The 57,309-nt window shown below is 61.3% G+C and carries 53 protein-coding genes and 1 pseudogene (1 of these 54 running past the window's edge); 13 read left to right on the top strand and 41 right to left on the bottom strand.

Going from position 1 to position 57,309, the window contains the following annotated elements; translation table 11 throughout:
- From B3M58_RS18890 to B3M58_RS18950, 13 genes and pseudogenes are all read right to left on the bottom strand, one after another.
- A pseudogene (locus B3M58_RS18890) lies at positions 1-254 on the bottom strand (4-hydroxy-2-oxovalerate aldolase); the annotation flags it as partial.
- 11 nt (positions 255-265) lie between these two features.
- Positions 266-1,204, bottom strand: a complete 939-nt coding sequence (locus tag B3M58_RS18895) for an acetaldehyde dehydrogenase (acetylating) (protein WP_090337465.1) — start codon at positions 1,202-1,204, stop codon at positions 266-268.
- A 15-nt stretch (positions 1,205-1,219) separates the two neighbouring features.
- The gene (dmpE, locus tag B3M58_RS18900; RefSeq protein WP_296221440.1) at positions 1,220-2,005 is read right to left on the bottom strand and encodes a 2-oxopent-4-enoate hydratase; all 786 of its coding nucleotides are present in this window, start codon (positions 2,003-2,005) and stop codon (positions 1,220-1,222) included.
- Between the two features lie 11 nt (positions 2,006-2,016).
- Positions 2,017-2,865 (bottom strand): alpha/beta fold hydrolase, encoded by an 849-nt coding sequence (locus B3M58_RS18905; protein ID WP_296221441.1) that lies wholly within the window; start codon positions 2,863-2,865, stop codon positions 2,017-2,019.
- A 7-nt stretch (positions 2,866-2,872) separates the two neighbouring features.
- Positions 2,873-4,333: a 2-hydroxymuconic semialdehyde dehydrogenase gene (locus B3M58_RS18910; RefSeq protein ID WP_296221442.1), complete on the bottom strand. Its 1,461-nt coding sequence runs from the start codon at positions 4,331-4,333 to the stop codon at positions 2,873-2,875.
- 34 nt (positions 4,334-4,367) lie between these two features.
- Positions 4,368-5,291: a catechol 2,3-dioxygenase gene (locus B3M58_RS18915; protein WP_296221443.1), complete on the bottom strand. Its 924-nt coding sequence runs from the start codon at positions 5,289-5,291 to the stop codon at positions 4,368-4,370.
- Entirely contained in the window at positions 5,288-5,626 is a 339-nt protein-coding gene (locus B3M58_RS18920; protein WP_296221445.1) for a 2Fe-2S iron-sulfur cluster binding domain-containing protein, read from the bottom strand. Before B3M58_RS18920 ends, B3M58_RS18915 begins: the two co-directional genes overlap by 4 nt.
- A gap of 8 nt (positions 5,627-5,634) precedes the next feature.
- Entirely contained in the window at positions 5,635-6,696 is a 1,062-nt protein-coding gene (gene dmpP, locus B3M58_RS18925) for a phenol 2-monooxygenase reductase component DmpP (RefSeq protein WP_296221446.1), read from the bottom strand.
- A gap of 10 nt (positions 6,697-6,706) precedes the next feature.
- Positions 6,707-7,066, bottom strand: a complete 360-nt coding sequence (locus tag B3M58_RS18930; RefSeq protein WP_296221448.1) for a phenol hydroxylase subunit P4 — start codon at positions 7,064-7,066, stop codon at positions 6,707-6,709.
- 71 nt (positions 7,067-7,137) lie between these two features.
- Positions 7,138-8,691 (bottom strand): aromatic/alkene/methane monooxygenase hydroxylase/oxygenase subunit alpha, encoded by a 1,554-nt coding sequence (locus tag B3M58_RS18935; RefSeq protein WP_296221451.1) that lies wholly within the window; start codon positions 8,689-8,691, stop codon positions 7,138-7,140.
- 10 nt (positions 8,692-8,701) lie between these two features.
- Positions 8,702-8,974 (bottom strand): MmoB/DmpM family protein, encoded by a 273-nt coding sequence (locus B3M58_RS18940; protein ID WP_169970789.1) that lies wholly within the window; start codon positions 8,972-8,974, stop codon positions 8,702-8,704.
- Entirely contained in the window at positions 8,971-9,972 is a 1,002-nt protein-coding gene (locus tag B3M58_RS18945; RefSeq protein ID WP_296221455.1) for an aromatic/alkene monooxygenase hydroxylase subunit beta, read from the bottom strand. The genes B3M58_RS18940 and B3M58_RS18945 overlap by 4 nt, the downstream gene beginning before the upstream one ends.
- Positions 9,973-10,020: 48 nt before the next feature.
- Positions 10,021-10,290 (bottom strand): phenol hydroxylase subunit, encoded by a 270-nt coding sequence (locus B3M58_RS18950; protein ID WP_296221456.1) that lies wholly within the window; start codon positions 10,288-10,290, stop codon positions 10,021-10,023.
- Between the two features lie 420 nt (positions 10,291-10,710).
- Here B3M58_RS18950 and B3M58_RS18955 point away from each other — a divergent pair, with 420 nt between their 5' ends.
- The 5 genes from B3M58_RS18955 (at position 10,711) to B3M58_RS18975 (ending at position 19,545) form a co-directional block, all read left to right on the top strand.
- A complete protein-coding gene (locus B3M58_RS18955; protein WP_296221458.1) occupies positions 10,711-12,402 on the top strand; it encodes a sigma-54-dependent Fis family transcriptional regulator in 1,692 nt (563 codons plus the stop codon).
- Between the two features lie 349 nt (positions 12,403-12,751).
- On the top strand, positions 12,752-13,774 hold the full coding sequence (locus B3M58_RS18960) for a WD40/YVTN/BNR-like repeat-containing protein (RefSeq protein WP_296221460.1): 1,023 nt from the start codon (positions 12,752-12,754) through the stop codon (positions 13,772-13,774).
- A gap of 11 nt (positions 13,775-13,785) precedes the next feature.
- On the top strand, positions 13,786-16,254 hold the full coding sequence (locus B3M58_RS18965; protein WP_296221461.1) for an efflux RND transporter permease subunit: 2,469 nt from the start codon (positions 13,786-13,788) through the stop codon (positions 16,252-16,254).
- 41 nt (positions 16,255-16,295) lie between these two features.
- Complete coding sequence (locus tag B3M58_RS18970) at positions 16,296-18,194, top strand: DUF1302 family protein (protein ID WP_296221462.1); 1,899 nt, start codon at positions 16,296-16,298, stop codon at positions 18,192-18,194.
- Between the two features lie 19 nt (positions 18,195-18,213).
- Positions 18,214-19,545, top strand: a complete 1,332-nt coding sequence (locus tag B3M58_RS18975; RefSeq protein ID WP_296221464.1) for a DUF1329 domain-containing protein — start codon at positions 18,214-18,216, stop codon at positions 19,543-19,545.
- Between the two features lie 356 nt (positions 19,546-19,901).
- Here B3M58_RS18975 and glmS read toward each other — a convergent pair whose 3' ends face one another.
- From glmS to rpmH, 21 genes are all read right to left on the bottom strand, one after another.
- Positions 19,902-21,737 carry a glutamine--fructose-6-phosphate transaminase (isomerizing) gene (glmS, locus tag B3M58_RS18980; RefSeq protein ID WP_296221466.1) on the bottom strand — a complete coding sequence of 612 codons (1,836 nt, stop codon included), beginning with the start codon at positions 21,735-21,737 and terminating at the stop codon, positions 19,902-19,904.
- 15 nt (positions 21,738-21,752) lie between these two features.
- Positions 21,753-22,520 carry a DeoR/GlpR family DNA-binding transcription regulator gene (locus B3M58_RS18985; RefSeq protein WP_296221467.1) on the bottom strand — a complete coding sequence of 256 codons (768 nt, stop codon included), beginning with the start codon at positions 22,518-22,520 and terminating at the stop codon, positions 21,753-21,755.
- 155 nt (positions 22,521-22,675) lie between these two features.
- On the bottom strand, positions 22,676-24,034 hold the full coding sequence (gene glmU, locus B3M58_RS18990) for a bifunctional UDP-N-acetylglucosamine diphosphorylase/glucosamine-1-phosphate N-acetyltransferase GlmU (RefSeq protein WP_296221468.1): 1,359 nt from the start codon (positions 24,032-24,034) through the stop codon (positions 22,676-22,678).
- Positions 24,035-24,313: 279 nt separating this feature from the next.
- A complete protein-coding gene (locus B3M58_RS18995; RefSeq protein ID WP_296221470.1) occupies positions 24,314-24,742 on the bottom strand; it encodes a F0F1 ATP synthase subunit epsilon in 429 nt (142 codons plus the stop codon).
- A gap of 42 nt (positions 24,743-24,784) precedes the next feature.
- On the bottom strand, positions 24,785-26,161 hold the full coding sequence (atpD, locus tag B3M58_RS19000; protein WP_296221472.1) for a F0F1 ATP synthase subunit beta: 1,377 nt from the start codon (positions 26,159-26,161) through the stop codon (positions 24,785-24,787).
- Between the two features lie 30 nt (positions 26,162-26,191).
- Positions 26,192-27,052 (bottom strand): F0F1 ATP synthase subunit gamma, encoded by an 861-nt coding sequence (atpG, locus tag B3M58_RS19005; RefSeq protein WP_296221473.1) that lies wholly within the window; start codon positions 27,050-27,052, stop codon positions 26,192-26,194.
- 50 nt (positions 27,053-27,102) lie between these two features.
- Positions 27,103-28,647 (bottom strand): F0F1 ATP synthase subunit alpha, encoded by a 1,545-nt coding sequence (gene atpA, locus B3M58_RS19010; protein WP_296221474.1) that lies wholly within the window; start codon positions 28,645-28,647, stop codon positions 27,103-27,105.
- Positions 28,648-28,668: 21 nt separating this feature from the next.
- A complete protein-coding gene (locus B3M58_RS19015; RefSeq protein WP_296221475.1) occupies positions 28,669-29,205 on the bottom strand; it encodes a F0F1 ATP synthase subunit delta in 537 nt (178 codons plus the stop codon).
- 15 nt (positions 29,206-29,220) lie between these two features.
- Positions 29,221-29,691, bottom strand: a complete 471-nt coding sequence (locus tag B3M58_RS19020) for a F0F1 ATP synthase subunit B (protein ID WP_296221477.1) — start codon at positions 29,689-29,691, stop codon at positions 29,221-29,223.
- A 57-nt stretch (positions 29,692-29,748) separates the two neighbouring features.
- The gene (gene atpE, locus B3M58_RS19025; RefSeq protein ID WP_003097235.1) at positions 29,749-30,006 is read right to left on the bottom strand and encodes a F0F1 ATP synthase subunit C; all 258 of its coding nucleotides are present in this window, start codon (positions 30,004-30,006) and stop codon (positions 29,749-29,751) included.
- Positions 30,007-30,121: 115 nt separating this feature from the next.
- Positions 30,122-30,991 (bottom strand): F0F1 ATP synthase subunit A, encoded by an 870-nt coding sequence (atpB, locus tag B3M58_RS19030; RefSeq protein ID WP_296221480.1) that lies wholly within the window; start codon positions 30,989-30,991, stop codon positions 30,122-30,124.
- Positions 30,992-31,005: 14 nt separating this feature from the next.
- Positions 31,006-31,413, bottom strand: coding sequence for a F0F1 ATP synthase subunit I (locus B3M58_RS19035; RefSeq protein ID WP_296221481.1), 408 nt, complete (start codon positions 31,411-31,413; stop codon positions 31,006-31,008).
- A gap of 158 nt (positions 31,414-31,571) precedes the next feature.
- Positions 31,572-32,444: a ParB/RepB/Spo0J family partition protein gene (locus tag B3M58_RS19040; protein WP_296221482.1), complete on the bottom strand. Its 873-nt coding sequence runs from the start codon at positions 32,442-32,444 to the stop codon at positions 31,572-31,574.
- 11 nt (positions 32,445-32,455) lie between these two features.
- Positions 32,456-33,244, bottom strand: coding sequence for a ParA family protein (locus B3M58_RS19045; protein ID WP_296221484.1), 789 nt, complete (start codon positions 33,242-33,244; stop codon positions 32,456-32,458).
- A 12-nt stretch (positions 33,245-33,256) separates the two neighbouring features.
- Positions 33,257-33,904, bottom strand: a complete 648-nt coding sequence (gene rsmG, locus B3M58_RS19050; RefSeq protein WP_296221486.1) for a 16S rRNA (guanine(527)-N(7))-methyltransferase RsmG — start codon at positions 33,902-33,904, stop codon at positions 33,257-33,259.
- Positions 33,904-35,796 carry a tRNA uridine-5-carboxymethylaminomethyl(34) synthesis enzyme MnmG gene (mnmG, locus tag B3M58_RS19055; RefSeq protein ID WP_296221487.1) on the bottom strand — a complete coding sequence of 631 codons (1,893 nt, stop codon included), beginning with the start codon at positions 35,794-35,796 and terminating at the stop codon, positions 33,904-33,906. Before mnmG ends, rsmG begins: the two co-directional genes overlap by 1 nt.
- 635 nt (positions 35,797-36,431) lie before the next feature.
- Positions 36,432-37,799, bottom strand: a complete 1,368-nt coding sequence (gene mnmE / locus B3M58_RS19060; RefSeq protein WP_296221489.1) for a tRNA uridine-5-carboxymethylaminomethyl(34) synthesis GTPase MnmE — start codon at positions 37,797-37,799, stop codon at positions 36,432-36,434.
- Between the two features lie 75 nt (positions 37,800-37,874).
- Positions 37,875-39,617, bottom strand: a complete 1,743-nt coding sequence (yidC, locus tag B3M58_RS19065; RefSeq protein WP_296221493.1) for a membrane protein insertase YidC — start codon at positions 39,615-39,617, stop codon at positions 37,875-37,877.
- A gap of 2 nt (positions 39,618-39,619) precedes the next feature.
- Positions 39,620-39,865 (bottom strand): membrane protein insertion efficiency factor YidD, encoded by a 246-nt coding sequence (yidD, locus tag B3M58_RS19070; RefSeq protein ID WP_296221495.1) that lies wholly within the window; start codon positions 39,863-39,865, stop codon positions 39,620-39,622.
- Positions 39,858-40,262, bottom strand: a complete 405-nt coding sequence (gene rnpA, locus B3M58_RS19075) for a ribonuclease P protein component (RefSeq protein WP_414704110.1) — start codon at positions 40,260-40,262, stop codon at positions 39,858-39,860. Before rnpA ends, yidD begins: the two co-directional genes overlap by 8 nt.
- An 11-nt stretch (positions 40,263-40,273) precedes the next feature.
- The gene (gene rpmH / locus B3M58_RS19080; RefSeq protein ID WP_002551315.1) at positions 40,274-40,408 is read right to left on the bottom strand and encodes a 50S ribosomal protein L34; all 135 of its coding nucleotides are present in this window, start codon (positions 40,406-40,408) and stop codon (positions 40,274-40,276) included.
- A gap of 525 nt (positions 40,409-40,933) precedes the next feature.
- Here rpmH and dnaA point away from each other — a divergent pair.
- Genes dnaA through gyrB form a run of 4 tightly spaced genes read left to right on the top strand, consistent with a single transcriptional unit; the run spans position 40,934 to position 47,059 of the window.
- Complete coding sequence (gene dnaA, locus B3M58_RS19085) at positions 40,934-42,391, top strand: chromosomal replication initiator protein DnaA (RefSeq protein ID WP_296221498.1); 1,458 nt, start codon at positions 40,934-40,936, stop codon at positions 42,389-42,391.
- A gap of 31 nt (positions 42,392-42,422) precedes the next feature.
- On the top strand, positions 42,423-43,526 hold the full coding sequence (gene dnaN, locus B3M58_RS19090; RefSeq protein ID WP_296221500.1) for a DNA polymerase III subunit beta: 1,104 nt from the start codon (positions 42,423-42,425) through the stop codon (positions 43,524-43,526).
- A gap of 7 nt (positions 43,527-43,533) precedes the next feature.
- A complete protein-coding gene (gene recF / locus B3M58_RS19095) occupies positions 43,534-44,637 on the top strand; it encodes a DNA replication/repair protein RecF (protein WP_296221502.1) in 1,104 nt (367 codons plus the stop codon).
- Positions 44,638-44,641: 4 nt separating this feature from the next.
- Positions 44,642-47,059 (top strand): DNA topoisomerase (ATP-hydrolyzing) subunit B, encoded by a 2,418-nt coding sequence (gene gyrB, locus B3M58_RS19100; protein WP_296221505.1) that lies wholly within the window; start codon positions 44,642-44,644, stop codon positions 47,057-47,059.
- Positions 47,060-47,429: 370 nt separating this feature from the next.
- On the opposite strand, the gene B3M58_RS19105 is transcribed toward gyrB, so the two are convergent.
- From B3M58_RS19105 to glyQ, 4 genes are all read right to left on the bottom strand, one after another.
- On the bottom strand, positions 47,430-48,203 hold the full coding sequence (locus B3M58_RS19105; protein WP_296221507.1) for a lysophospholipid acyltransferase family protein: 774 nt from the start codon (positions 48,201-48,203) through the stop codon (positions 47,430-47,432).
- Between the two features lie 35 nt (positions 48,204-48,238).
- Positions 48,239-48,769: a D-glycero-beta-D-manno-heptose 1,7-bisphosphate 7-phosphatase gene (gmhB, locus tag B3M58_RS19110; protein ID WP_296221508.1), complete on the bottom strand. Its 531-nt coding sequence runs from the start codon at positions 48,767-48,769 to the stop codon at positions 48,239-48,241.
- A 93-nt stretch (positions 48,770-48,862) separates the two neighbouring features.
- Positions 48,863-50,917 (bottom strand): glycine--tRNA ligase subunit beta, encoded by a 2,055-nt coding sequence (gene glyS / locus B3M58_RS19115; RefSeq protein ID WP_296221509.1) that lies wholly within the window; start codon positions 50,915-50,917, stop codon positions 48,863-48,865.
- Positions 50,914-51,861: a glycine--tRNA ligase subunit alpha gene (glyQ, locus tag B3M58_RS19120; protein ID WP_296221510.1), complete on the bottom strand. Its 948-nt coding sequence runs from the start codon at positions 51,859-51,861 to the stop codon at positions 50,914-50,916. Before glyQ ends, glyS begins: the two co-directional genes overlap by 4 nt.
- Positions 51,862-52,207: 346 nt before the next feature.
- Between glyQ and B3M58_RS19125 the strand changes: the two genes are divergently transcribed.
- The 4 genes from B3M58_RS19125 to B3M58_RS19140 all read left to right on the top strand — a co-directional run bounded on the left by B3M58_RS19125 (position 52,208) and on the right by B3M58_RS19140 (position 54,861).
- The gene (locus B3M58_RS19125; RefSeq protein WP_296221512.1) at positions 52,208-52,765 is read left to right on the top strand and encodes a DNA-3-methyladenine glycosylase I; all 558 of its coding nucleotides are present in this window, start codon (positions 52,208-52,210) and stop codon (positions 52,763-52,765) included.
- Positions 52,766-52,810: 45 nt separating this feature from the next.
- Complete coding sequence (locus tag B3M58_RS19130; protein WP_296221513.1) at positions 52,811-53,698, top strand: lysophospholipid acyltransferase; 888 nt, start codon at positions 52,811-52,813, stop codon at positions 53,696-53,698.
- A gap of 120 nt (positions 53,699-53,818) precedes the next feature.
- Positions 53,819-54,082, top strand: a complete 264-nt coding sequence (locus B3M58_RS19135) for a PilZ domain-containing protein (protein WP_296221515.1) — start codon at positions 53,819-53,821, stop codon at positions 54,080-54,082.
- A gap of 128 nt (positions 54,083-54,210) precedes the next feature.
- Complete coding sequence (locus B3M58_RS19140; protein WP_296221516.1) at positions 54,211-54,861, top strand: 7-cyano-7-deazaguanine/7-aminomethyl-7-deazaguanine transporter; 651 nt, start codon at positions 54,211-54,213, stop codon at positions 54,859-54,861.
- A gap of 7 nt (positions 54,862-54,868) precedes the next feature.
- Here B3M58_RS19140 and B3M58_RS19145 read toward each other — a convergent pair whose 3' ends face one another.
- The 3 genes from B3M58_RS19145 to rsmB form a co-directional block, all read right to left on the bottom strand.
- On the bottom strand, positions 54,869-55,180 hold the full coding sequence (locus B3M58_RS19145; RefSeq protein WP_296221517.1) for a tetratricopeptide repeat protein: 312 nt from the start codon (positions 55,178-55,180) through the stop codon (positions 54,869-54,871).
- Between the two features lie 14 nt (positions 55,181-55,194).
- Complete coding sequence (gene trkA, locus B3M58_RS19150; protein ID WP_296221518.1) at positions 55,195-56,568, bottom strand: Trk system potassium transporter TrkA; 1,374 nt, start codon at positions 56,566-56,568, stop codon at positions 55,195-55,197.
- A 61-nt stretch (positions 56,569-56,629) separates the two neighbouring features.
- Positions 56,630-57,309: the 3' portion of a 16S rRNA (cytosine(967)-C(5))-methyltransferase RsmB gene (gene rsmB, locus B3M58_RS19155; RefSeq protein WP_296221520.1), read on the bottom strand. It continues 619 nt past the right edge of the window; 680 of the gene's 1,299 nt are visible here — the last part of the coding sequence; the start codon falls outside the window, past its right edge; it ends in the stop codon at positions 56,630-56,632.

A 57,309-nucleotide genomic window follows, 5' to 3' on the forward strand; every position in this document is an offset into this window, starting at 1 on the left:
ATTTTGGCGTGGCTGATCACGTCGTTGACCGCCTCGATCCACTCCAGGTCGGTGTGCGCGCCGAAGCCGTAGTTGAAGCTGGAGCCTTGCAGGCCGTCGCCGTGGGCCACTTCGATGGAGTCGACCTTGGCCAGGTCCAGGGCGCGGGCGATGTCCTGCACGTTCTGGATCGAGTACTGGTGGCGAATCGCGTGGCTGCCGTCGCGCAGGGTGACGTCGGAGATATAAAGTTTCTTGCCGGGGTTGAAGGTCATGGCGATTCTCCTCAGGCCTTGAGCATCGACTGGGCCATGCGCTCGGCAGTGGCCAGCGCGGCGGAGGTCATGATGTCGAGGTTGCCAGCGTAGGCCGGCAGGTAATGGGCGGCGCCTTCGACTTCGAGGAACACCGAGGTCTTCAACCCGCTGAACCGGCCGAGACCGGGGATGTTCAGCGGCGCGGACTCGGGGATCACGTCGAACTGCACCTGCTGCTTCAGACGATAGCCGGGCACGTAGGCCTGCACCGCCTGAACCATTTCCGCCACCGAGGCCGCGACGGCGGCCTGATCGGCGGCAGCGGACAGCACATACACGGTGTCGCGCATGATCAGCGGCGGCTCAGCCGGGTTCATGATGATGATCGCCTTGCCCTTGGCCGCACCGCCGATCACTTCGATGGCTTTGCTGGTGGTCTCGGTGAACTCGTCGATGTTGGCGCGGGTGCCCGGACCGGCCGACTTGCTGCTGATCGAGGCGACGATCTCGGCGTAATGGACCTTGGCCACGCGGGAGACCGCGGCGACCATCGGGATGGTCGCCTGGCCGCCGCAGGTGACCATGTTGACGTTGAGCTTGCCGAGGTGCTCTTCCAGGTTGACCACCGGCACGCAGTACGGGCCGATGGCCGCCGGGGTCAGGTCGATCAGGCGGATGCCCGGTTTGGCCTGGCGCAGCAGCGCCTCGTTCTGCACGTGGGCACTGGCCGAGGTGGCGTCGAAGACGAAATCGATGTCGGCGAATTCGGGCAGCTTGATCAGCCCTTCGACGCCGGCATGGGTGGTCGCCACGCCCATGCGCTGGGCGCGGGCCAGGCCGTCGGAGGCGGCGTCGATGCCGACCATGGCGCCCATTTCCAGGTACTTGGCGTTGCGCAGCACCTTGATCATCAGGTCGGTGCCGATATTGCCCGGACCGATGATCGCGACTTTGAGTTTCTGGTTCATCTGCAAGCCTCCAATTCAGGTGAAGCGCACGGAGGCGCTGCCGATACCGCCGATGTCGACGCGCATCACGTCGCCGGCCTTGACCGGCTCCAACGGCACCAGCGAGCCGGACAGGATCACCTCGCCGGCTTTCAGCGCGATGCCGAAACGGCCCAGGGTGTTGGCCAGCCAGGCCACGCAGTTGACCGGCGAACCGAGCGCCGCAGCGCCGGCCCCGGTGCTGATGATGTGGCCGTTCTTTTCCACCACCATGCCGCAGGTGACCAGGTCGACCTGGCGCGGCGATACCGCCTGGTCGCCGAGCACGAACAGGCCACAGGAGGCGTTGTCCGCCACGGTGTCCTGGATCTTGATTTTCCAGTCGCGGATGCGCGAATCGACGATCTCGAAACAGGGCATCACGCACTCGGTGGCGGCCAGTACGTCGGCGTTGGTCACGCCGGGGCCGATCAGGTCCTTCTTGAGGATGAAGGCGATCTCGCCCTCGGCTTTGGGCTGCATCAGTCGCTGGCTGATCGGCACCGCTTCGCCGCTGTTGAACACCATGGCGTCGGTCAGGTAACCGAAGTCCGGCTGGTGCACGCCCAGCATGTTTTGCACCGCCTTGCTGGTCACGCCGATCTTCTTGCCGATGATCTTCTCGCCGGCCGCCAGGCGTCGTTCGAGCAGGCGCAGGGAGATGTGGTAGGCGTCGTCGACGCTGATGTCGAAGCCACGCTCGGTCAGCGGGCTGATCGCCTCGCGGTTGAGCATGGCCTGGTACAGCTCGTCGCCGAGCTCGTTGATCATTATCTGGTCCATGTCGGTCTCTCTCAGGAATGGCGGGCGTCGGCTTCGGCGAGGAAATCCCCGACCAGCCGCACGAAGCGGGTGGCGTGTTCGATCTGTGTCCAGTGGCCGCACTGGCCGAACACGTGCAATTGTGCGCGGACGATCCACTCGGCCAGGGTCAGCGAGGCGGCCAGGGGGATCACCCGATCCTCGCGGCCATGGATCACCAGGGTTTCGTGGGGCAAGGCGCGGATCTGCGCCTCGCTGCTGGCCAGGCCATCGACCCAGCGCTGGCGCGGTGCGGGGAACATCTGCGCGAACGACTCCTGAAAACCGGGGCGGATGCTGGCCTGGTAACGCAGTTCGGCCAGCTCGTCGGTGACCAGGCTGCGGTCGTAGGCGAAGGTGTCCATCAGCCGGCGCATGGTGGCGAAGGACGGCTCATAGCCCCACACATCATCCAGGCCCGGGGTGATCGGAAAGCTCACCCCGGCGCTGCCCATCAGCACCAGCCGGCGCACGCGCTCGGGGTGGCGGATGGCCAGGGCCAGGGCCAGGCCGCCACCGAAGGAGTTACCGACCAGATCGGCCTGTTCGATGCCCAGGGCATCCAGCACGCCAAGCGCGTGTTCGACCCAGCGCTGTTGGTGGTACTGACCATCGGCCGGGCGTTCGCTGTAGCCGAAGCCCAGCATGTCCGGGGCGATCACCCGGCGGCGCTTGGCCAGCTCGGGCATCACCAGGCGCCAGTTGGCCCAGGCGGTGACGCCGGGGCCGGAGCCGTGGATCATCATCAGCGGGAAGCCTTCGCCGCTGTCGTGCAGGTTGGTGCGATAGCCGGCGGCGAGGATTTCGCGGCCGATTTCCGGGCTGTTCTGGGGTGCGTTCATCACGGCCTCACAACTTCACGCAGATGTTTTTCAGTTCGGTGTAGAACTCCAGCGAGTGCACACCCCCTTCCCGACCGATCCCGGATTGCTTGCTGCCGCCGAAGGCGGTGCGCAGGTCGCGCAGGAACCAACTGTTGACCCAGACGATGCCGGCCTCCAACTGCCCGGCGACGCGGTGCGCGCGGCTGACGTTGTCGCTCCAGAGGGTGGCGGACAGGCCATAGGGCAGGCTGTTGGCCAGGGCGACGGCTTCGGCTTCGCTGTCGAACGGACGGATATGGCAGCACGGCCCGAAGATTTCCTCGGTGACCACCGCCGAGTCGTCGGCCAAGCCGGTCCAGATGGTCGGCTGTACCCAGGCGCCGCCCGCCAAGGCGTCCGGCATCTGCGGCACGCCGCCGCCGGTGACCACGGTGGCGCCGTCGGCGACGGCTTGCTGGTAGTAGGACAGCACCTTCTCGCGGTGCTTGAGGCTGACCAGCGGGCCGAAGTTGCTCGTCGGGTCGTCCGGCGGGCCGATCACCAGGCTCTCGGCACCGGCCTTCAGACGGGCGACAAACTCCTCGAAAATCGAGCGCTCGACATACAGCCGCTCGGTGCCCAGGCACACCTGACCGCAGTTGGCGAAGGCCGAACGCAGCGTGCCTTCGATGGCCTTATCCATGTCGCAGTCGGCGAAGACGATGCCGGCGTTCTTGCCGCCCAGCTCCAGCGAGACCTGGCGTACGCCTTTGGCGGCGGCGCGCATGATCAACTCGCCAGTGCCGGTTTCGCCAGTGAAGGTGAAGGCATCGACATCCGCGTGTTCGGTGAGGAAGGCCCCGGCGGAATCGCCACCGAAACCATGCACCACGTTGTACACCCCGGCCGGCACGCCGGCGGCCTGCATCACCTCGCCGAGCAGGGTGGTGGTCAGCGGGGTTTCCTCGGAGGGCTTGACCACCACGGTGTTGCCGCAGGCCAGGGCCGGGCCGACCTTCCAGGTCATCAGCAACAGCGGCAGGTTCCACGGGCTGATCACCCCGATCACCCCCTTGGGGCGGCGCACGGCGTAGTTGATCGCGCCGCTGCCGTCCGGCGTGGCCATCTCGAAGGCTTCGCTGGGCACGTTCTTCAGCAGGTCGGCGAACACCTTGAAGTTGGCCGCGCCGCGCGGAATATCGATATGCGAAGCCAGGGATTTCGGCTTGCCGGTGTCCAGGCATTCGGCCTCGAGGAACTCGTCGAAGCGCGCGGTGATGCCATCGGCCACGCGGTGCAGAATGTCCGCCCGCTCGGCCACGCTCATCGCGCCCCAGGGCCCGCTCAGCGCGGCACGTGCGGCCTGCACCGCGGCATCGACCTCGGCGCGGCCGGCCTCGTGCACGCGGCCGATCACCTGGCCATTGGCCGGGTTGATGTCGTCGAAGGTGCGACCGCTGGCCGATCCGACGAAGGCACCGTTAATGAAGTGCTTGATCTCTTTCATCTGCGCAATCTCTGCAAAAAGGCGAGCCGGGCTTTCAGGTGAGCACGGTCAGGAAACGTTCGTTGAGCACCCGGTCGTGGTAAAAAATGGCCTTACCCAGGTCCTTGGCCAGCCAGGTCACGGGCTTGTGATCCTGGTAGTTGTAATCGCCACCGCAGAACACCTCGTTGCGGTTGCCCGAGGGGTCGAAGAAGTAGATGGTCTTGCCATGGGTCAGGCCGTGGCGGGTCGGGCCGATGTCGATCGAGGTGTCGGTCATGGAAATCAGGTCGGCGGCGCGCAGCACGTCTTCCCAGGTTTCCAGGAAGAACGAAACGTGATGGAACTTGCCCTTCTCCGCGTGCTGGATAAAGGCCACGTCGTGGGCCTTGGTCGACAGGCTGAGGAACTGCGCGATGCGCGTGCCGTTGTCGTCGATCACCTGCTCGGCCAGGTAGAAACCGAGCACCTCAGTGAACAGTTCGTAGGTCGCCTGCAGCTCGTCGCCATACATCAGGCAGTGGTCGAAACGCAAGGCGCGCATGCCCTTTAAATCGCGCGGCCAGGCCTCGGGATTGATCTCCTCGACCCCCCATTTGCCGGTGTATTCCTTGTCCGCATAGAGTTCGAAGAAGTGCCCGGACGGTGCCTGGAAGCGCACCCGTCGGCCACACCCCTTGAGTTCGCCGGCGGGGATGGTTTCGATCAGGCAGCCATAATTGAGCAGGTCCTGGGTCAGGCGGTTCAGGCAATCCTCATCGATCACCTTGAAGCCCATGAAATCCATGCCCGGCTGATCGGCCTCGCGCAGCACCACGGAGAATTTGTCGACCTCGGTCCAGGCCTTCAGGTAGACGCGCCCTTGCTCGTCACGGTCCATTTCGATCAGACCGAGCAGGTCGCGGTAGTGGGCCAGGGCGCTCTCCAGGTTCAGTACGCGAAGCTGAACGTGACCGGGGCGCATTACGCCTTTTTTCATGACGACACCTCTTGCTGGTTCTTGTTGTTGTGGTCGCCCGGGCCTTGGCGGCGCAGGCATTCGATGCTCAGGTCAGTCTGGGGAAACAGTTGGCAGGCCAGGGCCAGGCCCTGCTTGGCCGCCTCCGGCGGCACATGGTTGCAACTCATCTTGTGGCACTGGTAGGTGCCGCTCAGCACGCGCACCTTGCACAGGCCGCAGCCGCCGCCGCGACAACCGACCGGCACGCAGCGCTTGCCCTGTTGCTCCATTGCACTGAGCACCGACTGGTCGGGCAGGCAACGGAACGTCTGGCCGCTAAGGGTTTCGCGAATCTCATAACCGGCATGGTTCATGGCTTACCTCAGATGCGCTTGAACAGGGCCGAACGGGTGCTCTCGCCGGCACCATCGGCGGCGGTGTAGAAGCGCTCCATAAAGATGTCGCGCTCGAACAGCCGGCCTTGCATCAGGGTGGTGATGGCCGCGTCGATCATCGGCGGCGGGCCGCACAGGTAGGCTTTTTGCCCGCCGAAGCGGCCGTCGAAATGCGCCTTGGCGGCGTCGTGGACGAAGCCCTTGAAGCCTTGCCACGCCGGGTCGTCATTGGCCTGGTTGAGCGCCGGCACATAGCTGAAGTGCGGGTGCTGCGCGGCCAGCGCCTCGAACAGCTCGCGGTTGTACAGCTCGGCGACATTGCGCGCGCCCTGGAACAGGGTGATCCGCCGCGTATCGCCGCGCTCGAGCAGATCGAGGATCATCGACTGCGGGCTCGATAACCCCGAGCCGCCGGCGATGAAGATCAGGTCGCCAGGCTGCGAGTCGCGCACGAAGAACTGCCCATAAGGCCCGGACAGCTCCACCGAGTCGCCGACTTTCAGTTGCTTGTGGATAAAGCCGGTGACCGCACCGCCCTCGACCAGGCGCACGTGCAACTCGACTTCGTCGTTCCGGCTCGGCGGGTTGGCCAGCGAGAAGGCACGGGTGCCGTCGATGCCCGGCAACGCCAGGTTGACGTACTGCCCGGCCTGGAACGGCATGGGCCGATCCAGCTTGATATGCAGGCCTTTGATGGTCGGCGACAGGTCAACCAGGGCGCTGACCACCCCGCGGTAATCTTCCACTGGATGACCGAGAAAATCCGGGTCGGCATCGACGTCGGCTTCGATCACCAGGTCGGAGAGCGGAATGGCGCAGCAGGCCAGCACCTTGCGCTCGTCGCGCTCGATGTCCATCAGGGCGAACGGCGAGGCTTCGCCGATATCCACTTCGCCCTCGACCACCTGCACCTTGCAGGTGGCGCAGGTGCCGTGGCCGCAGGCGAACGGCAGCCAGACGCCCTGGCGCAGGGCGGCCTGGAGGATGGTCTGGCCGTCCTCCACTTCGATCACTTCGCCGGTCGGTTCAATGGTGACGTTGTAACTCATGGCACACCTCTCAGCTGCACGAACCCTGAACGCCGTTCAAGCCTGGCGTGCTCAGGCGCAGCAGGCTCTTGTGGTCGATGCCGTTGGCTTCCAGGCTGGCGCCGGGATCGGCAGTGAACGGCTGGCCATTGAGCAGCCACACGGCCTCGCTGAAATCGATGCGGGCACTGTCTGGATGGGCCTTGATCGCATCCGTGAACACCTGCTCGATAAACGCGCCGAAGGTCATCGCCGGGGCGACGAGAAAGGCGAAGGGCGAGCAGAACATCAGGTGCTTTTCCCAGTAGACGTAGAGCATCTGCATGCCATGGAAATTGGCTTGCAGGTCGCGCGGCGTGGCGCGGTATTCGCTGATCGCGTTAACAGTCATGAGCTGACCCTCTTGTTCTTGGAATCGGGGTGGTCAGGGGCGGCAGCGCCACCCCGACCCGGGGTGACGCATCAGGCGGCGTCGCGCGTGGTATCCGTGCCGGCGGGCGCTGCCGGGGTGCCGAGTTTCTTCCAGGCCAGCCAGCGCAGGTACTCGGGCGAGCCGACGTACTCGAGGTTGTCCACCCCGCTTTTCAGGTGGTAGTACTTCTCCACCACGGTCTGCACGTCGCCGCCCTCGCAGTTGCCCTGGTAGATCTGGTGCACCGGCAGCCAGGCCTGGATGTACTTCTCCGGCTCGTGCTGGAAAATCTCGCAGCAGCCATCCGAGCAGAAGTGATAGCGCTCGCCCTCGTGCTCGATCTGCCGGTGGCTGAGGGTGGTCGGGTCGTCCGGCTCGGTGAACAGCGCCGGCACCTGGCACACCTGGCACAGCTGCGGCAGGGTGTGGTTGTAGAAGCGCTGGCCTTTGGCATGCTGCTCCTGCCAGTGGTCGAAACGCGGGCGGTAGTACTTGTCGAAGCTGTCCGGGTACTTTTCCGCGAGCCACTGCTGCTCTTCCTGGCTGGGAATCCAGGTGTGGAAGTTGGTGGCCTGGCTGTACTGGTAAAAGGTCGCCCAAATCTGGTGGGTGATGTGCTGCTTGCCGATGTTGGCCTGGTCCTGGTACTTCGGCGGGCGGATGCCGTAGCGCTCGAGGTCCTTGAACAGCGCGCCGCCGTTCTGCTCGTAATACACCTCCCAGGCTTCGGCCCAGGACATCACTTTGTTCGGCAGCATGTAGTCCATCATCATGCCGACCAGGCTGAGCAGGCGGTAACCGCGCCAGAACCACTTGTCGATCCAGCGTTGGATGATCGGCACGTTGTCTTCGTGCTGTTCGAGCATGAACTTGATCACTTCCAGGCCGAGGGTCATGTGCCGCGCTTCGTCCGACTGCGCGGAGAAGCCGAAGGTGACCGTGGCCATGTCGCCGTTGTAGGCGGCGCCGGACATGAACGGCACGAACAGCAGGTTGGTCAGCACGTACTCGAAGGAGAACGAGATGGCGGTGAGGAACTCGAACGGGCCGGCCGAGCGCGCGTCGTCGAAGAACGACTTGGGCACCGAGAGGAACCACACCCGGTCGTGCATGTGGGCGAAATCATGCAGGCCGTTGAAGTGCTTGTTGTAGTGGCTCATCGCATGGATCTGCGTCTGCACGTGGCGCAGCTCGTCGATCGCCTGCATCTGGCACGCGACCCGCGCGCCGGCGCCGCTGAACTGCCGGCCAGCCCGCGAGTAGCCCTGGAAGGCGCCGTATTCCAGCGGCGAAACGCCGGTGAGGAACAGCTTCAGGGCATTCACGTAACGTGCATCGGAGATGTTCTGGTGGCCGTTGTTCTGCGCGAAGGCGTCGAAAATCGCGTAGAGCTTCTTCTCTTTCTCGGCCTGGTATTTCCAGTAGGCATCCATGGTCAGGCGGAACGGGTCTTCCCACTTGTCCCAGTCGGTGATCTTGATGCCCTCGAAATCCTCGTCGGGGAAGATGTCGGCCTTCTTCTGGTAGCTCGGCTCCCAGGCCATGTCGCGGGTCAGGTACTGGTACTTGTCTTTCAGGCTGAGTTTTTTCTTCTGGGTTGTCATGGTCTGCCTCCTAGTTCTTCCACTCGAGGACGAAGCTGTCGTCGTCCTCGGCCACGTTGCCGCCGATGCTTATCACGTCGATGAGCATTTCCTGGACGTCCCACTCGCGACCGATCATTTCCTCCACTGTCGCGCGGCGGATTTCCAGGCGCTTCTCGGCCTGGATGCGGATCATCGCGGGTTGGTACTGGACCTCGGCGTGGGGGTTGTCCTGGGTGATGGCGTCCACCAGGTAACGTGCGTTGTCGTTGTCCTGGAACACGATGAAAGCCAGTTGTTTCATGCGGCTACTCCTGGGCTGCGCAGCCCGAGCTTGTGCAGGCGCGCGGCCAGCGCGGCGCGCACCTCGTCGAGGGCGGCCTGGCCGGTGGCGGCTTCGGCCAGCGGTTGCAGGGCGGCATAGGCGCGCGGTTCCCAGGTATCCACCCAGGCCTGGATCTGCTCGCGGTTCTCTGCGCTTTCGGCCAGCACCACCTTGAGCATGGCGTCGACCCAGCGGGTGCTTTCGGCGTACCAGTCGCGCATGAACTCGGTGAGCATCGACAGGTCGGCGGCGCCCTCTTCGCCCAGTTGCTGGTCGAAGCGCTGGTACATCAGCGGGTAGCTCATGCCGTCGAGCAGCAGGTTCTGCGCCAGGGCCAGTTCGAACCAGTCCTTGATCACCAGGCTGTCTTCGACGTAGCGGCGCAGACCTTGCCAGATCGGATCGTCCATCCAGTAAGCCTTGGCCTGGTCCAGCGCACTGCCGCTGCCCTCGCCGAGCAGCAGGCCGATGCGCGACAGGTACTGGCCAATGCCCAGACGATCCATGGCCTGATAGATATGCAGTTGGGTCATGGTGCCGGCGATGCAGTCGCCGGCAATGCCGCTGTTGTTCATGTTGGCGCCCATCTCGGCGTGGCGCAGCGGCACCAGGCAACGCAGGATCTTCTGCTGCAGCGCTTCGGGCAGGCGGCTCAGCAGGCCGCGCTTCTCGCAGAAGCTGTAGGCATGCTCAGTGGCTTCCTGCATGCGCGCGCGGGTCTGTACATAGGCACCGTAGAAGTACTGGCGCGGGTCGGTGACCGCATGCCAGTCGACCATGCGGATCGCCGTACGGCTGGGGTCGTTGAGCTGCCGCTGCGGGTCCCACAACGGCCGGTAGTGGAAGTTGGTCGTCGCTTCGATGTCGTAGCTGGCTTCCTGATAGCGGCTCGCCGGCTTGTCGCCGAAACGGCGTTGCAGGTTGCCGTAGGTGTGGCGGAGGGTTTCCACCGTATTGGTCTTGATCTCTACGCTCATTTCAACCGTACCGTCTTGTTGTTGTGTGTGTTCGGCTGTCGCCCGTGCTTACTCTCGGCCGCTCGCCTCGCGTCGTCCGACATCGCCGTAGCGCCACTTGGCCGCGTCTTCATCCACCGCTTGGCACATCGCCGCGTTCATCTGCACCACTTGGTGCTGCTGGCAGAACGCGGCGAAGGCGGCGTGTGGCAGTACCAGCTCGACGAACAGCTCCGGATGACCAATGGCGAAATCGAATTCGACGAACCGGGCATCCGGCTCGCTGCGCACCCGGACATAACGGGTTAGCTGGTCGAAGGGAATCACTGGGTCTTTCATCTCGCCGGTTCCTGGCTGGTTGCTGGCACAGGCCCTAACGCAACGCCTGTGCCAAGGCGCCAAAAAAGAACATAAGTTATTGTATTTTAATGATTTTTAATTTAGTAACCGGCACAGGAAACACGCCGTGAAGGCAGGCACCACACGGGCTTTTTGAGCATTTGATCAATTGCTACGGCACACTTGAGCAAATGCTCACAGGCTCTGCGCAAGGCAACCGATGGCCCGCCTCAGGCCCTGGCGCCTTTCATCATTTGGTTGACTTTCATCTGCCGAAAAAGGCGAATATGGTGGGTTGGCGTTGCGCCAACACGGCCGGAAAGGCCGCCTGGAGTGTTCGCTGAATACATCGATTGCCGTGTGCTTTCCAGGTGCTTCAGCGCCCCCCCCCTACAACAATAAATCAGGGGATTTGAGTTCATGCCGATCCGCTATAAACCCGAGCTGCAATACGCAGACTTCAAGGACCTCACCAGCCTCATCCACTTCCAGAGCACGGAAGGCAAGATCTGGCTGGGCGAACAGCGCATGCTGCTGTTGCAGGTTTCCGCAATGGCCAATTTCCGCCGCGAGATGGTCAGTACCCTGGGCATCGAACGGGCCAAGGGCTTCTTCCTGCGCATGGGTTACCAGTCCGGACTGAAGGACGCCGAACTGGCCTGGAAGCTGCGCCCGAATGCCAGCGAGTACGAAATGTTCCTCGCCGGCCCGCAGCTGCATTCGCTCAAGGGCCTGGTCAAGGCCCGCCCCACCGAGGTCGATATCGACAAGGAAAGCGGGCGCTTCTATGTCGAGGTGGAGTGGATCGACTCCTTCGAGGTGGAAATCTGCCAGACCGAGCTGGGGCAGATGCAAGACCCGGTGTGCTGGACTCTGCTCGGCTACGCCTGCGCCTATTCCTCGGCGTTCATGGGCCGGGAAATCATCTTCAAGGAAGTCAGCTGCCGCGGCTGCGGCGGCGACAAGTGCCGGATCATCGGCAAGCCGGCCGAAGAGTGGGACGACGTTGCCAGCTTCAAACAGTATTTCAAGAGCGATCCGATCATCGAGGAACTCTACGAGTTGCAATCGCAACTGGTGTCGCTGCGTACCAACCTCGACAAGCAGGAAGGCCAGTACTACGGCATCGGCCAGACCCCGGCCTACCAGACTGTGCGTAAGATGATGGAGAAGGCCGCACAGGGCAAAGTCTCGGTGCTGCTGCTCGGCGAGACCGGGGTCGGCAAGGAGGTCATCGCGCGCAGCGTGCACCTGCGCGGCAAACGCGCCGCCGAGCCCTTTGTCGCGGTGAACTGTGCGGCGATCCCGCCGGACCTGATCGAGTCCGAATTGTTCGGCGTGGAAAAAGGCGCCTTCACCGGCGCCACCCAGTCACGCATGGGCCGCTTCGAGCGAGCCGATAAGGGCACCATCTTCCTTGACGAGGTGATCGAACTCAGTCCGCGCGCTCAGGCCAGTCTGCTGCGCGTGCTGCAAGAAGGCGAGCTGGAGCGAGTTGGTGACAACCGCACGCGCAAGATCGACGTAAGGGTTATCGCCGCCACCCACGAGGACCTGGCCGAAGCGGTCAAGGCCGGGCGTTTTCGCGCCGACCTGTACTACCGGCTGAACGTTTTCCCGGTGGCGATCCCGGCGTTGCGCGAACGCCGCGAGGATATTCCACTGCTGGCTGAGCACTTCCTTCAGCGCTTCCACCAGGAGTACGGCAAGAGAACCCTCGGCCTTTCGGACAAAGCCCTGGAGGCCTGCCTGCATTACAGTTGGCCGGGCAATATCCGTGAGCTGGAGAACGTCATCGAGCGCGGCATCATCCTCACCGATCCGAACGAAAGCATCAGCGTGCCGGCGCTGTTCCCACGGGCGCCGGAAGAGCCGCAGACCGCCAGCGAGCGGGTGTCGTCGGACGGCGTGCTGATTCAGCCAGGCAATGGCCAGGGCAGTTGGATCAGCCAGTTGTTGAGCAGCGGCCTGAGCCTCGACGAGATCGAGGAAAGCCTGATGCGCGAAGCCATGCAACAGGCCAACCAAAACGTCTCCGGTGCCGCGCGCTTGCTCGGCCTAAGCCGACCGGCACTGGCCTATCGGCTGAAGAAAATCGGCATCGAAGGCTAGCGCATCGTAGGCTGGGCGAGCGGCGCCAAGCGCTGAGCAATCAGACACTGCCATCGCGGCGCGGCAGGTAACCCAGCACGCGATATACCGCCTTGCGCCAATGCGGAGCGCCAGCGCCAGGCGTTTCGCCATTTGGTGAAACGCCTGATGATTTTGATTATTTGATTAACCCCTCTCCCCCTCACTTTAAGTGCTACAACCCTCCACAAGCTGTTTCTCTCCCGAAAAAAAACAAATCTAATCAATAACTTGAAACTACTTGCGGGTCACCGTCGGTGGTCTGGCACAGGCGTTGCTCTCGCCTTGTCAGCCGCTTCACGACAACAACAATCACAAGTGGTGACACGTGATGAACCATAACAAGCAGTCGCACGGCCTGTTGCCGTGCGTCCTGAGCCGCCCGGTACGCTCGGCACTCGGGATGTTTCTCCTACCCATTGTGCTCGCCGGCTGTGAAGCCGAACTCAACCTGGCCGGAGTCGCCGCCGAAGGCAGCAAATCCAGCCACCGCGCCGATTACTACCAGGCTCTCGCCAGCGTGCCGCAGGCCACCCTGTTGGCCGGCAACAACGGCGTGTTGCTGACCAGCCTTGACCAGGGGCAGAGCTGGACGCGCCAGGTGATCGCCAAGGGCGCCAGCCTGATCGACCTCGACGCCTGCGCCGACGGCAGCTTCATCGCCTTGAGCTTCGACAACCGCCTGTGGCACAGCGCCGACCTCGGCCTGAGCTGGCGCGAACACGCCCTGCCGACCGAGGAGCAAATGCTGACCGCCGCCTGCGCCCCGGATGGCAGCTGGTGGGTAGCCGGCGGCCTGACCACCCTGCTCGGTAGCCACGACCAAGGCGGAGACTGGACGCACACCAGCCTCGACGAAGACGCCATGCTGACCAACCTGCAGTTCATCGACCGCGACCATGCGGTGGCCGTAGGTGAGTTCGGCATGCTCTTCGCCAGCCAGGACGGCGGCGCCAACTGGCAGCTGGCCGGCACCCTGCCGGACGAGTTCTACCCGCACGCCAGCTACTTCCGCAGCCCCGAGGAGGGCTGGGTCGGTGGCCTCAACGGCTTTATCTACCACACCGCAGATGCCGGGCAGAGCTGGCAACGCCAGAGCACGCCGAGCAGCGCGCCGATCTTCGGCTTTCTAGCGAGTGACAACGGCCTGTTCGCCGTCGGCGACCACAGCAGCGTGCTGCAGCTGGCCGGTGAACAGTGGCAAACGCTGCCGACGCCCGATGCGCCGGTCTACTTGCGCGCCATCACCGCGGATACCGCGCAACGCCTGATCGTTGCCGGTGGCCGCGGCCTGCTGCTGACCCTCGACACCGCGCCCAGCGCTACGCCCGCCGTTGCGACCACGACCGACTGAGACCCGCCACCATGCCCATACTGCATCCGTTTAGCCATAAGCTGGCTCAGGCCAAGGTCTGGTTGTTCGACCACCCGCGCACCGTGCTGGCGATCATCGCGGTGCTGACCCTGTTCTTCGCCCTGCGCATTCCCGGGCTGAAGGTCTACACCGACTTCTCCGATCTGCTGCCACAGGAACACCCGTACATCCAGCTGCACAACAGCATCAAGGACAGCTTCGGCGGCGCCAACGTGCTGGTCATCGGCGTGGCCTTCGACAAAGGCGACCTGTTCAGCAACGAGCGCCTGGCCTTGATCGATCGGGTCACCCAGGCGGTGGACAGCCTACCCGGAGTCAACCACAACCTGGTCAGCAGCCTGACTCACCGCAACTCGCGCAAGGTCTGGCTGACCGAGGTCGGCAGCATCAACTCCGAGCCTTACTACCAACCCGAATTCGGCCAGCTCTCCGCCGCGCAGTTGGCCGCGATGAAAGCCGACGTGGTGGCCAACCCGCGGGTCTATGGCCCGTTGGTGTCGCCGGACCTGCAAGTGGCGTTGGTCAAGGCGCAACTGATCGAGGGCCAGCTCGACTACGCCAAAACCTTCGCGCAGATCCAGGCGCTGCGCGACGCCGAGAAGATCGACGGGGTGACCCTCTACGCCACCGGCCAGCCGGTACTGGTGGGCTGGGCCTACACCTACATGAGCCAGATTTTGCAGATCTTCATCTGCACCGTGCTGATCATGCTGGCGCTGCTGGTGATGCATTTCCGCAAGGCCTATGGCGTGCTGATCCCACTCGGCGGGGTGCTGATCTCGACCATCTGGGGCCTCGGCATCATCAGCCTGCTGGGCTACAACCTCGACCCGCTGGGCCTGGTGATTCCCTTCCTGATCGCCGCCCGCGCCATGAGCCATGGCGTGCAGCTGGTCGAGCGTTATTACGCCGAGGTCAAACTGCTCGGCGACGGCCCGCTGGCCGCGCGCGCCACCTTCGATAGCCTGTTCCGCCCCGGCACCCTGGGCATCGTCTCGGACGCCATCGGCCTGCTGCTGATCGCCATCGGCTCGATCGCCCTGAACACCAAACTGGGCATCTACGCCTCGCTGTGGGCGACCACGGTGATCTTCAGCGTGCTGATCGGCGTGCCGCTGCTGCTGTCGATCCTGCCCAAACCGCAGAACCCGGAGATGCGCGAGACCGCGCTGCGCCATATCGGTGCGATCTGTGCGCGGACGGTGGCCAACCCGACCGCCGCGCGCAAGGCGCTGGGCCTGGCCGCGCTGGCCATCCTCGCCAGCCTGTGGGCCTCCTCCCAGGTACGCATCGGCGACTCCGAGCCCGGTTCGCCGATCCTCTACCCGGAACACGATTACAACGTCTCGTCCAAGGCGATCAACCAGCGCTTCCCCGGCTCGGAAGAGCTGTACATCGTTGCCGAACATGCCGAGAAAGGCGGGATCAAGCAACCCGAGGTGCTGCGCGCGCTGCAAGCGCTGCAAAACCACATGCTCAGCGACCCCTCGGTCGGTGGCAGCAAGGGCTTGCCGGACCTGATCACCCAGGTCAACCGGCTGATGCATAACGACGATCCGCGCTGGCTGCAGATTCCCCACGACGCCAATTACGTCGGCGGGCTGATGTTCACCTACATGGCCTCCAGCCCGATCCCCGGCGCACTCAACGAGTTCACCGACACCGACGACCGCGTCGCCAACCTGGTGTTCTATTACAAGGATCGTCAGGGCGAGACCATCCGCCGCGCCATCCACATGGCCAAGCAGTGGATCGAGCAGCACGGCGATGCAGTGCCGGGTCTGAGCATCCGCCTGGCTGGCGGCACCCTCGGCGTGGCCGCGGCGATGAACGAGTCGGCATTCGAGACCAACCTGGTGGTGCTGCCGCTGGTGTTCCTGCTGATCTTCGTCTTCGTCATGCTGTTCTACACCTCCTGGCATGCCGGCTTGATGATGCTCCTGGCGATGGCCTTCGCCACCGCGCTGACCTACGCCTATATGGGTCTGGCCGGTATGGGCATCGACATCAATACGGTGCCGGTGATCGCCGTCGGCATTGGCGTGGGTATCGACTACTCGATCTACATGATGGATCGCATCCGCGAGGAAATGGCCAAGTTTGGCCGTCTCACCGACGCGGTGCGCCAGGCCATCGCCACCACCGGCATCGCCATCAGCTTCACCGCACTGACCCTGATGGCCGGGATCATCATGTGGGTGATCCTCTCGGACCTGCGTTTCCAGTCCGATGCCGCCCTGCTGCTGTGCGTGATGATCGTCATCAACGCCATCGCCGCCATGTTGCTGGTACCCGCCTGGGTGCTGGTGTTCAAACCGAAGTTCATCACCGGGGCCTATGCCGACGAAGACGGCATTCTGCACGCCGACGCTGCCGTGCCCGCCTCAGCCGAACCCCAGCCGGTCGCGCCCTGCGTGGCGACCGTCGGGCTGCCGCAAGGGGAACGCCATCCGGCCTGAACCGGATGCCTTCCCACACTTAAACCGCACGAGGACCTGTCATGCCGACAACAACAAAAATGGGCCTGCGACACTGGAGTCTGGCCCTGCTGGGCGGCTCAAGCCTTGCTCTGACGCCACTGACTTCGGTCATGGCCGAGGAAGAAATGCAGTTCACCGGTTACTACGAGAATGCCACCTTCGTTCGCGATAGCGCCGGATTGTCGAAATTCCGCAACACCGTGCAGGTCAACGCCGACAAGAAATTCGGCACCCTGGGCCAGCTGAACTTCAACAACGTGGCCTTCCACGGCACGTTCCGTGGCACCTACGACGGGGTCTACGACCTCAACAGCAGCGAGTACGGCAGTGGCGCGGGCGGCGCGGTCAACCTGGAGAACAACATCGCCGGCACGGGCTCGACTGTGCCGCACGGCGGTGGCATCCGTCCGCCAGGCACCTTCTTCGGCTTCAACGACGCGCGCAACCCCAACGAGGGGATGATCGTGCTCGGCGAAAACCTGCACAAAACCCGTGGCGGCGTGGCCTTCGGCGTGCCGGTACGGCCCTGCGACAAGGACAGCCGCGGCTGCATCGACGACTACCTGGACTACAGCAGCAACGACCTGCGTTTCCCCGAGTTCAACGAACGCCTGGACTTCATCCGCGAGCTCTACGTCGACTTCGACAACGAGCTGCCCAACGGCGACATCCTTAGCTGGCGCCTGGGCAAGCAGCAGGTGATCTGGGGCCGCACCGACCTGTTCCGCGTGCTCGACGTGATCAACCCGGTCGACTACTCGCGCAACAACATCTACGACGAGCTGGAAGACATCCGCATTCCCATGTGGATCGCCAAGGCCGACTGGCGCATGGGCGCCGGCGAGGTGTTCGACGACCTCAACCTGTCGTTCGTGTGGAACGTCGACAAGTTCCGTCCGCACAACCTCGGGCAGTGCGGCCAGCCCAACTCGATCCTCGATGCTGGCTGCTTCTTCCGCGGCATGAACAACCTGTGGGAAAACGGCGGCACCGTGGCCAACTTCGCTGGCGGCAACATCGCCACCGACTTCGGCCCCGGCCAGATCGGTATCCGCAAGGCGCACATGCCGTCCTGGAGCCTGTCCAACAGCCAGTTCGGCATCAAGCTGGAAGGCGTCTACGGCGATTTCGGCTTCTCGCTGAACGCCCTGACCTACCGTTCGCAACTGCCCTCGCTGCGTGGCGGCATCCCGGCGCAGAACGCCTTCACCGGTGAAACCGCGGTATGGCCGAGCCTGATCGCCTTCGATATCCATTTCCCGCGGGTCAACCTGCTCGGCGGTTCGATGGACTACTACTCGCAAGCGATCGACACGGTGTTCCGCTTCGAAGTCGCGCACACCGAAGGCGAGGAGTTTGCCAACACCCTGCAATCGCGGCTGTTCTCCGAGTCCAACGTCACCCGTTACGTGATCGGTGCGGACAAGAACATCTTCATCCCCGTGCTCAACCCCGGCCGCGCCTTCCTTTTCTCCGGCCAGTTGTTCGGCCAGCACATCCACGAGCACCAGCTTGAGGATCGCCCACTGGGCAAGGCCGGCATGCCGGACTGGGAGCAGAACTGGATCGGCACCCTGCTGGTGAAAGGCTGGTGGATGAACGACCGCCTCAGCCCGCAAGTGATCGTCGCGCATGACTTCAAGGCCCAGGCCACGGCCATCGCGCCGAGCCTGGAATACCTGTTCAGCGACAACTTGAAGATCGTCGCCGGCGCCAACTTCAAGGTCGGTCGCGGCGCTCGCGAGTTCGACGACTGCCGCAGCTGCAACCCCTGGGACCCCTTCACCAGCTATGGCCTGCCGGAAGGCGCAAGCGCCGGTCTGAGCGGCTACGAGCCGTTGGGCCGCTTCCGCGCCGGCCCCATCGGCATGGCGCAGAAGGAAGACGAACTGCAACTGACCCTGCGCTACAGCTTCTGATCAATCACGAGGAACAGCCATGAACAACAACAATAAATCCCAGCAGAGTCGCGCCCTGGCGCTGGCCCTGTTGACGCTGGGCGCGACCAGCGGCGTCCACGCCGCCGACGAGGCGGTGATCCAGCAGTCCTTCCACCCCTACCAGAGCGACAAGCCGAGCTTCGCCGGTCTGAATACCGGAATGAAGATCAACAAAGGTAACGTCGGGCAATTCAAGGAGATCATCGACCCGGCGTTCTATGACTTCATCGACAAGGGCTGGGTGGAACTGGAGGTCGGCGACACCACCTCCTTCGACCTGCACCCCAACTATGTCGAGGCTACCCGCCAGCACATGGACACGGTCAAACTCGGTGCCAAGCCCGGAGAGATCAGCGGCGCCGTGGCCGGCCGGCCGTTCCCCCAGGAGCCGGAAACGAACGACCCGCGCGCCGGCGAGAAGCTCGCCTGGAACTACAAGTACGGCTACAACTGGGGCGACAGCGCCGCCATCTCGCCGTTCTACTGGAAGTTCCGCGACATGAACACGGCCAAGCTGGAGCGCACCATCAAGTTCGACTTCCACTTCCTCAACTTCACCCGCCGGGTCAACCAGGAGCCCAAGCCGGCGATCACCCCCAACCCGTCGCAGCTGTTCCGCGGCATCTACGTCAACGTGCTGGAGCCGTATGACGTACGCAACACCCAGCTGTTGATCCACCGCGCCGAAGACGACCTCAAACGCGACAACTCCTGGTTGTACCTGGGCTTCCAGCGCCGCGTGCGGCGCCTGGCCACCGGCCAGGTGACCGATGCCTTCCTCGGCTCCGACCTGATGATCGAGGACTTCGAGGGCTACAACGGGCGCATCTCCGATATGCAGTGGAGCTACAAGGGCACCCGCTTCATGCTGATGCCCTTCTACAACCACAACGACCTGACGCTGGACAGCGAAACGCACAAGGACAGCGACGGTTATCAGGTGGTGGCGTTCGGCGGCCAGGGCGGCTGTTTCCCCAACATCACCTGGCAGCTGCGCAAGGTCTACGAAGTCGAATCGGTGCCGGTGGACGGCAGCCACCCGCTATCCAAACGCGTGCATTACATGGATGCGCAGACCTTCACCGTGCCGCGCACCGTGTCGTATGACCGCAAGGGCAGCATGTGGAAGACCTTCACTATCGGCCAGGCCCACCCGGACCACCACCTGCCGAAGAACAAGGGCTCCGGCGTGTCGATCGACGACAGCTTCTCGATGGTCGACATCCAGGCCATGCACTGCACCACAGGGCAGTTCAAGGGCCAGGTCGATCCGGACATGAGCAAGCCGGAGATGTTCAGCGTGCAACACATGCGCGCCACCGGTAACTGAAACCGTCCCCTCGGCATCCGCCCGGCCCACGCCGGGTGGATCGCCCAACACAAAACGCTCCAGCGGCTGCGCAGGCCAAGATCCTCACGCTCCGTTGCATGCGGCTTTTGTGGGTAGCGTCTGCCCCTCTGGGGGCTTAGCGAAAGAACCGGCTGGATGGCTAGCCGCTCGCTTAAGGTGTTGAAAGCGAGTGGCTAAACCCATCTAACGCGGGGCTTAGAAACAAAAAACCCTCGGGAGAAATTTCTTCCGAGGGTTTTTTATTTTCCAGCCCTGGTGGAGTAAGACTTTCAGCTCATTCCATCAACACCTTAAGCGAACGCCTTGTCCGGGTGGTTTTTTTCACTGCGCCGCGCTTACTCGACCGTCACGCTCTTGGCCAGGTTGCGCGGCTGGTCGACATCGGTGCCCTTGAGCACGGCGACGTAGTACGACAGCAGCTGCAACGGGATGGTGTAGAGGATCGGCGCCAGGGCGTCGTGGATATGCGGCATGTTCACCACATGGGTGCCTTCGCCATTGCTCATGCCGGCCTGCTCGTCGGCAAACACCACCAGCTCGCCGCCACGGGCGCGCACTTCCTGCAGGTTGGATTTGAGCTTTTCCAGCAGCTCGTTGTTCGGTGCCACGGTAACCACCGGCATATCGCTGTCGACCAGTGCCAGCGGGCCGTGCTTGAGCTCGCCAGCCGGGTAGGCTTCAGCGTGGATATAGGAAATTTCCTTGAGCTTGAGCGCGCCTTCCATCGCCACCGGGTACTGTGCGCCACGGCCGAGGAACAGGCTGTGGTGCTTCTCGGCGAACAGCTCGGAAACCTTCTCCACCACGCTGTCCATGGCCAGAGCTTCGCCCAGACGGGTTGGCAGGCGGCGTAGTTCGTCGACCAGCTCGGCTTCCAGGCCTTTATCCAGGGTGCCGCGCACCTGGCCGAGGGCCAGGGTCAGCAGCATCAGCGCCACCAACTGGGTGGTAAAGGCCTTGGTCGAGGCCACGCCGATTTCCGGGCCGGCCTGGGTCAACAGGGTCAGGTCGGATTCACGCACCAGCGAGCTGATGCCGACGTTGCAGATCGCTAGGCTGGCCAGGTAGCCCAGCTCTTTACCATTGCGCAACGCGGCCAGGGTGTCGGCGGTTTCGCCGGACTGGGAGATGCTGACGAACAGGGTGTCCGGCTGCACCACCACCTTGCGGTAGCGGAACTCGCTGGCCACTTCGATCTGGCAGGGAATCCCGGCCAGGCCTTCCAGCCAGTAACGCGCGACCATGCCGGCATGGTAACTGGTGCCGCAGGCGACAATCTGCACGTTGCGCACCTTGGCGAACAGCTCGGCGGCCTGCGGGCCGAAAGCCTGAACCAGCACGTGGTCAGAACCCAGACGGCCTTCCAAGGTGCGTTGCACGACCTTGGGCTGCTCGTGGATTTCCTTGAGCATAAAGTGGCGGTACTCGCCCTTGTCGGCGGCCTCGGCGCCTTCGTGGTATTGCACGCTCTCGCGCACCACCGGCTGGCCACTGGCGTCCCAGATCTGCACGCTGTCGCGGCGGATCTCGGCGATATCGCCTTCTTCCAGGTACATAAAGCGGTCGGTGACCTGGCGCAAAGCCAGCTGGTCGGAGGCGAGGAAATTCTCCCCCAGGCCCAGGCCGATCACCAGCGGGCTGCCACTGCGGGCGGCGAGCAGGCGATCCGGCTGCTTGGCGCTGATCACCGCCAGGCCGTAGGCCCCGTGCAGCTGCTTGACCGCTTGCTTCAGCGCAGCGGCCAGATCCGGCTGGGTTTTCAGGGTGTGGTCGAGCAGGTGCACGATCACTTCGGTGTCGGTGTCGGAGCTGAACACGTAACCCAGGCCCTTGAGCTGGGCGCGCAGTTCTTCATGGTTCTCGATGATGCCGTTGTGCACCACCGCCAAATCCTGACTGGAGAAATGCGGGTGGGCATTACGCTCGCTCGGCGCACCATGGGTGGCCCAGCGGGTGTGGGCGATACCGAGGCGGCCAGCCAGCGGTTCAGCGCTCAATGCGCTTTCCAGCTCACTGACCTTGCCCACACGGCGACGGCGGTCGAGGTCGCCTTTATCCGTCAGCAGCGCCACACCGGCGCTGTCGTAACCGCGGTATTCCAGGCGCTTGAGGCCTTCAACCAGCACGGCGGTGATATTGCGTTCGGCGATTGCACCTACGATGCCACACATATGTCTCTCCTTAACTCAGGCGTCTAGCGCAGCGCAGATCAGCTTGATCCCGCGTGCACTCAATTGTTCACGGGCCTCGGGGCTGAGGCGCTCGTCGGTTATCAGGGTATGGATGCCGCTCCAGGGCAGCTCCAGGTTAGGAATCTTGCGGCCGATCTTGTCGCTCTCGACCATCACCACCACTTCGCGGGCCACATCTGCCATCACCCGGCTAAGCCCGAGCAGTTCATTGAAGGTGGTGGTGCCACGGCTCAGGTCGATGCCATCGGCACCGATAAACAGCTGGTCGAAGTCATAGGAACGCAGCACCTGCTCGGCGACCTGCCCCTGGAACGACTCCGAATGCGGGTCCCAGGTGCCGCCCGTCATCAGCAACACCGGTTCGTGCTCCAGCTCGCTGATGGCGCGGGCCACGTTGAGCGAGTTGGTCATCACCACCAGGCCAGGCTTGTGCCCGAGCTGGGGAATCATCGCCGCCGTGGTGGTGCCACTGTCGATGATGATCCGCGCATGTTCACGAATGCGCGCCACACCAGCACGGGCGATAGCCTGCTTGTACTGGGAGATCGGCTGGATATCGCTGATCAGCTCCTGCGGCATGGGTACCGCACCTCCGTAGCGACGCAACAGCAGGCCGCTCTTTTCCAGGGCGGCAAGGTCTTTGCGAATGGTCACTTCGGAGGTGGCGAACGCCTTCGACAACTCATCCACGCTCACCTCACCCTGCTCGGCAAGCAGGGCAAGAATGGTGTGGCGACGTTGCGGAGTGTTGCGTTTCGACATATTAAGTTTCGATTCGAAAGATAATTGCGCGAATCAAAACCTAATGAAGCTTTTGCGTCAAGTGGCAATCGACGTAGGGTGGACATGGCGAAGGCTTGTCGACCACGTGCGCGGTGGTGGCGGACAAGGCTGCGCCATGTCCGCCCTACTCGGCATCACTTCTTGGTCGGGCGCTTCCAGCCGTCGATATTGCGCTGCTTGGCGCGGCCGACGGCCAGGGTGTTAGCCGGCACATCAGCAGTAATCACCGAACCGGCACCGGTGGTGGCGCGGTCACCCAAAGTCACCGGCGCGACCAGGGCGCTGTTGGAGCCGATAAACACGTCCTCGCCGAGCACCGTTTTGAACTTGTTGGCGCCGTCGTAATTGCAGGTGATGGTGCCGGCGCCGATATTGCTGCGCGCACCAATCTCGGCGTCGCCCAGGTAGCTCAAATGGCCGGCCTTGGCGCCTTCGCCCAGCTTGGCGTTCTTCAGCTCGACGAAGTTACCGACATGCGCCTTGGCGCCCAGCAGCGAACCGGGACGCAGACGGGCGAACGGCCCACAATCGGCGCCCTCGCCCATTTCGGCCCCTTCCAGATGGCTGTTGGCTTTGACGATGGAGCCTTTGCGCAGGATCGAGTTCTTGATCACACAGTTCGGCCCGATCTGCACGCCATCTTCGATGACGACCTGACCTTCGAGGATCACGTTGACATCGATCGACACATCGCGGCCCACCGTGACTTCACCGCGCAGGTCGAAGCGCGCCGGGTCGATCAGGGTCACGCCCTGCAGCATCAGGCGGCGCGCGGCGCGGTATTGGTAGTGGCGCTCGAGTTGCGCCAGCTGAATGCGGTCGTTGGCCCCCAACACTTCCATCTCGTCGGCCGCCTGCTCGGTGGCTACGACCAAGCCATCGGCCACCGCCATGGCGATCACGTCGGTGAGGTAATACTCGCCCTGGGCGTTGCTGTTGGACAGCCGCCCCAGCCAGTCGCCCAGGCGCTGGCCCGGTACGGCGAGAATCCCGGTGTTGCCTTCGCTGATCAGCCGCTGCTGGGCACTGGCATCCTTATGCTCGACGATGGCGTTGACCACGCCCTGCTCATCACGAACGATGCGGCCGTAGCCGGTCGGGTCATTCAGGTTGACCGTCAACAGCCCAAGCTGCTGCTCGCTGACCTGTTGCAATAGGCGCTGCAGGGTTTCCACTTCGATCAACGGCACATCGCCGTAGAGAATCAGCACGCGCTCGCCACTCAAGGCCGGCAGCGCCTGGGCCACGGCATGCCCGGTGCCCAGTTGTTCGCTCTGCAGCACGAAATTCAGGTCATCTGCCGCCAGGCGCTCGCGCACCAGTTCGGCACCATGACCAATCACCACATGAATGCCCTGCGGCTTGAGCAGGCGCGCGCTGTCGATCACATGCCCGAGCATGGCTTTACCGGCAACCGGGTGCAGGACTTTCGGCAAGGCGGAACGCATGCGGGTGCCTTGGCCGGCGGCGAGAATAACGATATCGAGAGACATGCAAACAAATCCTGAACAGTCGGAAGCAGCGTGAGGCCAACAGGTGAAGCCATGCCACCGGGCATCTGGGTAAAACGCCAGACAAGAAAAAGGGTAGCCAAGGCTACCCTTTTACTGTCGTTCGATGAAGCGTAACGACTAGCTCGCTGAAAACTACTGCAACCGGCTATGCCGCGTTGAAACCCATCTCGAAATGCTCATTTACCACGGTAAACTCCGCTTTCTCGGCTGGTTTCGCCTTGCCTAACCTTCGCTCGTTAGGTGTTCAACAACCTAGTATCAGCTACCGCCAAACTTCTTGCGCAGCTGCTGGACGGTGCGCAGCTGAGCTGCAGCCTCGGCCAGACGAGCGGCAGCGGAGCCGTAATCGAACTCGGCACCTTTGTCGTGCAACGCTTTCTCGGCAGCCTGAACGGCTTCCTGAGCAGAGGCTTCGTCCAGGTCGGCAGCCCGTTGCACGGTATCGGCAAGGACCTTGACCATGTTCGGCTGTACTTCCAGGAAACCACCGGAGATGTAGAACACCTCGGCTTCGCCACCCTGCTTGACCAGGCGAATCGGGCCCGGCTTGAGGTCGGTGATCAGCGGCGCGTGGCCTGGAGCGATACCGATATCACCCAGGTTGCCGTGCGCGATCACCATCTCGACCAGACCGGAGAAGATCTCGCCTTCTGCGCTGACGATGTCGCAATGGACTGTCATAGCCATATCTAGCCTCACGTAAGCGCCCGTTACCGGGCGCACGGGTAGTTACAGTTTCTTCGCTTTCTCGATGGCTTCTTCGATGCCGCCGACCATGTAGAACGCCTGCTCTGGCAGGTGATCGTAGTCACCTTTCAGGATGCCGCTGAAGCCGGCAATGGTGTCCTTCAGGGAAACGTACTTGCCTGGCGAACCGGTGAAGACTTCGGCCACGAAGAACGGCTGGGACAGGAAGCGCTGGATCTTACGCGCACGGGATACCAACTGCTTGTCGGTCTCCGACAGCTCGTCCATACCCAGAATCGCGATGATGTCCTTCAGTTCCTTGTAACGCTGCAGTACGTACTGCACGCCACGCGCGGTGTCGTAGTGCTCTTGACCGATCACGTTCGGGTCGAGCTGACGCGAGGTGGAGTCGAGCGGGTCGACCGCTGGGTAGATACCCAGGGAGGCGATGTCACGGGACAGTACGACGGTGGCGTCCAAGTGGGCGAAGGTGGTCGCCGGGGACGGGTCGGTCAAGTCATCCGCAGGTACGTAAACGGCCTGAATCGAGGTGATCGAACCGTTCTTGGTCGACGTGATGCGCTCTTGCAGGATGCCCATTTCTTCAGCCAGCGTCGGCTGATAGCCCACGGCGGAGGGCATACGGCCCAGCAGAGCGGATACTTCGGTACCGGCAAGGGTGTAACGGTAGATGTTGTCGACGAACAACAGTACGTCGTTACCTTCGTCGCGGAACTTCTCGGCCATGGTCAGGCCGGTCAGTGCTACGCGCAGACGGTTGCCTGGCGGCTCGTTCATCTGACCGTAGACCAGGGCTACCTTGTCGAGAACGTTGGAGTCCTTCATCTCGTGGTAGAAGTCGTTACCCTCACGGGTACGCTCGCCCACACCGGCGAACACGGAGTAACCGCTGTGCTCGATGGCGATGTTACGGATCAGTTCCATCATGTTTACGGTCTTGCCGACACCGGCACCACCGAACAGACCGACTTTACCGCCTTTGGCGAACGGACAGATCAGGTCGATAACCTTGATGCCGGTTTCCAGCAGATCGTTGCCGCCCGCTTGTTCAGCGAAAGACGGCGCAGAGCGGTGAATGCCCCAACGCTCTTCTTCACCGATCGGACCAGCTTCGTCAATCGGGTTGCCCAGCACGTCCATGATCCGGCCCAGGGTCGCTTTACCGACCGGTACGGAGATGGCTGCGCCAGTGTTGTTGACGTCCAGACCGCGCTTCAAGCCTTCGGTCGAGCCCATCGCAATGGTACGCACCACGCCGTCGCCCAGCTGCTGCTGAACTTCCAGGGTGGTTTCGGCGCCTTGAACTTTCAAAGCGTCGTAGATGCTCGGAACCTGATCGCGTGGGAATTCCACGTCGATCACGGCGCCGATGATTTGTACGATACGTCCGCTACTCATAGCTGGATCCTCTGAATATATGAACCGGTATCAGACCGCGGCAGCGCCGCCAACGATTTCCGAGATCTCTTGGGTGATCGCCGCCTGACGCGCCTTGTTGTAGATCAGCTGCAAATCGCTGATCAAATCACCGGCGTTGTCGGTAGCGTTCTTCATCGCGATCATCCGCGCCGCCTGCTCGGCTGCGCTGTTCTCGACCACCGCCTGGTACACCTGCGATTCCACGTAGCGCACCATCAAGCCGTCCAGCAGCTCTTTAGCATCGGGTTCGTAGAGATAGTCCCAGTGATGCTTGAGCTGTTGATCCGAATCAGCCACCAGAGGAACCAACTGTTCCACTACCGGCTGTTGCGTCATGGTGTTGATGAACTTGTTCGAGACCACGGACAAACGGTCGATGCGGCCGTCGAGGTACGCATCAAGCATGACTTTGACGCTACCGATCAGATCATTGATCGACGGTTCTTCGCCCAGGTGGCTGATCGCAGCAACGACATTGCCACCAAAGCTGCGGAAGAACGCCGCACCCTTGCTGCCAATCACGCAGAGATCGATCTCCACGCCTTGCTCGCGATTGCTCGCCATGTCCTTGACCAAGGCCTTGAACAGGTTGGTATTCAAGCCACCGCACAGACCACGGTCCGAACTCACCACCACATAACCGACACGCTTAACTTCGCGCTCGATCATGAACGGGTGACGGTATTCCGGGTTAGCGTTGGCCAGATGACCAATTACCTGGCGGATGCGCTCCGCGTAGGGACGGCTGGCAGACATGCGCATTTGAGCCTTGCGCATCTTGCTGACAGCCACCTTTTCCATGGCGCTGGTGATCTTTTGCGTGCTTTTGATGCTCGCAATCTTGCTGCGAATCTCTTTTGCGCCTGCCATTTGACACCTATCGGGTTAGCAGGCGGAGGTCAGAAGACCTCCGCTGCGGCTTACCAGGTTTGGGTGGCCTTGAACTTCTCGATACCGGCTTTCAGGCCTGCGTCGATTTCGTCATTGAAGTCACCCTTCACGTTGATCTTCGCCATCAAATCGGCGTGATCGCGGTTGAAGTAAGCAATCAGAGCTTGTTCGAAGCTGCCGATTTTTGCGATTTCGATGTCCTGCAGGTAGCCACGTTCGGCCGAGTACAGGGACAGCGACATGTCGGCGATGGACATCGGCGCGTATTGCTTTTGCTTCATCAGCTCGGTAACGCGCTGACCATGCTCAAGCTGCTTACGCGTGGCTTCGTCCAGGTCAGAAGCGAACTGGGCGAATGCCGCCAGTTCACGGTACTGAGCCAGAGCGGTACGAATACCACCGGAGAGCTTCTTGATGATCTTGGTCTGAGCGGCACCACCTACGCGCGATACCGACACACCGGCGTTCACTGCCGGGCGAATGCCGGAGTTGAACATGGCCGATTCCAGGAAGATCTGACCGTCGGTGATCGAAATCACGTTGGTCGGCACGAACGCGGAAACGTCGCCAGCCTGGGTTTCGATGATCGGCAGAGCGGTCAGGGAACCGGTCTTGCCAGTCACCGCGCCGTTGGTGAACTTCTCAACGTACTCTTCGGAAACGCGCGAGGCACGCTCCAGCAGACGGCTGTGGAGATAGAACACGTCGCCTGGGTAGGCTTCACGGCCTGGCGGACGGCGCAGCAGCAGGGAGATCTGGCGGTAAGCCACGGCTTGCTTGGACAGATCGTCATAAACGATCAGCGCGTCTTCGCCGCGGTCGCGGAAGTACTCGCCCATGGTGCAGCCGGCGTACGGTGCAATGAATTGCAGCGCAGCGGATTCGGAGGCGCTGGCGGCGACGATGATGGTGTTAGCCAACGCGCCGTTTTCTTCCAGCTTGCGCACCACGTTGGCGATGGTCGATTGCTTCTGACCGATTGCCACGTAGACGCACTTAATGCCGCTGTTCTTCTGGTTGATGATCGCGTCGATCGCCAGAGCGGTTTTACCGATCTGCCGGTCACCGATGATCAGCTCGCGCTGGCCACGACCAACCGGGATCATCGCATCGACGGCCTTGTAACCGGTTTGCACCGGTTGGTCGACCGACTTACGCCAGATCACGCCCGGTGCAACCTTCTCAACCGCGTCGGTAGCGACGTTGTTCAGCGGGCCTTTACCGTCGACAGGGTTACCCAGGGCATCAACCACACGACCCAGCAGTTCCGGACCAACCGGAACTTCAAGGATGCGGCCGGTGCACTTGGCACTCATGCCTTCGGCCAATGCCTGGTAAGCACCGAGAACCACGGCGCCGACAGAGTCGCGCTCCAGGTTCATGGCCATACCGTAAACGCCGCCCGGGAACTCGATCATTTCGCCGTACATAACGTCGGCCAGACCATGAATACGCACGATACCGTCGGATACGCTGACGACTGTGCCTTCGTTACGGGCTTGCGAGGCTACATCGAGCTTGTCGATGCGGCCCTTGATGATTTCACTTATTTCGGAAGGATTGAGTTGCTGCATAGCTCTGCTGCCCCTTCAAACTCAAGATTTCAATGCTTCGGCCAGCTTCGCGATTTTGCCGCGAACTGAGCCATCGATAACCAGGTCGCCGGCGCGGATCACGACACCACCGATCAAGGTGGCATCCTCCGCAGCGTGCAGGCGCACTTCCCGGCCGAGCCGTGCACTGAGAACCTTGGCGAGTTTGTCTTGCTGTTCATCGCTCAATGCGAAGGCACTGGTGACATCCACATCGACTGATTTTTCCTGCTCGGCTTTATACAGCTCGAACAGTGCAACGATTTCCGGCAACAGGGCCAGACGATCGTTCTCAGCAACGATGTGGATGAAATTGCGTACCTGGGCGTCGAACTTGTCACCACACACCTCGTTGAAGGTGGTGGCCTTATCTGTACTCGTCAGACGCGGAGCCTTGAGTACGCGCTGGATGGTGTCGTCTTCCGACACCGCAGCCGCCAGGCCGAGCATGGCTGACCAATTGGCCAGTTGCTGGTGGGCCTGGGCGTACTCGAAGGCAGCCTTGGCGTAAGGTCGGGCCAGCGTGGTCAGTTCTGCCATGATCGCGCCCCTCGCTTAAATTTCGGCTGCCAGTTTGGAAACCAGCTCCGCATGCGCGTTTTGGTCGATGGATGCGCCCAAGATCTTCTCGGCACCGCTGACGGCCAGGCTACCCAATTGGGCACGCAGCGCGTCTTTGACGCCATTCAGTTCCTGTTCGATCTCGGCCTGAGCCTGAGCCTTCACACGGTCAGCTTCGACACGGGCCTGATCACGGGCTTCGTCGACGATCTGGGCCGCGCGTTTCTTGGCTTGCTCAATGATTTCGGCTGCTTGGCCTTTGGCTTCGCGCAGTTGCTGACCCACTTTCTCTTGGGCCAACTCCAGGTCGCGAGCCGCACGGCTAGCAGCGTCCAGGCCGTCTGCAATCTTCTTCTGACGTTCGTGCAAAGCCGTAATGACCGGAGGCCACACGTACTTCATGCAGAACAGCACGAAGATGAAGAAGGCAACGGACTGGCCAATCAGGGTTGCATTAATGTTCACGCCAACACCTCGCTCGTTCGTTGTCCGTCAAACCAATCAACTCGATAGGTCGAGTGATTAGCCTGCAATTTGACCAACGAAGGGGTTCGCGAAGGTGAAGAACAGTGCGATACCAACACCGATCATGGTCACGGCGTCGAGCAGACCGGCGACGATGAACATTTTAACTTGCAGCATCGGAACCATTTCCGGCTGACGCGCAGCGCCTTCCAGGAACTTGCCGCCCAGCAGGCCGAAACCAATGGCGGTACCCAGGGCACCCAGGCCAATCAGCAGTGCAACGGCGATCGCGGTCAGACCAACTACAGTTTCCATCTTTCCTCCCGACTTTTTATGTCGTATTGGTTAAGGTTTTCTAAGGTAAAGCGGTAAAGCAAAATCGTTGTTTCTGTTGCCCTTACGGGCGTCCACTGCGAGCGCCTAGGCGCTCTTAGTGGTTGTCTTCGTGTGCCATCGACAGGTAGACGATGGTCAGCATCATGAAGATGAACGCTTGCAGCACGATGATCAGGATGTGGAACACCGCCCACGCCCACTGCAAGACAATACCCAGCGCGCCGAGCAGCAAACCGCCGCCGAACATGATCGCGATGAGGATAAAAATCAGCTCGCCAGCATACAAGTTGCCGAACAGACGCAAGGCCAGGGAGATCGGCTTGGCAATCAGAGTGACGAATTCGAGCAGGAAGTTGACCGGAATCAGCAGCGCTTGAACCAGCACGTTCTTGCTGCCAAATGGGTGCAGGGTCAATTCACCGAGGAAGCCGCCGATGCCTTTGACCTTGATGCTGTAGTACAGGATCAGGGCGAAGACCGACAGGGCCAGGCCGAGGGTGGCGTTTGGATCGGTGGTCGGCACGACGCGGAAATACAGGTTCGGGTCGCCGGAGATCTTCGCCGCCAGCATCGGCAACCAGTCCACCGGGATCAGGTCCATGAAGTTCATCAGGAAGACCCAGACGAAAATGGTCAGACCCAGCGGAGCGATCAACGCATTGCGACCGTGGAAGGTGTCTTTGACGCTACCGTCGACGAACTCGACCAGCACTTCGACGAAGTTCTGCAGCTTGCCCGGTTGGCCAGAGGTCGCCTTGGCAGCCGCTGCACGGAACAGCAGGATAAAGATCAGACCGAGCACCACCGATACCGCGAGGGTGTCGACGTGGAATGCCCAGAAGCCCATTTCCTGAGCTTCCTTGGCGTTGTGGGCGAAGCTCCAACCATTCACCGGATGCTGACCGTAGGTCAGGTTAGTCAGGTGATGCTGGATATAACCCGAAGCGGTTTCTGCAGCTGCCATATATCCCTCAAACGCTAAGGTCTTAAAAGTCTTGTTTTCGTCAGCAGGGGCGCAAACCAGTTGACCAACTGGGTCAGGAAAAACACGCCGAACACCGCCAGCGCTTCCAGTGGTTTCACACCTGCGAACGTCAGTGCAAACAACACTGCCGTTAGAATCAACTTGCCCGCTTCGCCGGCATAAAACGACCGGACGATGGCTTGGGCGGCCCGCGCTCCACTGAAACGGAACGCCTTATGGGCAAAATACACATTCGGCAACCAGGCAATCAGGCCGCCGCAGAGCCCAGAGTAACCGGCCACGACACCCCACCATTGCCATAAAACGGCAGCCAGCAGCAGCACAACGACCAACTGAACAGCAAGCACCGGAAAAACCGGCAGTCGATGGAAGGGCAGGCGTTTTGGCGTGCGAACATCCATCGCGTTTTCCTGGGATCAGAGCATCTGGTGTCGGCACCAAGAGAATCAATAACTTGGCATAGTTTGTGCCGACGAAAGCGCGCAGAGTATAGGGGCGCTTCCACCCCCATTCAACTGCCAGGTAGTGATTTCCGACTACTCGCTACACGGCAATTGTTTCAGCGAATGTGAGCGAGTACGCCCTGCAATTCATCCAGCGAGTTGTAGCGGATCACCAACTGGCCTTTGCCCTTCTGCCCATGCTTGATTTGCACCGGAGAGCCCAGGCGCTCAGCCAGGCGCTGTTCCAGGCGACTGATGTCCGGGTCGGCCTTGACCACCGGCGCTGGCTTGCCTTTGCTGTTCAACCACTGGCGCACCAGTGCCTCGGTTTGCCGTACCGTGAGGCTGCGTGCGACAACATGTCGCGCCCCTTCGACCTGCTGCTCCAGCGGTAGACCGAGCAAGGCACGTGCATGGCCCATTTCCAGATCGCCATGCGAAAGCAGGGTTTTGATCTCTTCCGGCAGGGCAATCAGGCGCAGCAGGTTGGTGATGGTTACCCGCGACTTGCCCACCGCCTCGGCGACTTGTTGCTGGGTCAGCTGAAACTCCTGCTGCAAGCGCTGCAGGGCCATGGCTTCTTCGATCGGGTTGAGGTCTTCGCGCTGGATATTTTCGATCAGCGCCATGGCGATGGCGGCTTCGTCCGGCAGTTCGCGAACCATCGCCGGAATCTTGTCCAGCCCCGCTTGCTGACTGGCACGCCAGCGGCGTTCACCGGCAACGATTTCGAAACGCCCCTCGGCAATCGGCCGCACCACGATGGGCTGCATCACACCATGCAACTTGATCGACTGCGCCAGTTCTTCCAGGGCGGTGGCGTCCATGTCGCGGCGCGGTTGGTATTTGCCGCGCTGGATCAGGTCCAGCGGCACGTATTGCAGCTCGCGGCTATCGGCTTCGGCGGCTTCTTCCTGCAAAGCGCTGACACTGGTGCCCCCCAAGAGGGCGTCCAAGCCTCGTCCTAGCCCTCGTTTCTTGGCGGCCATGCGGAAATTCCTTATGCGGTTGCAGTGTGGGCGGCAGCGCGCTGCCGACGAACCAGTTCGCCAGCCAAGGCCAGGTAGGCAATGGCGCCACGGGATTGCTTGTCATACACCAGCGCCGGCATACCGAAACTCGGCGCTTCGGCGAGGCGCACGTTACGCGGGATCACGGTTTGATAGAGCGTGTCTGGGAAATGTTCCTTGAGCTGCGCCGACACGTCATTGGTCAAGCTGATGCGCGGGTCATACATGGTGCGCAGCAGGCCTTCGATCTTCAGGCTCGGGTTGAGCAACTGGGCGATGCGCTGAATGCTGTTGACCAGGTCGCTTAACCCTTCCAGGGCGTAATACTCGCACTGCATGGGGATGATTACCCCATCGGCGGCGACCAGGGCGTTGACGGTGAGCATCGACAGCGCCGGCGGGCAGTCGATGAGGATGTAATCGTAGTTTTCACGGATCGGCGCCAGGGCATAACGCAGGCGGCTTTCCTTCATTTTCATTTCCAGCAGGGCGACTTCTGCAGCGGTCAGGTCGCGGTTGGCCGGCAACAGCTGGTAACCGCCGTGTTCGGAAAACTGCATGGCCTCGACCAGGTTGCATTCACCGATCAGCACGTCGTAGATCGAGTACTCCAGGGCATGCTTATCCACACCACTGCCCATGGTCGCGTTGCCCTGAGGATCGAGGTCGATCAGCAGCACGCGGCGCTTGGTCGCGACCAACGAAGCCGCCAGATTGATGCAGGTGGTGGTCTTGCCCACACCGCCTTTCTGGTTAGCGATTGCGAATACCTTAGCCATGCTGCATTCCCCCTAGACCGAGCGACGCAGTATCAGCAGATGGCGCTGACCTTGGCAACCGGGAACCTTGAGCACATGCGTGGCGGTGAGACGGAAGTCCGCCGGCAGAGCTTGCAGCTCGTCATCCGGGTGCACGCCCTTCATCGCCAACCACTGCGTATCGCCGTTTCCTAGATGCCGGGTCCAGTTGCTGAAATCTTCCAGGGCGCTGAACGCGCGCGAACAAATACCGCTGAATGGCTGCTCAGGGGTGAAGGCTTCGACCCGGCTGTGGATAACTTGCAGGTTGGCCAGTTTCAGCTCGAGCTTCACCTGAGTCAGGAAGCGGGTCTTCTTGCCGTTGGAGTCGAGCAAGGTGAACTGTCGTTCGGGAAACAGGATCGCCAGCGGAATCCCCGGCATGCCGCCGCCGCTGCCGACGTCCAGCCAGTTATCTCCAGCCTCGCGCACATGAGTGACCACGGACAGGCTGTCGAGCAGATGACGCGAAACCATTTCATCCGGATCGCGCACGGCGGTGAGGTTGTAGGCCTTGTTCCACTTGATCAGCAGGGCCAGGTAGGCGAGCAACTGCTCGTGCTGCTGCTCGCTAAGTTCGACACCCAGCTCGCGGGCACCCTGACTCAGTTCTTCGGCGTGACGGGCGGTGACCAACGACATCAGGCGCTGTGCTCCAACTGCTGACCGGCAGTGCGCTTTTTCAGGTGGATCAGCAACAAGGAAATCGCTGCCGGAGTGACGCCGGGAATCCGCGAGGCCTGCCCCAGGGTTTCCGGGCGGGTATTACCGAGCTTGTGTTGGATTTCCTTGGACAGCCCGGAAATCCCCGCGTAATCGATATCCGCCGGCAGCTTGGTGTCTTCACTGGCGCGCAGGCGGGCGATCTCGTCCTGCTGGCGGTCGATATAGCCGGCGTACTTGGTCTTGATCTCGATCTGCTCGGCCACTCGCGGATCTTGCGCACCGCCACCAGTGATGGTGACCAGGCCGGCGTAATCGATTTCCGGGCGCGCCAACAGATTGAGCAGATTGTATTCGTGGGTCAGCGGCGTGCCGAAGCGCTCGGCAATCGCCTCGCCTTGCGGCGTACCCGGGCGGACCCAGGTGCTTTTCAGACGCTGTTCTTCCTGTGCGATAGCTTCGCGCTTGGCTTCGAAGGCCGCCCAACGCACGTCGTCGACCAAGCCCAGCTCGCGGCCTTTCTCGGTCAGGCGCAGGTCGGCGTTGTCTTCACGCAGGATCAGCCGGTATTCGGCCCGCGAGGTGAACATGCGGTAGGGCTCCTGGGTGCCCAGGGTAATCAGGTCGTCGACCAGCACACCGATGTAGGCCTCATCGCGACGTGGACACCAACTGTCCTTGCCCTGAGCGCGCAGCGCAGCGTTGGCCCCGGCGAGCAAACCTTGTGCACCGGCTTCTTCGTAACCGGTGGTGCCGTTGATCTGCCCGGCGAAAAACAGCCCGGCAATGACCTTGGTTTCCAGGCTGTACTTGAGATCGCGCGGGTCGAAGTAGTCGTACTCGATGGCGTAGCCGGGCCGCACGATATGCGCGTTTTCCATGCCGCGGATGCTGCGCACGATCTGCAACTGCACATCGAATGGCAGCGAGGTGGAGATGCCATTGGGGTACAGCTCATGGGTATTCAGGCCTTCGGGCTCGATAAATACCTGGTGGCTGTCCTTGTCGGCGAAGCGGTGGATCTTGTCTTCGATCGACGGGCAATAACGCGGGCCGACGCCTTCGATCACGCCCGAATACATCGGCGAGCGATCCAGGTTGGCCGCGATGATCTCGTGGGTGCGCGCGTTGGTGTGGGTGATCCAGCAGCTGACCTGGCGTGGCTGCTGCTCGGCACGCCCGAGGAAGGACATCAGCGGCGTGGGCGTATCGCCCGGCTGCTCGGTCATCACCGAGAAGTCCACCGAACGGCCATCGATGCGTGGCGGCGTCCCGGTTTTCAGACGACCAACGCGCAGCGGCAATTCACGCAGGCGCTGGGCCAGGGCAATCGAAGGAGGATCACCGGCGCGACCGCCGGAGTAATTCTGCAGGCCGATGTGGATAAGTCCGCCGAGGAAGGTACCAGTGGTCAACACCACGGAATCCGCGAGGAAACGCAGGCCCATCTGGGTGACCACACCTTTGACTTCGTCGTTTTCGACGATCAGGTCATCAGCTGCCTGCTGAAATATCCACAGGTTGGCCTGGTTTTCCAGGGTTTCGCGAATCGCTGCTTTGTACAGCACGCGATCGGCCTGGGCGCGAGTGGCGCGAACGGCTGGGCCTTTGCGGCTGTTGAGGACGCGGAACTGAATACCACCTTTGTCGGTGGCTTCAGCCATGGCACCACCAAGGGCGTCGATTTCCTTGACCAGATGGCTCTTACCGATCCCGCCGATGGCCGGGTTGCAGCTCATCTGCCCGAGTGTTTCCACGTTATGGGTCAGCAGCAGGGTTTTCACCCCCATGCGTGCAGCTGCCAAGGCAGCCTCGGTACCGGCATGACCGCCGCCGATGACGATCACCTGAAAACGGGAAGGGAAATCCACCACGCACCTCGTGCCTGTTGAGAAATGGGGGGCTTTTGGGTTTGAAAAGCTGGAAAGCCGGCAAGTATAGGGATTTAGCCGGTATGAAAGAAGCCTTTTGCACAAAAAATAGCCAGCTGGCTTTGGGGGGTTCAGGTCGGTCGGTTAATAAAGAATAAAAGAGAGAATTCTTATAAAGCCTTGTTTATATGTTTATTACTTAGCAACGGAGTTTCTGTGGATAGATCGCTACAGCCCAATAGAATCAGTGCTTACAGCGTTTAAAAAGTCTGTGTTGATCCTGCCCGCTGCCTGTTCAGTTGCCGTACGCAAGCTGTGGATGAAACGGATGGTTATCCACAGGGGCGGTTATCATCCGTTTTATCACCGGGTTATGGACTGGGCTTAGGCCGGGTTTTCCACAGGGCTTAGCCGAGTAAATAAATGGATTGGTGAGCCTATTTCGTCCAGGCGAATACCTGCCTGGATGGCATAAGTTGGGATTTCGGGACGTAGGATGGGTTAGGCGCAGGGAGGGTATTGCGGATGCGGCGCATGATTCGATGCGGCGTAACCCATCAAAGTCATGATGGGTTACGCGATGCGGGGGGATTTGTGTTGCTTGCAGATTTGGGGTTCTGCGTCGCTAACCCATCCTACTTGCCGATGCAGAAGCTGGAGAAGATCCGCCCCAGCAGGTCATCGGAGCTGAAGGCACCGGTGATTTCGCCCAGCGCTTGCTGAGCCATGCGCAGGTCTTCGGCGAGCAGTTCGCCGGCACCTGCCAGGGTCAACTGGGCGTGGCCATGCTCGAGGTACGTTTCGGCCTGACGCAGTGCTTCCAGGTGACGTCGGCGCGCGCTGAAGCTGCTTTCGGCGGTCTGCTCATAGCCCATGCAGGCTTTCAGGTGTTCGCGCAGCAGGTCCAGGCCTTCTGTCGATTTGGCCGAGAGGCTGATGGTTATGTGGCCGTCGTTGCACACTTCCAGCGCCACTGGCTCGCCAGACAGATCGGCCTTGTTGCGGATCAGGGTGACCTTGGCCGGGTCGGGCCGTTGGGCGAGAAACTCCGGCCACAGGGCAAAGGGATCATCGGCTTCGGGGGCCGTGGCATCCACCACCAGCAGGATGCGGTCGGCTTCGCCAATGGCCTTCAGCGCGCGCTCGACGCCAATTTTTTCGACCTGGTCGGAGGTCGTGCGCAGGCCGGCGGTGTCGACCACATGCAGCGGCATACCATCGATGTGGATATGTTCGCGCAGCACGTCGCGGGTGGTGCCGGCGATTTCGGTGACGATGGCCGCTTCACGCCCGGCCAGGGCATTGAGCAGGCTGGATTTACCGGCATTTGGCCGGCCGGCGATCACCACCGTCATGCCATCGCGCAGTAGGGCGCCTTGCCCGGCTTCGCGCAGCACGCCAGCCAGGTCGGCCCGTACCGCTTGCAACTGGCTAAGCACGTGGCCATCGGCAAGAAAGTCGATTTCCTCCTCGGGGAAATCGATCGCTGCTTCGACGTAGATGCGCAGGTTGATCAGGTGCTCGGTCAAGCCATGCACACGTTGTGAAAAGGCGCCTTGCAAGGAGCGCAGAGCATTGCGCGCCGCCTGCTCGGAACTCGCTTCGATGAGGTCGGCAATCGCCTCGGCCTGGGCCAGGTCGAGCTTGTCATTGAGAAAGGCGCGTTCGCTGAATTCGCCAGGCCGGGCCAGGCGCGCGCCGAGTTGCAAGCAGCGACGCAGCAGCAGGTCCAATACCACTGGCCCGCCATGCCCTTGCAGCTCCAGAACATCCTCGCCGGTAAACGAATTCGGCCCCGGAAAGTACAAGGCCAATCCTTCATCGAGCACCTGTTCGGCACTGGCGAAAAAGGGTCCGTAGTGGGCATAGCGCGGTTTCAGTTCGCGCTGGCAAACAGCCTGGGCCAGTTGCCCGGCCAGAGGACCGGAAATACGCACGATACCGACACCGCCACGGCCTTGGGCGGTGGCAACGGCGGCGATGGTTTCACGGGCTGTTTGCATGATGATCTCCGAATGCTGGATAGCAAGACGCCCCACTGCGGGGGCGTCTTTTTAGAGCTTAGAGGCTGTCGCGGGTTAAGCGGCGGCGGCCTTCGCGGCAGCTTCGATCTTGCGGGTAATGTACCACTGCTGCGCGATCGACAAGACGTTGTTGACCACCCAGTACAGCACCAGACCGGCAGGGAACCAGAGGAAGAAGAAGGTGAAGATGATCGGCATCAGCTTCAACACCTTGGCCTGCATCGGGTCCGGTGGCGTCGGGTTGAGCTGCTGCTGGATAAACATGGTGGCGCCCATGATGATCGGCAGGATAAAGAACGGGTCCTTGATCGACAGGTCGGTTATCCACAGCAGCCATGGGGCTTGACGCATTTCCACGGATTCCAGCAGCACCCAGTAGAGCGCGAGGAAGACCGGCATTTGTACCAGAATCGGCAAGCAACCCCCGAGCGGGTTGATCTTTTCCTTCTTGTACAACTCCATCATCGCCTGGGACATCTTCTGGCGATCATCGCCGAATTGCTCTTTCAGTGCCGCCAGCTTGGGCGATACCGCACGCATACGGGCCATCGATTTGTAACTGGCAGCCGACAGCGGGAAGAAGATCAACTTGATGATGATGGTCAGAACGATGATCGACCAGCCCCAGTTACCCAGCAGGCTATGGATATGTTCCAGCAACCAGAAGATCGGTTGGGCGAGGAACCACAGAATGCCGTAGTCGACGGTCAGCTCCAGGCCTGGCGACAAGGTTTTCAGGTGACCCTGCAGCTTAGGGCCGGCATACAGGATGGCGCTAATTTCTGCCTTGGCGCCCGGTTCAACCTGAACAGCCTGGCCGGTGTAGCCGACGATGTAGTTACCCTGGCTATCCTTGCGGGTTTGCACCTGGTTGGTGCTGTCGCTCGTCGGAATCCACGCGGTCACGAAGTAGTGTTGCAACCAGGCAACCCAGCCACCTTGTACGGTTTCCTTGATCGGCTGCTTGTCGATGTCCTTCATCGAGACTTTTTTGTAGGGCTCTTCTGCTGTCCACAGTGCGCCACCCAGGTAAGTCGCAGTACCTGTGGCGGTGGTCGACGATGGGTCGCCACTGGCGTCACGCTTGAGCTGGGCGTACATGTTGCCGCTCCAAGCTTGTGCGCTTTGGTTGTCGATCAGGTAAGCGATGTTGATCTGGTAAGAAGCAGGGTCCACACAACCGGGCTTTTTCAGCTGTTGTTCGCTGGTCGAGCACTGTGCATTCAGACCGCGGGTGAAGGTGAAACGCTTGATGTAGTTGACGCCACCTTCGCTCAACGTCAGGTCGACGACCAACTGCTCCTGACCTTCAGCCAATCGGTACTCTTGCTGCGCACTGCTCCACAGTGCCCGTCCGCTGGATTTGTCCGGAGCATTGCTGCCAATCAGGCCGCTCTGTGCCAGGTAGGTCCGCTCAGTGCCGTTATCGAATAACTGAAACGGTACATCCGGACGATCCTGACGACGTGGATACTGCGGCAACTGCAGTTGCACGATATCGCCACCGCGGGGATCGATAGCCAAATCAAGCACATCGGTCTTTACCCGGATCAGCTGGTCGCTGACGGCCACAGGCGCGACCGCGCTCCCTTCACTGGTTTCTGCATTGGCCGTAGGTACGTCATCACTGCTGTTGGCAGTTGCGACATCACTGTCTGGCAGGCTCGGAACGCTAGTGGTGGCTGCGGCGGTCTGAGTCGGCAGAGGAGCCTGACCGTAGTCCTGGTTCCACTGGAGAACCATCATATAGGACACGATTGCCAGGGCGACGATCAGGATCGAACGTTGGATATCCATGATTATTCGGCCATCGAAGAGGATCGGGAGTTTTTCGCGGGGGGAACCGGATCGTAGCCACCGGGATTCCACGGGTGACAGCGGCCGAGCCGACGCAAGGTCAGCCAACCACCACGCACAAAACCATGATGCTCGATGGCTTCGTGCGCGTAGCAAGAACAGCTTGGGTAGAAACGACAATGGCTGGCCATCAGCGGGCTGATGGCATAGCGATAAACCTGGATTGCAGCTAAGGCCAGTTTACGCATGGGGACTGTCGTTCACCCCAGGTTGAGCATTGGTCTCCGGGCTTGGCTTACTGCGCGCCAGGCGCTTCCAGAGTTTGCCGAACTGCTGAGCGAGTTCGGCATTCTGCAGATCGCCTAATCCCTTACGCGCAACCACTACGATGTCCCAGCCGACCAAGTTGTCTTGGTTCAGGCGGAACGATTCGCGGATCTGGCGTTTCAGGCGGTTGCGCTCAACCGAGAGCTTGACGCTCTTCTTGCCGATCACCAAACCCAAGCGGGGATGATCGAGCTCGTTGTTGCGCGCGAGCAGCAGGACATTTTTGCCCGGAGCTTTGCCGCTAGGGGAGTCGAAGACTGCCTTGAATTGCCGGGGAGTTAGCAGACGCTTTTCCCGACTGAAGTCTCGACTCACCACAAGACCGAAATTTAGACGGCGAGACGCTTACGGCCCTTGGCGCGGCGACGCGACAGGACAGCACGGCCGTTCTTGGTGGCCATGCGAGCACGGAAACCGTGGGTGCGAGCGCGTTTGATAGTGCTGGGTTGGAAAGTACGTTTCATGGTGCGGTACCTGGGTGGTCGACTACGGGCCGGAATGGCCCCCGTTTTAAGAGACCGGCGATTGTAGAGAAAGCCGAGGGTCAGGTCAATTTCCAACCAGCCCCTTATTCGTAGATAAGAAATATAAAGAAGAGAATATTTAAAGATGTTTTGTAATGCTTGTAATACTTAGCACCCAGGCTGCCTGTGTATAACCCTCTGTAGCTGCCTGTTTACGAGGCTTACAGGGTTTAGTAAGTCTGTCGAAAAGCGGTGCTGCGGCTGTGTGATTGCGGCGCATAAGCTGAGGATGAAACGCGGTTTTACCCACAGGCAGGTTTTCCACTGCGTTTCACCCAGGCTTATCCCCTGCCCTGCGGTGCGCTTATCCACAGACTTTAGTCGTACTCGATCCATTGCCTGAAAAGCCATTAACACCTTGATTTTCCTTGTGCTGGATGGCCATTTCGTGTGGATAACTCAGGCCTCGGCGGCTACAATGAGGGCTGTTTTTTGCCTCGCCGGCTTCCGATTTAGGGGATATACGTGTCCGTGGAACTTTGGCAGCAGTGCGTGGAGCTTCTACGCGATGAACTGCCTGCTCAGCAATTCAATACCTGGATCCGTCCACTGCAGGTCGAAGCCGAAGGCGACGAGCTTCGTGTCTATGCGCCGAATCGTTTCGTACTCGATTGGGTCAATGAAAAATATTTGAGCCGTCTGCTGGAATTGTTGTCCGAGCGGACCAATGGTCTGGTGCCGGCGCTCTCCTTATTAATAGGCAGCAAACGCAGCGCCGCTCCGCGAGTGGCGGCAAGCCCTGTGCAAAGCGTGAGCAGCAGCCCGATCGCCGCGCCTCAACAGCAGGCGTATGCGCAGGCAGAACCTTCGCGTTCCAGTTTTGATCCCATGGCCGGCGCCGCAGCCCCAGTGGCGCCCACGCGCACCGAACGTTCTGTGCAGGTGGAGGGTGCACTCAAGCACACCAGCTACCTCAACCGCACCTTTACCTTCGATAACTTCGTAGAAGGTAAATCCAACCAGCTGGCCCGCGCGGCGGCTTGGCAAGTGGCAGACAACCCCAAGCACGGTTACAACCCGTTGTTCCTGTATGGCGGCGTGGGTTTGGGTAAAACCCACTTGATGCATGCGGTGGGCAACCATCTGCTGGCCAAGAATCCGAATGCCAAGGTGGTCTACCTGCATTCCGAGCGGTTTGTGGCGGACATGGTCAAGGCGTTGCAGTTGAATGCGATTAACGAATTCAAGCGTTTCTACCGTTCGGTGGATGCGCTGCTGATCGACGACATCCAGTTCTTCGCCAAGAAGGAACGCTCCCAGGAGGAATTCTTCCACACCTTCAATGCCCTGCTCGAGGGTGGCCAGCAGGTGATTCTCACCAGTGATCGCTACCCGAAAGAAATCGAAGGGCTGGAGGAGCGTTTGAAATCGCGCTTCGGTTGGGGCCTGACCGTCGCGGTTGAACCGCCGGAGTTGGAAACCCGGGTGGCGATTCTGATGAAGAAGGCCGACCAGGCCAAAGTCGATCTGCCGCATGACGCCGCATTCTTTATCGCCCAGCGTATTCGCTCCAACGTGCGTGAGCTGGAAGGTGCGTTGAAGCGGGTGATTGCTCACTCGCACTTCATGGGCCGCGACATTACCATCGAGCTGATTCGCGAATCGCTGAAGGATCTGTTGGCGCTGCAAGACAAACTGGTGAGCATCGACAATATTCAGCGCACTGTCGCCGAGTACTACAAGATCAAGATCTCCGACCTGCTGTCCAAGCGCCGCTCACGCTCTGTGGCGCGACCGCGGCAAGTGGCGATGGCGTTATCCAAGGAGCTGACCAATCACAGCTTGCCGGAGATTGGCGATGCCTTCGGCGGTCGCGATCACACCACGGTATTGCATGCTTGCCGTAAGATTGCTGAACTTAGGGAATCCGACGCGGACATCCGCGAGGACTACAAGAATCTGCTGCGTACACTGACCACTTAATACGCAACTCCACGAGGCAAGGGACTAGACCATGCATTTCACCATTCAACGCGAAGCCCTGTTGAAACCCCTGCAACTGGTCGCCGGCGTCGTGGAACGCCGCCAGACCTTGCCGGTTCTGTCTAACGTGCTGCTGGTCGTTGAAGGCCAGCAACTTTCCCTCACGGGAACCGACCTGGAAGTGGAATTGGTCGGGCGCGTGACCCTCGAAGACGCCGCTGAGCCGGGCGAGATCACCGTACCGGCGCGCAAGCTGATGGATATTTGCAAGAGCTTGCCAAGCGATGCGCTGATCGATATTCGCGTTGACGAGCAGAAGCTGCTGGTCAAAGCCGGTCGCAGCCGTTTCTCGCTCTCGACGTTGCCGGCTAACGATTTTCCGACGGTTGAAGAGGGTCCAGGCTCGCTGACCTTCAGCCTGGTGCAAAGTAAGCTGCGTCGGCTGATCGAGCGCACCAGCTTTGCCATGGCCCAGCAGGACGTGCGTTATTACCTCAATGGCATGCTGCTGGAAGTGCAGAGCGGCATATTGCGCGCCGTGGCCACCGACGGTCACCGCCTGGCCATGTGCTCCATGGAAGCGGCGATCGAACAGGTCGAACGTCATCAGGTGATCGTGCCGCGTAAGGGCATTCTCGAACTGGCGCGTTTGCTCACCGAACAGGATGGCAGCGTCAGCATCGTCCTGGGTCAGCACCACATTCGGGCGACCACGGGTGAATTCACCTTCACCTCCAAGCTGGTCGATGGCAAGTTCCCCGACTACGAGCGCGTATTGCCGCGCGGCGGCGACAAGCTGGTGGTGGCCGATCGTCAGGGGCTGCGCGAAGCGTTTAGCCGCACGGCGATTCTGTCCAACGAGAAGTACCGCGGGATTCGTTTGCAGCTGGCCGCTGGCCTGTTGAAAATTCAGGCGAACAACCCGGAACAGGAAGAAGCGGAAGAAGAAATTGCCGTGGATTACAACGGCAGCGCGTTGGAAATCGGTTTCAACGTCAGCTACCTGCTGGATGTGCTGGGCGTGATGACCACCGATCAGGTGCGTCTGATCCTGTCCGACGCGAACAGCAGCGCATTGGTCCAGGAAGCCGACAACGACGATTCCGCCTATGTCGTGATGCCTATGCGTTTGTAACCCATTAATGTCTTTATCCCGCGTTACGGTCACCGCGGTGCGCAATCTGCACCCGGTGACCCTCTCCCCCTCCCCGCGTATCAATATCCTCCACGGCGCTAATGGCAGCGGCAAAACCAGTTTGCTGGAAGCCATTCATCTGCTGGGCCTGGCGCGTTCCTTTCGCAGTGCTCGCTTACTCCCGGTGATTCAGTACGAGCAACTTGCCTGTACGGTCTTCGGCCAGGTGCAGTTGGCCGACGGCCGGCAAAGCAGCTTAGGGATTTCCCGTGATCGGCAGGGTGAATTCCAGATTCGTATCGACGGGCAGAGTGCGCGCAGTGCGGCGCAACTGGCTGAAACGCTGCCACTGCAACTGATCAATCCCGACAGTTTCCGCTTACTGGAGGGTGCACCGAAAATTCGCCGGCAGTTTCTCGACTGGGGAGTGTTCCACGTGGAACCTCGCTTTTTGCCGGCCTGGCAGCGCCTGCAGAAGGCCCTGCGACAGCGGAACTCGTGGCTACGGCATGGTACACTTGACGCCGCTTCGCAGGCGGCCTGGGACCGTGAACTGTGCCTTGCCAGCGATGAGATTGACGCTTATCGGCGAGCTTATATCCAGGCGTTGAAACCGGTTTTTGAGCAGACCTTGAGTGAGCTGGTCGAGTTGCAGGGGTTAACCCTTAGCTACTATCGCGGCTGGGATAAGGAGCGTGAGTTGAGTGAGGTGCTGGCCACTTCCCTCTCCCGCGATCAACAAATTGGTCATACCCAGGCTGGCCCACAGCGCGCCGATCTCCGGTTACGCTTGGCAGCCCACAATGCGGCAGAAATTTTGTCCCGAGGCCAACAGAAGTTGGTGGTATGTGCCCTGCGCATTGCCCAGGGCCATTTAGTGGACCAGGCCAAGCGCGGTCAGTGCATTTATCTGGTGGATGACTTGCCGTCAGAACTGGATGAGCAGCATCGCCGCGCATTGTGTCGTTTGTTAGAAGACTTGCACTGCCAGGTGTTCATCACCTGTGTAGACCATGAATTGTTGAGGGAAGGCTGGCGCACGGATACGCCAGTTGCCATGTTCCACGTGGAACATGGCTGTATCACCCAGACCCACGACCACCGGGAGTGAAGGCATGAGCGAAAACCAAACGTACGACTCCAATAACATTAAGGTCTTGAAAGGCCTGGATGCCGTACGCAAGCGACCTGGCATGTACATCGGCGATACCGACGATGGCAGCGGTCTGCACCACATGGTCTTCGAGGTGGTCGACAACTCGATTGACGAAGCTTTGGCCGGTCATTGCAGCGAAATCACCATCACCATCCACCCGGATGAGTCGATCAGTGTGCGCGACAACGGTCGTGGTATCCCGGTGGATATGCACAAGGAAGAAGGCGTTTCCGCTGCCGAAGTGATCATGACCGTGCTGCACGCCGGCGGTAAGTTCGATGACAACAGCTACAAGGTCTCGGGCGGCCTGCACGGCGTAGGTGTTTCCGTGGTCAACGCGTTGTCTAAGGAACTGATCCTGACCATCCGCCGTAGCGGCAAGATCTGGGAACAGACCTACGTGCATGGCGTGCCTCAGGCACCGATTGCCACGGTTGGCGACAGTGATGTCACCGGCACGCAGATTCACTTCAAACCGTCCGAAGACACCTTTGCCAACATCCATTTCAGTTGGGACATCCTGGCCAAGCGCCTGCGCGAGCTATCGTTCCTCAACTCCGGCGTCGGCATTTTCCTCAAAGACGAGCGCAGCGGTAAGGAAGAACTGTTCAAGTACGAAGGTGGCTTGCGGGCCTTCGTTGAATACCTCAACCACAACAAGACCCCGGTCAACCAGGTGTTCCACTTCACCGTGCAGCGTGAAGACGGTGTTGGTGTCGAAGTCGCCCTGCAGTGGAACGACAGCTTCAACGAGAACCTGCTGTGCTTCACCAACAACATTCCGCAGCGCGATGGCGGCACCCATTTGGCCGGCTTCCGTTCGGCATTGACGCGTAACCTGAACACCTACATCGAGCAGGAAGGCCTGGCCAAGAAGCACAAGATCGCCACCACCGGTGACGATGCCCGTGAAGGCCTGACCGCGATTATTTCGGTAAAAGTACCGGACCCGAAATTCAGTTCGCAGACCAAAGACAAGCTGGTGTCCTCCGAGGTGAAAACCGCGGTGGAACAGGAGATGGGCAAATACTTCTCCGACTTCCTGTTGGAAAACCCCAACGAAGCCAAGGCTGTGGTCGGCAAGATGATCGACGCCGCGCGTGCCCGCGAGGCCGCGCGTAAAGCCCGTGAAATGACCCGTCGCAAGGGTGCCCTGGATATCGCCGGGCTGCCGGGCAAACTGGCCGACTGCCAGGAGAAAGACCCTGCCCTGTCCGAGCTTTATATCGTGGAAGGGGACTCCGCGGGCGGCTCTGCCAAACAGGGCCGTAACCGCAAGACCCAGGCGATCCTGCCGCTCAAGGGCAAGATCCTCAACGTCGAGAAAGCCCGTTTCGACAAGATGATTTCCTCCCAGGAAGTTGGCACCCTGATCACCGCCCTGGGCTGTGGCATCGGCCGCGATGAGTACAACATCGACAAGCTGCGTTACCACAACATCATCATCATGACCGACGCCGACGTCGACGGTTCGCACATCCGTACCCTGCTGCTGACCTTCTTCTTCCGTCAGCTGCCGGAACTGGTCGAGCGCGGCTACATCTATATCGCCCAGCCGCCGCTGTACAAGGTCAAAAAGGGCAAGCAGGAGCAGTACATCAAGGACGACGAGGCCATGGAGGAATACATGACCCAGTCGGCCCTGGAAGACGCCAGCCTGCACGTCAACGAGAGCGCCCCAGGCCTGTCTGGCGAGTCGCTGGAGCGACTGGTCAATGACTACCGCCTGGTGATGAAGACCCTCAAGCGTTTGTCGCGTCTATACCCGATAGAACTGACCGAGCACTTCGTCTATCTGCCGAGCGTGAGCCTGGAACAACTGGCGGACAAGTCTGCCATGGACAGCTGGCTAGCCCTGTTCGATGCACGCCTGAAGACCATGGAGAAGTCCGGCCTGGTCTATAAGACCAGCCTGCGTGAAGACCATGAGCGTCACCTGTGGCTGCCAGAAGTCGAACTGATTTCCCACGGCAACTCCAGCTACATCACCTTCAATCGCGATTTCTTCTCCAGCAACGATTACAAGACCGTGACCAGTCTTGGCGATCAGCTCAACAGCTTGTTGGAAGATGGCGCCTATGTGCAGCGTGGCGAGCGCAAGAAGCCAGTGACTACCTTCAAGGAAGGCCTGAGCTGGCTGATGACCGAAAGCACCAAGCGTCACAGCATCCAGCGCTATAAAGGTCTCGGCGAAATGAACCCGGACCAATTGTGGGAAACCACCATGGACCCGGAAGTACGCCGCATGCTCAAGGTGCGTATCGAAGACGCGATTGCCGCGGATCAGATCTTCAATACCCTGATGGGCGATGAAGTCGAGCCGCGCCGTGACTTTATCGAGACCAACGCCTTGGCTGTTTCAAACCTGGACGTTTAAGGGTTTCGGCCAACGTTACTGGCGATTAGCCTGAAAAAGAAAAGCCCCTGTTGATAAGCATCAGCAGGGGCTTTTTCTTGGTAGATGATCGTGGGAGGCTTCCTTCCCTGTCGCTGAGCGACGATGAGCAGTGCTGGTCTGCCTTTGCAGATGCATATGCGCTCTGGGCCCCTCGTAGCAGGAAGGGGACGCCGCGAATGGTGTGTATCAACAGGCGTTAGTTCAGATGGCCGGCTTTTTAGTGCCTTGAAAAACTTATGCACGAATTGGTCAAACCACTGGCTGTCTAAAAAGCCGTATTAAATTAATGGCTTAGACGCATAAATGGCACTCTGCCGGTATTTTCTGCACAGCTTATCCACAGCTGGGCTCAGAGCACTTCAACCGAATCGCTAGGGACCGCATCTGCGTCCAGGGCGCCCATCTCGCGTTGTGCCTGGCTGACCCATTGGAAGGCCCGTTCGTTGAGTTCGGCAATCGCGCGAGGGCCGCTGCCTTCGGCGTACATGAGTGGACCGATCACCACCTGAATGGTGCCTGGGGTTTTTCGCCAGCCTTGCTTGGGCCAGAACTCGCCGGCGTTATGTGCCACTGGCAAAACCGGCAGGTTGGCGTTGACGGCCAAGGACGCACCGCCGCGGGAGAATTTACCGATCTGTCCAGTGGGGATTCGCGTGCCCTCGGGAAATACCAGTACCCAGGCGCCCTGCCCCAATCGCTCATGGCCCTGCTTGGCCAGTTGTTTGAGCGCGGCTTTGGGGTTGCTGCGGTCGATGGCGATCGGTTTGAGCATGGCCATCGCCCAGCCGAAGAACGGCACGTACAGCAGTTCGCGTTTCACCACTTGGCTCAAGGGCTCGAAAAATCCGGAGAGGAAGAAGGTTTCCCAGGTGCTTTGGTGTTTGGCCAGAATCACGCAGGGCTGCTCTGGGATATTTTCCAGGCCCTTGATCTCGTAGCGGATGCCGGCCACCACCTTGGCCAACCACACGGCGCAGCGACACCAGTTCTGGATAACGAAGCGGTAGCGTGCGCGGAACGGCAGAAAGGGCGCGACAAATACGCTGAGGATGCACCAGATGAACGCGCTGGCAGACAGCAACAGGTAAAAGAGAAAGGTTCTGAGGGCCTGCACTGTCGACATAGGAGCATTTACCGTCGCAGGCAGGGCCTGCTTTATCAGTGGAGAAGCTGTGCGGCAACCGCCGCCAGATCATCGAATACCAGAGTGCCCGCTGGCAATGGTTTGGCCAGAGTGCGTTCGCCCTTGCCGGTCTTTACCAGAATGGGCTGACAGTCGACGGCGCGCGCCGCTTCCAGGTCACCGCTACTGTCGCCAACAAACCACACGCCGCTCAGACTGACGCGGTAATGCGCGGCGATTTGCAGAAGCATACCGGGCTTGGGTTTGCGGCAGGCGCAGCCGTCATCCGGACCATGTGGACAATGCACGATTAGCCCCAGTTCGCCGCCTTGTTCTGCTACCAGTTGGCGTAACCGGGTGTGCATGGCTTCAAGCGCCGCCAGGTCATAGTAGCCACGGGCCAATCCAGATTGGTTGGTCGCCACGGCCACCGTCCAGCCCGCCTTGGACAACCGCGCAATGGCATCGACCGCGCCGGGCAGCGGAATCCATTCATCCAGGGTTTTGATGTAGGCGTCGGAGTCGTGATTGATCACGCCGTCGCGGTCGAGAATCAGTAGTTTCATCGGGTAATCCGTAACCGGATGGCGGTGATGGCCGCCACCCGGGGAAGGTGGTGATGGGTACACCTGCGCGGCCCGAGCCATCCTACGATCGGCTTAGCCGAGGACCGAGATATCGGCCACGCCGAGGAACAAGCCACGTAGCTTGGCCAGCAATGCATAACGGTTGGCGCGCACGTCCGGGTTCTCGGCATTCACCAGCACGGCTTCGAAGAAGCTGTCGACCGGCTCACGCAGGTTGGCCAGTTGCGTCAGCGCTGCGCTGTACTGTCGTGCCAAGGCCAACGGTTGCACGGCTTGGTCGGCTTGCTGGATCGCCGCGTTAAGGGCGAACTCGGCCGGGGTGTCGAAATAATGCGCTTCGACCTGGCTTGCCACCTTGCCTTCGGCCTTGCCCAGCAGGTTGGACACGCGCTTGTTGGCGGCGGCTAATGCGGCGGCTTGCGGCAGTTTGCGGAACAACTGCACCGCCTGCACGCGCTGGTCGAAGTCCAGCGGCGAGGTCGGGCTGACCGCACGCACGGCCTGGTACACGGCCACTTCGACGCCTTCGTCCTCATAACGGGCGCGTAGGCGGTCGAAGATAAAGTCCTGCACCTGGGGTGCCAGGCCGTCGGCCTTGATCTTGTCGCCGAACTGGCCGATGGCGAAGCCGACGGCTTCAATCAGGTCCAGATCCAGTTGCTTCTCGATCAGGATGCGCAGCACACCCAGGGCCGCACGACGCAGGGCGTAGGGGTCCTTGCTGCCGGTGGGCAGCATGCCGATGCCGAAGATCCCGACCAGGGTATCCAGCTTGTCGGCCAGGGCCACGGCGGCACCGGTCAGGGTGCTCGGCAGCTCGGCGCCGGCACCGCGTGGCATGTACTGCTCGTTCAGCGCCAGGGCGACGTCTTCGGCTTCGCCGTCATGCTTGGCGTAGTAGTAACCGGCGATGCCTTGCATTTCCGGGAATTCGCCAACCATCTCGCTGGCCAGGTCGCACTTGCAGAGGATACCGGCACGCGCAGCGCGGGTGGCGTCGCCACCGATGCGCTGGGCGATAAAACCGGCCAAGGCGGAGACCCGCTGGGCCTTGTCATAGACCGAGCCCAGCTGGGCCTGGAACACCACATTGGCCAGACGCTGGTTGAAGCTTTCCAGCTTCTGCTTCTTGTCCTGTTTGAAGAAGAACTCGGCGTCGGTCAGGCGCGGGCGCACCACCTTCTCGTTGCCGGAAATGATCTGCGCCGGGTCTTTGCTCTCGACGTTGGCCACGGTGATAAAGCGCGGCAGCAGCTTGCCGTTGGCGTCCAGCAGGCAGAAGTATTTCTGGTTGTCCTGCATGGTGGTGATCAGCGCTTCCTGCGGCACCTCGAGGAAGCGTTCCTCGAACGAGCAGACCAGCGGCACCGGCCACTCGACCAGGGCGCTGACTTCATCCAGCAACGCTGGCGGCACGATGGCCGTGCCCTGTTGCTCGGCGGCCAGTTGGTCGACACGGGCGGCGATCTGCGCGCGGCGCTCGGCGAAGTCGGCGATCACGTAGGCGCTGCGCAGCTCTTCGGCGTAACTGGCCGGAGCGCTGATGCGTACGTCATGGTTGGCGTGGAAGCGATGGCCGCGGGACACGCGGCCGGACTTCTGCGCGAGGATCTCGCAGTCGATCACCTGGTCACCGAACAGCATCACCAGCCACTGGCTTGGACGGACGAATTCGGTTTTGCGCGCGCCCCAGCGCATGCGCTTGGGAATTGGCAGCTCGTTGAGCGAGGTTTCCACAATGGCCGGCAGCAGGCCGGCGGCGGCCTGGCCCAGAATGCTCTGGCTGAATTTCAGCTTGGGGCCGCTCTGGTCGATCTGGCTCAGCTCAACGCCGCACTTCTTGGCGAAGCCCAATGCTGCTTGAGTCGGGTTGCCGTCCTTGTCGAACGCCGCCTGCACGGGCGGGCCGTCGAGGTTGACAGTGCGATCGGCTTGCTGCTCTTCAAGCTGCTCGATCAGCACGGCCAGACGGCGCGGTGCGGCGTAATAGCGCGTGGCGCTGTAGGACAGGCCGGCGGCTTTCAGGCCTTTTTCGATACCGGCGAGGAAGGCCTCACCGAGGGTTTTCAGGGCTTTTGGCGGCAGCTCTTCGGTGCCCAGTTCTACCAGGAAATCACGCGCACTCATTCTGCTGCCTCCAGCTTGGCCAATACTTCATCACGCAGGTCGGGGGTGGCGAGCGGGAAGCCGAGCTTGCGCCGCGCTTGCAGGTAGCTCTGCGCCACCGAGCGGGCCAGGGCGCGCACGCGCAGGATGTACTGCTGGCGCGCGGTCACCGAAATGGCGCGGCGCGCATCCAGCAGGTTGAAGGTGTGCGAGGCCTTGAGCACCATTTCGTAGGTCGGCAGCGGCAGCTCCAGCTCGATCAGGCGGTTGGCTTCGCTTTCATAGAAGTCGAACAGCTCGAAGAGTTTCTCGACGTTGGCGTGCTCGAAGTTGTAGGTCGACTGCTCCACCTCGTTCTGGTGGAACACATCGCCATAGGTGACCTTGCCGAACTGGCCGTCGGTCCACACCAGGTCGTACACCGAATCGACGCCCTGCAGGTACATGGCCAGGCGCTCGAGGCCGTAGGTGATCTCGCCGGTTACCGGGTAGCACTCGATGCCGCCGACCTGCTGGAAGTAGGTGAACTGGGTGACTTCCATACCGTTCAGCCAGATTTCCCAGCCCAGACCCCAGGCACCCAGGGTTGGCGATTCCCAGTTGTCTTCGACGAAACGGATGTCGTGTACCAGCGGGTCGATGCCGATGGCTTGCAGCGAGCCGAGGTACAGCTCCTGGAAGTTTTCCGGGTTGGGCTTGAGTACCACCTGGAACTGGTAATAGTGCTGCAGGCGGTTGGGGTTCTCGCCGTAGCGGCCGTCGGCCGGACGACGGGAAGGCTGCACGTAGGCGGCGTTCCAGGTCTCGGGGCCGATGGCACGCAGAAACGTGGCGGTGTGGAAGGTGCCGGCGCCCACTTCCATATCGTAGGGCTGCAACACCACACAGCCCTGCTCGGCCCAGTACTGTTGCAGGGCGAGGATCAAGTCTTGGAAGGTGCGCACGGCAGGCGTAGTCTGGCTCACGAATTTCACCCGTACTTTGGCGGCTTCAGAAAGTCCGCGAGTATACCGAAGCTTAGGGTCTGTTGCCGTTCCGTCGCGAGCCGCGTTGCCGCGCAAAATCTCGCCAGGCTAGGCGGAGGACGCAGGTAATGGACTAGCCGTCCGCGTGGTCCCTTGCCAAGTCCTCCAACACCGCATGGCGAGATTTTGCGCGCAACCCGAAGGGCCGGGCCTGTTTTAGCGCGATGCTGCGTTTCTCGACACTCATTTGGAACAACCAAACTTCGTGTCTCGTGCCTTGCCTCGCGCTAAAACAGGCTCCGGCGCGGCCGCGAACGAAACGACAACAGACCCTGGGAAAACCCGCATGCCACGCTGCTCTTGGTGCTCCGACGACCCGCTGTATATCACCTACCACGACCAGGAATGGGGCGTGCCGCAACGCGATCCCCAGGTGCTGTTCGAATTGCTGCTGCTCGAAGCCTTTCAGGCCGGCCTGTCGTGGATCACTGTGCTGAAGAAGCGCGAACGCTACCGCGAGGTGCTGTTCGGCTTCGATGTGCAGCGCCTGGCGGCGCTCACGGACGAGTACATCGAAGAAACCCTGATGCAGGACCCCGGCATCATCCGCAACCGCCTCAAGCTCCAGGCCGTGCGCAAGAACGCCCAGGCCTGGCTCAAGCTGGAAGACCCGGCGGCGCTGCTCTGGTCGTTTGTCGGCGGCGCGCCGAAGATCAATCACTTCAGCGAGCGCGGTCAGGTGCCGGCGGTCACTGCCGAGGCCGAGGCGATGAGCAAAGCGCTGAAAAAGGCCGGCTTCACCTTTGTCGGCCCGACTATCTGTTATGCCTATATGCAGGCTACCGGCATGGTCATGGATCACACCCTCGACTGCGACCGCTACGTGCAACTGACCAGCCGCTAGCTCTGGTGGTTACAATAAGCGCCTTTTGAACGGCTGGAGTTGCCTGTGGAAAAGCTCAAAGGTGCCCTGGTGGTGGGTTTTCTGCGTTTGTTCGCCTTGCTGCCGTGGCGCGCCGTACAGGCGGTGGGCGCAGCGATTGGCTGGTTGATGTGGAAGCTGCCGAACGGTTCACGCGAGGTTGCCAGCATCAACCTGCGCAAGTGCTTTCCCGAACTGGATGAGGCGGCGCACCAGCGCCTGCTGCGCCAAGCGCTGATGGATATCGGCCGAACCCTGACCGAAAGCGCCTGCGCCTGGATCTGGCCGGCGCAGAAATCCATCGGCCTGGTGCGTGAAGTCGAAGGCCTGGAGGTGCTGCAACAGGCATTGGCCAGTGGCAAGGGCGTGGTCGGCATCACCAGCCACCTGGGCAACTGGGAAGTGCTCAACCACTTCTACTGCGCGCAGTGCAAACCGATCATTTTCTACCGCCCGCCCAAGCTGAAAGCCGTCGACGACCTGCTGCGCCAACAACGCGTGCAACTGGGTAACCGCGTGGCGCCGTCGACCAAGGAAGGCATCCTCAGCGTCATCAAGGAAGTGCGCAAAGGCGGGGCCGTGGGCATTCCGGCCGATCCCGAGCCCAGCCGCTCCTCGGGGATCTTCGTGCCCTTCCTCGGTACCGAGGCGCTGACCAGCAAGTTCGTCGCCGGCATGCTCAGCGGCGGCAAGGCCTGCGGGGTGTTCCTGCATGCGCTGCGGCTGCCGGATGGCTCGGGCTTCAAGGTCATTCTGGAAGCTGCGCCGGAGGAGATGTACAGCACCGATACGGACACCGCGGTTGCCGCCATGAGCTCGGTGATCGAGCGTTATGTGCGGGCCTATCCGAGCCAGTACATGTGGAGCATGAAACGCTTCAAGAAACGCCCCGAAGGCGAAGCGAAGTGGTACTAGCCGGGTTATTCGTCGGTTGAGAAAGGCGCCTTTTTGGCGCCTTTTTATTGTTATTGCTGGGCGTTGCCAGCAATTTGCGCTATTAAAGCGACACCTTCCCGGTCGAGGATTGCCCTGCCCATGTCCAACCAGCGTCAGTACCCGCGTACGCCGATGAGGTGTCGGATCAAGATCTGTCACCCGAGTTTTGGTGAGCTGGTGGCACAAACCCGCGATCTGTCCGATGGCGGCGTTTACGTCAAACACCCGGCCTTGGCTGCCTTGCCGCAAGGCACCCTGGTCACTGGCCAGGTGCAGGATCTGCCGATCGAGGCGCCGGTGTTGCAGATGGAAGTGATGCGGGTCGACAGCGAAGGCGTGGGCCTGCGGTTTACCGAGCGCTGACCAGCCGTCTGCTGAGTCGGAAAAACCTACCTCGTCGGTCAAGAAATCGTTAGAATGCCGCGCGCCGTGAATCTGCTCGGGCGCAGCAATGGGTTCCCTAACCCCATCCCACTCAAAAAGGACATGCCATGCCACCAATCACGTCTTCGATCCGGCGCTCGGCCCTGGCCAGCCTGATCGCGTTCCACATCCTCATCATCATCGCCAGCAACTACCTGGTGCAGCTGCCCATGACCCTGTTCGGTTGGCAGACCACCTGGGGTGCGTTCAGCTTCCCGTTCATCTTTCTGGCCACCGATCTGACCGTCCGCCTGCTGGGCAAGACGCCCGCGCGGCAGGTCATCGCACGGGTCATGTTGCCGGCGCTGCTGGCGTCCTATGTGGTGTCGGTGCTGTTCTACGAGGCGCGCTTCGCCGGTTTTGCCGCATTGGCCGAGTTCAACGGCTTTGTCTTGCGTATCGCCTTGGCCAGCTTCCTGGCCTACGTGTTGGGGCAGTTGCTGGATATCCAGGTGTTCGACCGCCTGCGCCAACTGCGCCAGTGGTGGATTGCCCCGGCGGCGTCGACCGTCTTGGGCAACCTGCTGGATACCTTTGCGTTCTTCTCGATTGCCTTCTGGCAGAGCAGCGACCCGTTTATGGCCGAGCACTGGGTGGAGATCGCCAGTGTCGATTACGCGGTCAAGCTGGCGGTCAGCCTGATGCTCTTCGTGCCGCTCTACGGCGTGCTGCTCAGCGCCATTGCCCGTGCGCTGTCGCGGCGCCCCGCGCTGTCCTGACGCGGCGTCAGGCGTGCTTGTCGAGCTTGCGCAGAAACACCGTCATTTCCTTTTCCGCCTGTTTGTCGCCATGCCCGCGGGCGGCTTGTAAGCCCTGCTCCCAGGCCTGGCGTGCGGCTGCCAGGTCGCCGCTGGCCTGCCGCGCCTTGCCGAGCAGTTTCCACGCCGCCGAGTAGTTCGGGTCGAAACCCACGCAGCGTTGCAGGTGTTCGGCGGCGCGGGCGAACTCGCCCGCATCCAGGTAGCCCTTGCCCAGGCCAAAGCGCAACAGGGCATTGTCGACGCCCTTGGCGAGCATGTTTTCCAAGGATTCGAGCATCGCGGCCTCGCTGTTTAGAAAAACGTCAGGCCGACCTGGAACAGGCGCTCGGCATCGCGGATGTATTTCTTGTCGACCAGAAACAGGATCACATGGTCACCGGAAGCGATCACCGTGTCGTCGTGGGCGATCAGCACTTCTTCGTCGCGGATGATCGCGCCGATGGTGGTGCCCGGCGGCAAGGCGATGTCTTCGATGGCGCGGCCGACCACCTTGCTCGACTTGGCGTCGCCGTGGGCGATGGCTTCGATGGCTTCGGCGGCACCGCGGCGCAGCGAGTGCACGCTGACGATATCGCCGCGGCGCACGTGGGTCAGCAGGGTGCCGATGGTCGCCAGCTGCGGGCTGATGGCGATGTCGATCTCGCCGCCCTGCACCAGATCGACGTAGGCCGGGTTGTTGATGATGGTCATCACCTTGCGCGCGCCGAGGCGTTTGGCCAGCAAGGACGACATGATGTTGGCCTCGTCGTCGTTGGTCAGCGCGAGGAAGATATCGGCGTCGTTGATGTTCTCTTCCACCAGCAGGTCGCGATCCGAGGCGCTGCCCTGCAACACGATGGTGCTTTCCAGGTTTTCCGAGAGGTAGCGGCAACGTGCCGGGCTCATCTCGATGATCTTCACCTGGTAGCGGCTCTCGATGGCTTCGGCGAGGCGCTCGCCGATATGCCCGCCGCCGGCGATCACCACTTTCTTGTAGCTGTCTTCCATGCGCCGCATCTCGCTCATCACCGCGCGAATATTCGCCTTGGCGGCGATGAAGAACACTTCGTCGTCGGCCTCGATCAGCGTGTCGCCCTGCGGGATGATCGGCCGGTTGCGGCGGAAGATCGCCGCCACGCGGGTGTCGACATTCGGCATGTGTTCGCGCAGCTGGCGCAGTTGCTGGCCGACCAGCGGGCCGCCGTAGTAAGCCTTGACCGCCACCAGCTGAGCCTTGCCCTCGGCGAAGTCGATCACCTGCAAGGCGCCGGGGTATTCGATCAGGCGCTTGATGTAGTTGGTCACCACCTGCTCTGGGCTGATCAGCACATCGACCGGGATCGCTTCGTTGTCGAACAGGCCCGCGCGGGTCAGGTAGGCCGGCTCGCGCACCCGGGCGATTTTGGTCGGGGTGTGGAACAGGGTGTAGGCGACCTGACAGGCGATCATATTGATCTCGTCGCTGTTGGTCACCGCGATGAGCATGTCGGCATCGTCGGCGCCGGCCTGGCGCAGCACCGTGGGGAACGAGCCGCGGCCCTGCACGGTGCGGATATCCAAGCGGTCGCCGAGGTCGCGCAGGCGGTCGCCATCGGTGTCGACCACGGTGATGTCGTTGGCCTCGCTGGCCAGGTGTTCCGCCAGCGTGCCGCCCACCTGGCCGGCACCGAGGATGATGATCTTCACGTAATTGCTCCTGGTAGGGGTGGGCTTCAGCGCGCCTGACGACGCCAGCCGGCGAGTGTCGTTAACACGCGGCGATTTTGCTCAGCTTGGCATAGTAAAAGCCATCATGACCGTGCTCTTGCGCGAGCAATTGGCGGCCATGCGGCTGGGCCAGGCCGAAGGGGCCCGCAATCGTCAGCTCACGGGCGTCCGCGGTGCGGGCCAGGAAGGCTGCGATCACCTCGGTGTTTTCCGTGGGCAGGGTCGAGCAGGTGGCATACAGCAGGATGCCGCCGACTTCCAGGGTCTGCCACAGCGCATCGAGCAGCTCGCCCTGCAACTGCGCCAGCGCGACGATGTCCTCGGGTTGGCGCGTCAGCTTGATGTCTGGATGGCGACGAATCACCCCGGTGGCCGAGCACGGCGCGTCGAGGAGGATGCGCTGGAACGTCTGGCCGTCCCACCACTGCGCGAGCGCGCGGGCGTCGGCGGCGATCAGCTCGGCGTCGAGGTTCAGCCGCTTGAGGTTTTCGCGCACGCGCACCAGGCGCTTCTCTTCCAGGTCCACCGCGACCACGCCGGCCACGGCTGGCTCGACTTCGAGCAGGTGGCAGGTCTTGCCGCCCGGTGCGCAGCAGGCGTCCAGCACGCGCTGGCCGGGGGCCAGTTCGAGCAGCTCGGCGGCCAGTTGCGCGGCTTCGTCCTGCACACTGAGCCGGCCTTCGGCAAAGCCCGGCAGGCTGGTGACATCGCAGGCCTGCA

The organism is Pseudomonas sp. UBA2684 (assembly GCA_002354655.1).
GTDB lineage: Bacteria > Pseudomonadota > Gammaproteobacteria > Pseudomonadales > Pseudomonadaceae > Aquipseudomonas.

Bases quoted from the DNA above. Each gene is read 5' to 3' on its own strand.
- B3M58_RS18895 (WP_090337465.1), bottom strand. From the start codon at position 1,204: ATGAACCAGAAACTCAAAGTCGCGATCATCGGTCCGGGCAATATCGGC.
- dmpE (WP_296221440.1), bottom strand. From the start codon at position 2,005: ATGGACCAGATAATGATCAACGAGCTCGGCGACGAGCTGTACCAGGCC.
- B3M58_RS18905 (WP_296221441.1), bottom strand. From the start codon at position 2,865: ATGAACGCACCCCAGAACAGCCCGGAAATCGGCCGCGAAATCCTCGCC.
- B3M58_RS18910 (WP_296221442.1), bottom strand. From the start codon at position 4,333: ATGAAAGAGATCAAGCACTTCATTAACGGTGCCTTCGTCGGATCGGCC.
- B3M58_RS18915 (WP_296221443.1), bottom strand. From the start codon at position 5,291: ATGAAAAAAGGCGTAATGCGCCCCGGTCACGTTCAGCTTCGCGTACTG.
- B3M58_RS18920 (WP_296221445.1), bottom strand. From the start codon at position 5,626: ATGAACCATGCCGGTTATGAGATTCGCGAAACCCTTAGCGGCCAGACG.
- dmpP (WP_296221446.1), bottom strand. From the start codon at position 6,696: ATGAGTTACAACGTCACCATTGAACCGACCGGCGAAGTGATCGAAGTG.
- B3M58_RS18930 (WP_296221448.1), bottom strand. From the start codon at position 7,066: ATGACTGTTAACGCGATCAGCGAATACCGCGCCACGCCGCGCGACCTG.
- B3M58_RS18935 (WP_296221451.1), bottom strand. From the start codon at position 8,691: ATGACAACCCAGAAGAAAAAACTCAGCCTGAAAGACAAGTACCAGTAC.
- B3M58_RS18940 (WP_169970789.1), bottom strand. From the start codon at position 8,974: ATGAAACAACTGGCTTTCATCGTGTTCCAGGACAACGACAACGCACGT.
- B3M58_RS18945 (WP_296221455.1), bottom strand. From the start codon at position 9,972: ATGAGCGTAGAGATCAAGACCAATACGGTGGAAACCCTCCGCCACACC.
- B3M58_RS18950 (WP_296221456.1), bottom strand. From the start codon at position 10,290: ATGAAAGACCCAGTGATTCCCTTCGACCAGCTAACCCGTTATGTCCGG.
- B3M58_RS18955 (WP_296221458.1), top strand. From the start codon at position 10,711: ATGCCGATCCGCTATAAACCCGAGCTGCAATACGCAGACTTCAAGGAC.
- B3M58_RS18960 (WP_296221460.1), top strand. From the start codon at position 12,752: ATGAACCATAACAAGCAGTCGCACGGCCTGTTGCCGTGCGTCCTGAGC.
- B3M58_RS18965 (WP_296221461.1), top strand. From the start codon at position 13,786: ATGCCCATACTGCATCCGTTTAGCCATAAGCTGGCTCAGGCCAAGGTC.
- B3M58_RS18970 (WP_296221462.1), top strand. From the start codon at position 16,296: ATGCCGACAACAACAAAAATGGGCCTGCGACACTGGAGTCTGGCCCTG.
- B3M58_RS18975 (WP_296221464.1), top strand. From the start codon at position 18,214: ATGAACAACAACAATAAATCCCAGCAGAGTCGCGCCCTGGCGCTGGCC.
- glmS (WP_296221466.1), bottom strand. From the start codon at position 21,737: ATGTGTGGCATCGTAGGTGCAATCGCCGAACGCAATATCACCGCCGTG.
- B3M58_RS18985 (WP_296221467.1), bottom strand. From the start codon at position 22,520: ATGTCGAAACGCAACACTCCGCAACGTCGCCACACCATTCTTGCCCTG.
- glmU (WP_296221468.1), bottom strand. From the start codon at position 24,034: ATGTCTCTCGATATCGTTATTCTCGCCGCCGGCCAAGGCACCCGCATG.
- B3M58_RS18995 (WP_296221470.1), bottom strand. From the start codon at position 24,742: ATGGCTATGACAGTCCATTGCGACATCGTCAGCGCAGAAGGCGAGATC.
- atpD (WP_296221472.1), bottom strand. From the start codon at position 26,161: ATGAGTAGCGGACGTATCGTACAAATCATCGGCGCCGTGATCGACGTG.
- atpG (WP_296221473.1), bottom strand. From the start codon at position 27,052: ATGGCAGGCGCAAAAGAGATTCGCAGCAAGATTGCGAGCATCAAAAGC.
- atpA (WP_296221474.1), bottom strand. From the start codon at position 28,647: ATGCAGCAACTCAATCCTTCCGAAATAAGTGAAATCATCAAGGGCCGC.
- B3M58_RS19015 (WP_296221475.1), bottom strand. From the start codon at position 29,205: ATGGCAGAACTGACCACGCTGGCCCGACCTTACGCCAAGGCTGCCTTC.
- atpE (WP_003097235.1), bottom strand. From the start codon at position 30,006: ATGGAAACTGTAGTTGGTCTGACCGCGATCGCCGTTGCACTGCTGATT.
- atpB (WP_296221480.1), bottom strand. From the start codon at position 30,991: ATGGCAGCTGCAGAAACCGCTTCGGGTTATATCCAGCATCACCTGACT.
- B3M58_RS19035 (WP_296221481.1), bottom strand. From the start codon at position 31,413: ATGGATGTTCGCACGCCAAAACGCCTGCCCTTCCATCGACTGCCGGTT.
- B3M58_RS19040 (WP_296221482.1), bottom strand. From the start codon at position 32,444: ATGGCCGCCAAGAAACGAGGGCTAGGACGAGGCTTGGACGCCCTCTTG.
- B3M58_RS19045 (WP_296221484.1), bottom strand. From the start codon at position 33,244: ATGGCTAAGGTATTCGCAATCGCTAACCAGAAAGGCGGTGTGGGCAAG.
- rsmG (WP_296221486.1), bottom strand. From the start codon at position 33,904: ATGTCGTTGGTCACCGCCCGTCACGCCGAAGAACTGAGTCAGGGTGCC.
- mnmE (WP_296221489.1), bottom strand. From the start codon at position 37,799: ATGCAAACAGCCCGTGAAACCATCGCCGCCGTTGCCACCGCCCAAGGC.
- yidC (WP_296221493.1), bottom strand. From the start codon at position 39,617: ATGGATATCCAACGTTCGATCCTGATCGTCGCCCTGGCAATCGTGTCC.
- yidD (WP_296221495.1), bottom strand. From the start codon at position 39,865: ATGCGTAAACTGGCCTTAGCTGCAATCCAGGTTTATCGCTATGCCATC.
- rpmH (WP_002551315.1), bottom strand. From the start codon at position 40,408: ATGAAACGTACTTTCCAACCCAGCACTATCAAACGCGCTCGCACCCAC.
- dnaN (WP_296221500.1), top strand. From the start codon at position 42,423: ATGCATTTCACCATTCAACGCGAAGCCCTGTTGAAACCCCTGCAACTG.
- recF (WP_296221502.1), top strand. From the start codon at position 43,534: ATGTCTTTATCCCGCGTTACGGTCACCGCGGTGCGCAATCTGCACCCG.
- gyrB (WP_296221505.1), top strand. From the start codon at position 44,642: ATGAGCGAAAACCAAACGTACGACTCCAATAACATTAAGGTCTTGAAA.
- B3M58_RS19105 (WP_296221507.1), bottom strand. From the start codon at position 48,203: ATGTCGACAGTGCAGGCCCTCAGAACCTTTCTCTTTTACCTGTTGCTG.
- gmhB (WP_296221508.1), bottom strand. From the start codon at position 48,769: ATGAAACTACTGATTCTCGACCGCGACGGCGTGATCAATCACGACTCC.
- glyS (WP_296221509.1), bottom strand. From the start codon at position 50,917: ATGAGTGCGCGTGATTTCCTGGTAGAACTGGGCACCGAAGAGCTGCCG.
- B3M58_RS19125 (WP_296221512.1), top strand. From the start codon at position 52,208: ATGCCACGCTGCTCTTGGTGCTCCGACGACCCGCTGTATATCACCTAC.
- B3M58_RS19135 (WP_296221515.1), top strand. From the start codon at position 53,819: ATGTCCAACCAGCGTCAGTACCCGCGTACGCCGATGAGGTGTCGGATC.
- B3M58_RS19140 (WP_296221516.1), top strand. From the start codon at position 54,211: ATGCCACCAATCACGTCTTCGATCCGGCGCTCGGCCCTGGCCAGCCTG.
- B3M58_RS19145 (WP_296221517.1), bottom strand. From the start codon at position 55,180: ATGCTCGAATCCTTGGAAAACATGCTCGCCAAGGGCGTCGACAATGCC.